Source organism: Lederbergia ruris (assembly GCF_018332955.1).
GTDB lineage: Bacteria > Bacillota > Bacilli > Bacillales > Bacillaceae_C > Lederbergia > Lederbergia ruris.
Genome location: NZ_BORB01000004.1, coordinates 57,672 through 115,342 on the forward strand (window position 1 = coordinate 57,672; position 57,671 = coordinate 115,342).

Genomic DNA, 57,671 nt, shown 5'->3' on the forward strand with positions numbered 1-57,671 from the left:
TACGTTTTCTTAAACATCACCATTCGATATGATAGAATAATTTATAATAGAGAGAAGTGACAGAAAGGATTTTTATGATGTCTGTAGGGGAAGAATTTTTTAATCGCAAAAAGGCGGAATTAGGAGTCTCACTGAATGATGTACAAAAAAGAGCTGTTTTGAATACGGAGGGGCCATTACTTCTTTTAGCTTCGCCAGGTTCTGGAAAAACAACGACCCTCATTATGAAAATAGGATACTTAATCGAGGTGGTTGGGTTGGATCCCGCTCGCATCAAGGCGGTGACCTTTAGCAATGCCTCTGCGCATGACATGAAAGAACGGTATCAACGATTCTTTTCTACCCTCCCCCCTGTTGAGTTTTCAACGATTCATAGTCTTGCCTTTCAAGTCGTACGGGAGTTTTTTTATAAAAGGCAGATTCAGTATCACATCATCGAAGGGACCGACCCTGCCCCATTTAATAAAAAAATGCTTTTGCGAGATTTATTTAAAACGTTCAATCAAAAGGCCATTACAGATGACCAGTTGGAAGAACTGCTCACATATATCAGTTTAATCAAGAATAAACTGCTTCCCAAAGAAAAATGGTCCTCCATTTCATGCGATGTCCCAAACGCCTTACAGATCTTCCAAAAATATGAACGGTTTAAAAGGTCGGGGGCCGATCAGCTGCTCGTCGATTATGATGATATGCTGACGATTGCCCATCAGGCTTTTGAAAAAGATCACGCCTTATTAACCAAATATCAACGAAAATACGATTATCTTTTGACAGATGAAAGTCAAGATACATCGTTGGTCCAGCATGCGATGATAGAGAAGTTAGTGCAAAACCACCAAAACTTATGTGTCGTGGCAGATGATGACCAATCGATTTATAGTTGGCGAGCCGCCGAGCCACAATATCTCCTTGATTTTAAAAAGGTGTATCCAGACGCTCAAATTTTAATGATGGAACAAAATTATCGCTCCTCTCAAGACATTGTGAGTGTCGCGAATACCTTTATCAAACAGAATAAAAATCGCTATAACAAAAATATGTTTACGGAAAATGCAGCCTATGTTCCAGTAAAATTAAAAACATTATCTGATTATCAATACCAAGCCAACTATTTAGTGGAACAGATAGCAAAGGAAGAGAATCTTCGCGAAGTGGCGATTTTATATCGAAATAATGCTTCATCGATTTTACTTCTGGACGCACTGGATAGGGCACATATTCCTTTTTATATGAAGGATGCAAATAATCGCTTTTTCAGTCATTGGATTGTGGAGGATGTATTGAACTTTATGCGGTTGTCGTATGACGCAACACGGGTGGATATTTTCGAAAGAGTCTATTCCAAGTTTCACCTTTATCTAAAGAATTCACATATCCAGCAAATGAAACAACAACCAAACAGTGAAACGGTCTTTGATCGCTTAATTAAATTGACAGACTTAAAGGACTGGCAAAGAGAAAAGATTGCCATTTGTCGGAAACACTATAAACAAATGCAGAGGAAGACTCCTTTTCAAGTAATCTTACTCATTCGAGGAGAGTTTGGCTATGAAAAAGTTCTTCGAAACATGTCAGAAAAACTAGGCTTTAACATTGATTATTTATTAGAGGTATTGAATACATTGGAGGAAATTGCCAAATCAACGAACTCAATGGTTGAATTTGCGAACCGACTGGATCATTTAGCCTCCTTACTAAAGACATCCAAATATAATCGACAGCAACATGCTGTCACACTGTCCACTTTCCATAGCTCGAAGGGGTTGGAATTTGAAAAAGTTTATATGATTGATTTAATTAAAGGGGTCATTCCTAGCCAAACCGAAGAAGACAAGCTGAAAGAAGGAAAAAGAGAAGAGATGGAGGAAGCTGTGCGACTTTTCTATGTCGGCATGACAAGGGCGAAAAGGAATTTGGAGTTACTTTCCTATTCTAAAAGGTTTGGAAAAGCGGTTGCCCCATCTAAGTTTGTCCTAGACGTCAAAAAGATTGTCCATCCAGAAAAAGTGCACCATCACGCCGCCCATAAAACAACCATACTAAAAACCACGGGGAAAGGTCGGAAAAACGGAATCCCCGATAACCCTAACGCGATAAACGATCCCGCAAAACTCCAAGTAGGGCTCAAAATAAAACATCGTGTCTTTGGTACAGGTGAAATTACCGGCCTGACAGAAGACACACTGGAAATTCGCTTTAAAAAATACTCGAAAACCCTATCGATAACGACTTGCCTTGAACATAAGCTACTTGAAGTGGTGGAATAATGAGGGACTGACCCCGACTTTATTTTTACCTTTTAAAAGGATTTCCTATCCCAGGAAGAGAATTGTATGAATACAAACTCAATGCAAGGAGTGAAGAATTTGAAACATTTACAAACAAAACTACAACCTCTTTTAAAAAAGTTTGTTGAAAAGGGGCCAGCGGGTTGTGCTTTAGCTGTTCATCGTCAAGGAGAAAAGATTTTTGAAGACTTTGTTGGAGTTGCCGATCTTGAGACGGGTAAGCCGATTACAGCCGATACGATTTATCGCATTTATTCCATGACAAAGGTCGTCACCTGTACGGCTGCACTCATGTTATATGAGCGGGGGGCCTTTTTACTGAATGATCCGTTGGAGGAATACTTGCCGGAATTCAAGAACCCACTCGTCTATCGAAAGAGTGATACAGGGGAAATGTATACCTCACCCGCTTCAAGGTCGATTACTGTAAAGGATCTATTTACGATGACATCAGGATTGACCTATCCTGGTGAGGGCAATGAAACAGAACGTCAGGTAGCGAAAGCGATGCAATCACTGGAAAAGCAAGATAAAAAAATGACCACACGTCAAGTTTCACAAGCGTTAGCTGCGATTCCCCTTGCTTTTGATCCTGGAACAAGATGGCACTATGGGCTGAGTCATGATGTACTTGGTGCCTTGATTGAAGTTATATCCGGGAAAAGCTTCGGGCAGTTTTTACAAGAGGAGATTTTTGATCCTTTAGGAATGGAAGATACATTTTTCCGCATTCCAGAAGCGAAGAAAGGGCGGCTTTGTTCGAATTATCGTCGGAATGAGCAAGGAGAGCTGATCAAGAATACAGAGATGGATGCGAACATTCAAGCTGATGCGAAATTTGAAAGCGGGGGCGGCGGATTACTTTCCACATTACACGATTACAGTCGATTTGCCCAAATGCTAGCTAATGGTGGAACGTTGGATGGGGAACGAATCATTGGCCGAAAAACGATCGAACTAATGGCCACGAATCAATTGCGCCCAGAAAACCGCGAAAACTATAATTGGAATTATCTCTCAGGATATGGTTATGGCCTTGGGGTAAGAGTGATGATCGATCCTGCTTTGGGAGGAGCCAATAGCTCACTCGGGGAATTTGGTTGGTCTGGCTTACTTGGAACATGGGTAACGATTGACCCTGTAGAGAAGTTATCCGCTGTCTATATGCAGCAAATGTTACCAAACTTTGAAAGCTACCATCAACCAAGATTACGCTCTGTCATTTATGGGGCACTTTCTTGAAAGAGATGATTAAAGATTCATACTTCGGCTAGGCGCAATCAAGAACTTCTTCCGAATAAATCAGAAAAGTAAATGTTATAATGAGAAGAGTGAAAATGATAAACGGTGGTGATCATATGTTATCACAACAAGAAATCCTTAACGAACTCTCCAGAAATCTTAGTTCATGGAAACAAAAATACGGTGTAGAGCGAATTGGATTATTCGGTTCGTATAGCCGCGAAGAGCAAAAAAAGTCAAGCGATATTGACGTACTAGTAGAGTTTGAAAAAAGCAAAATGACTTTTGACCATTATATGGAGTTAAAATTCAGCCTTGAAGATCACTTTCAAAAACAAATTGATTTAGTGATTATTGATGATATTAAGCCGGCATTAAAAGAAGAGATTCTAAGGAGTGCTATATATGCTGAGGGAGCCTAAAGTCTTTTTGGAAGATATTTTATCCGCCGCAAGTAAAATTGAGAAATACATTAAAGGACTAACCTATGATGATTTCCAAGAAAATGATCTGATTTCCGATGCTGTTATAAAGAACATTCTTGTCATTGGAGAGGCAACAAAAAACATTCCAGATGATGAAGGCATAACTCAGAAATTGAATGGAGAAAAATGGCCGGGATGAGAGATATGATGATCCATGGCTACTTCTCTATTAATTATGAAATTGTCTGGGATGTTGCTCGGAATAAAATTCCTACCTTAAAAGGACAAATTGAACTGCTTTTAGAGGAAATCACTAAGGAATAAGTTCGGGAAGAGAACTTAAGTGCATTACTTGTATACCGAAGGGGAGCCGCTCTTCAATAAGGCATTGAACTCTTATGAATTCCTCGATTAACAGATTTCTCGGGCCCCCCTTCAACTCCCTTCATTCATTCGGTCCGAGAACTCTTTTTCGAATATCTTTGGACACTCCTTTTTCTACCCGATCCGTTAAAGTTTTCCTCCAATTCACCGCTAGCAATTCAACGTTCGCCAACTCTTGGGCCAGCTCCATATTGTGTTTATCAACATGCATTACATGATTACAACGGGCAACCGTCCATTCAGGAAAGGGGCGTTCTAATAGGACAAATTTTTCTCCTGCTTGCACGAATCCTTCCTGTAAGACACGAAAATACCAACCTGTTTTTCCAGTGTTTTGGATGAGTAGCGCCAATTCTTTTATTTTAAATCTTCGCGCAGGCTTCCAACATGGTTGCCGTGGTTGTGAAACTTGCACGATTGCCTCTCCTATTTGAAAAGTATCCCCAATGGCGATCTGTTCTTCCGAAACATTCTCTAATGAGAAGTTTTCTCCCATTCCACCCGGTCTGATCTCGGCCGTTTTCAATTCATTTTGCCAGTAGAAATAGTGTGAACAAGGATAGACAAAAATGGCTTTTTCTGGTCCACCATGATTTTTCAAGTCGGCTTGGCCATCCCCTGATAGATTTGTCTTTCCAACCCTGATAGGACCTTGAACAGGTTCTTTAAAAATACCGCTTGTCCATTCGCGTTCCATCGGTTCCTTTGCCTCTTTATTCCCCACTGTTTTTGGTTTTCCTACAAAAATCTCTTTTAATAAAATATCCATAAAACTGACCTCCTCCCTGCCCTTGTTCTTTCCAGTACAATGACAAATTTGTAAAATTAAATCCTACCCTTTATGTAGTCAAACTACCTTCTTGAAATCATCCCATTTATTCCGATTAAACGAGAGCATTTTTAAAGATGGCAGAAAGAATGCACTTTCTAACGCAGAGTCCTCAGCTCATCTGAACACGAAAACTTCCCTTTAATTCCTCTCCCCACCACAATTCGTATCTTTCGCCATTTGAAATGGGACCAACCCCTTCAGGAGTTCCTGTATAAATGATATCGCCATTTCTTAAGCCAAAGTTTGCCTGAATATGCGCTAAGATCGTATGAAAAGAGAAGATCATGGATGTAATATTTCCCTCTTGGACAGTCTCTCCATTACGTACCAAGGAGAAGTTCTTTTCCCTGCAGGCTGCCTCCCCAGGAAAATCCCAAAATTCCGTTACAATCGCTGCATTCTTAAATCCTTTTGCTAGAAGCCATGGATGTCCCTTCTTTTTCAATTCGGATTGCACATCCCTTAAGGTCAAATCAATCCCGAGTGCTATTTTCGTTACGACCTTATCGACCTGAAAATCATCATCTGCCACGTCCTCACCTATGTATAAGACAACCTCAAGCTCATGATGGATATCTCCTTTATTTCCCGGATAATCGATCTCTTCGCCATTCGCAAGTACTAAGGCATTCAGAGGCTTTGAAAAAACAAGTGGTTGGTCTGGCACAGCATTTCCCAATTCCACCGCGTGATTAACATAATTACGACCAATGCAAAAGATATTACGAAATTCCATTTTCATCACCTTTTTTATGTGTTTTTAATACGTGATTTACCCTTCCTTAAAATATAACAGGAAAATGGTCTGTTGCGGAACTTTTGCGATTACTTTCCCCCGTTTCTTCTATTCTCAATATATTTTAATTTATATGCCTATCACTCCTCTCAAATCGATTTTCAAACCATGCTTTAGTTCTTTATCAGATGGAGCGATCCCCTTTAATACATTCGACCTTCTTTCTATGCTATGCTTGACCTAGTCCCTCAATGTTACTCATTGAGAACTGAACGATCATAAACTGTGGAGGTTTGTTGAATGGAGATTGTTTCAATTCTTTCACTAATAGAAGGTTACAGGAAAAAGGAATTTTCCCCTGTAGAAATTACTAAAATGTATGTAGATCGCATTCATCAATGTCAAGATTTGAATGCCTACATTACGGTGACAGATGAAATTGCTTTAAATCAGGCAGAAATTGCCGAGAAGAAATATTGCGCCAATGAAGCAACTGGTATTTTAGACGGAATCCCGCTTTCCTATAAAGACAATCTATACACAAAGGGAATCCGTACCACAAGTGGATCAAAAATCGATGAAGATTTTATCCCAAAAGAAGATGCTCTTGTTGTTAATAATCTTCAGAGAGAAGGAGCAATTCAACTTGGAAAGGTAAATATGCATGAATTTGCATTTGGAATTACTTCCAATAACCCTTTTTACGGACCCGTCAAAAATCCGTGGAATCATGATCACTCCCCAGGTGGTTCGAGTGGGGGTTCTGGAGCCGCGGTTGCTGCTGGATTAGGTATAGCCTCGATTGGAACAGATACAGCTGGGTCTATCCGAATTCCTGCTGCTTCTTGCGGAGTGATTGGTTTAAAACCGACACATGGTCTTATTCAGGCTGGAGGGGTCAAACATATTTCTTGGACCCTTGATCATATTGGTCCGCTTACACGGACGATGGATGATTTGGCGATTGTCTTGGAGGCTATGACAGGTAAACAGTATACAACAAGCCTAAAAGAGGACATACGAGGGTTAAGAATCGGTGTACCAAAAAACTATTTTAACGAAGGCATTGAAGAAAATACAGCTAGACTCTATCAAAAAGCTTTGCAAGATTTAGAGAGTCTTGGTGCGATATTAATAGACATCGATATCCCATTCTCACCTGATGACCTCGCCCTTTCTTTTGGAATCGGAATTGCGGAGGCAGGATTTGTGCATGAAGAATCGATTGTATCTGCCCTGGATTCATTCGGTGTTGATGTGAAAGCCTCTTTAGAGCATAGTCATGCCATCACAGCTCTTGATTATATCAAAGCCTTAAAAAGAAAAGAGCAGCTAACCGAACAATTCGAACAGCTATTTGAACATGTCGATGTGTTGGCTACTCCGACGACTCCAATCACTTCACAAAAAATTGGTGAAGTAATGGTAGAAATCAATGAAATGATGGATAGCGTCTTTAACACGATGATCCGGATTCCAGCCGTATTCGACTTAACTGGACAACCAGCCTTATCCATTCCATGCGGACTTGCAGACAACGGACTTCCCGTCGGTCTACAACTAGCTGCAGCCAATCATAATGAAAGAATATTGATCCATGCAGGATATGCATACGAACAAGCTTTTTTAAAATCTTTCTATGAAAAAAGAAATGGCTTGTTAGAAAAGACATAGAAAAAGGAACACCTATCTCACCTTGCAAAGATGTGAATTAGTTTGAAGTGGATAGGCCTCACTATTATCCAGTACCATTGTAGAAGCCCTATTTTCACTTTTGCATATTTTTAACTTTTCATAACACATACAGGCACTGTCCTTCCAAAGTGAAAACAAGTAGAAACCCAAGAATACCAACTGCATTCTTTGGGTTTCCTTTTAGGGTTTCTATTTCAAAAAGTAAGCTACTTTACCATGGAAAACGGTGATATAGTCACCATTTCTATCATTCCCCATCGTAGAGCTCATGCTGTTCGAAGCCTCAGCCATCCGATCGTTTAATTCAATTCCCTCCACTAGTTCTCCAGATTGAGGATCTAACTTCAATAGTTTAGATGGTGTCGTTGTATCATCCACACCTTCTTGCGTCAGAATATACAAAGTATTATCGATAATGTATGCGCCAAAGATGAAGTGTTGACCAAAGTCGAGGGACCAGATCTCTTCTTTAGCATCCATATCAACCGCAATCAATGTTGTGTCACCCGTATCAAAGTCAACATCTTCGTAAATCATTGTCGTTCCATCGAATAAAGGATAAGGGGCTACAGGGCCGAGAACACTTCCTTGAAATTGATAATCATCAAGCGGCTCCCCTGTTTCCATATCATATTCATGAAATACACTTTCAGCATCTAGAATATATAAGCTATCATCCGCAAAAAATGGAATAGAATAGCGTAGGGACTCAGGAAGTTCTTGCTTCCACACCTCGTCGCCCGTTTCCATTTCTACCACTTTTAACTGTGAATCCGCGCTCACATAATATAAGTGATCATCCTTGAACGCTAATTGGAAAGGCGATCCTTTCCCACTTTGTTTCAGGTTACCGATTTTCTTTTCCCACACCTTAGAACCGTCATTTAATTGATATTTAAATAATGTAAAGTCGTCTGCAAATAGTTCATCTTCATTTGTCTTTTTTCCTGCTGCAAAGTAAATGGCATCATCCATCACATACACTTCACCTAGATCACTATAGTCAACTAGATTAATTTTATATACAGATTCCCCCGTTTTTTTATCCAAAGCTTCGACAAAGGTACCCTCCCCTTCATCCACCTCGTTATTGACGAGAATATAATCATCTGTCATTAGATTTGGCCTTCTAAATGGATAAGGCACTTCGCTTTTCCAAATTTCTTTCATATCTTTCGTATAGGCAATCGTTTCATCATCTTCCGTATTGATAAAAAATTGATCTCCATCGACAAAAGCCCCATTTTCAATCGGCTTCTCTGTTTCCATACGGATCCACTGATCTTGATCATAATCATCAATTGATGTGAATGTAAAATCTTCAATTGAACCAAGAGAAGAGCTTAAATCCTCCTCTTTTTCGTCGGTATCTTCATTTGATTGATCCTGGCTCTTTTCAATTTCTGTATCTGGTTCCTTGTCATTCCCCTTTGGACTACTGCTACTTGCACAGCCTGTCATCACTAGGAATATAGTTATCATACTTAACAATAATGTGATTCTTTTCATAAAAAACACCTTTCTAGTCCATTCCTTAAAAATGGGCTTTGCTAATTCAAGAATTTCTTCGCCTGGTGTCAAATGAAGAACAACGCCTTCAATCGTCACAAAAGCACGCTTGTATTTTAAAATTTTTTGTCCTCAAGCTAAAAATCCCCACTAATATTTACCCTTTCTATCAGTCTACTAAACGGAAAAGGTAGGTAATAATAAAACATTAAGCTGGCCTTATTCTAGTACTTTAAAATCAACATTCGCCTCCATATTAACATATTCTCCCTCATCTCCAGACTTTACAAAAAAGTCGGTATATCCATTTACCTTATAATAGCCAGTTAGAAATCCACTTCCTTCCAAAAAGTGATCTACAAATTTTTGATAGGATGGATCTTCTTCAAAAATCACTTCCGCCTTCTTTACGTAATTTTCGCGATAAGGCTCTCCCTTTTTCAATTTTGTTGTCACACCGATTTCTTGAACACTACTTTCAATGTAATAACCACGTACTTTCTCTTCCAGCGAGAATAGAATGGCAGAGGCGGAATGGACAATAGAGACTTCCTCTTTTTCACCAATATATTCGATTTCCCCATATAGCTTTACTTTCTCATCTTGACGGTATTCCCCTTTTTCACTCACTAGCCGAAAGATAAAATCCCCCTGCTTCACCTCATCTTCCGTTTGTTGTACCTTATACTTTTCCAATTCCTTCGCATCAATTTGAGAAGATGACTGACAGCCAGCTACCAGAATAACAAGTAACAAAAGTAAGATTGAGAATGATCGATTCACGAAGCTCCTCCTGTTCAGATTTATTGTTCCTAACCATAAAGGGTCCCTTACCTCCGCTCTCCCTCTTTTCTGGGATTTTCACCTTTTCGAGGACGGTCTTAGACATAAAATTCAATAATCCGTTCCAGTTCTTCTAAATATAGTTTCGCCATCCGGCTTAGTTGGGCCTTTTTGTGTACGATCCAGCCAACGGAGATGACTTCTCCTTCTTCTAACGGGACAGATACGATATTGGAACCATTGAGATCGGCGCTTAAGATGCCTGTTGAAATGGTATAACCATTCAATCCAATTAACAGATTAAATAACGTGGCACGGTCACTGACCTGGATGCTTTTTTTGCTAGGGATTGTACTGAAAATCTCCTCCGAGTAATAGAACGAATTATATTCCCCTTGTTCAAAGGTAAGACGCGGATAGTCTTCTAAATCCTCTAATGTTACAGATGAGCGATTCGCCAATGGATTTTGTGAGCTCACAAAAATATGAGGTGAAGCTTTAAAAAGCAGATTAAACTCCAGTCCTTCTTCCTTTAACAGTTGCATCATCACTTTTTCATTAAACAAACTAACATATAAAATACCGATTTCACTCCGTAACGTTTTAACATCTTCTATAATTTCATACGTTCGCGTTTCTCTCATCGTAAATTGATATTTATCGGAACCATGCTTTTTGATCATTTCGACAAGAGCATTTACCGCAAAGGCATAATGCTGTGTCGAGACTGAGAAAAGTTGCGGCGAAGGAGCCGTATTAAAATAACGGCGCTCTAAAAGTTCCACCTGTTCCACTACTTGTCTAGCATAGCCAAGAAATTCCGCCCCATCTGGTGAAAGGGTAATGCCTGTTGACGTTCTGGTAAAAATCGTTTTCCCTAATTCCTCTTCAAGATTTTTGATCGCCTTTGACAAGCTAGGTTGCGAAATATAGAGTCTGCGCGCTGCCTCATTCATAGAGCCACTTCTGACAATTTCAATCACATATTTTAATTGTTGTAAATTCATTCTTTCGTCCCTCATTGTTCAACACTGTATTTTATTCTATTAGCCTTATATTAGCAGGAAAAGTAGAGCCGATCCGCCCAACAGAACGGGTCTACTGACATTGGTTATAACCATAAGTTATAACCAACTATATCTTTTTTCAGTTACACTATAATACCTTCCCATGATAAACTTCAATATATTCGATCAAAAAATTCATTTTAAATTTTAAGCTTTTAGGAAAAGAGGGATTTAGATGCAAACAAAAACGACAACGATTTTCCGTGCTGACCAAGTTGGCAGCTTATTAAGAACCGAAACAATTAAAAACGCACGCTTACAGAAAGCTGCTGGGGAAATTACACCAGAGCAACTACGTGCTATTGAAGATAGTGAAATCGAGAGAATTGTCAAGAAACAAAAAGAGGTCGGTCTTCAAGCCGTGACAGATGGTGAATTTCGCAGAGCTTGGTGGCATTTCGATTTCTTAGAAAATTTAGTCGGGGTTGAAGGCTATTGGGCAGGAAGTGGGATCCAATTTCAACAACAACAAACTAGATCGCGCGCGATTAAAGTGACAAATAAATTAGACTTCGAACATCACCCTATGCTAGATGATTATAAGTTCCTCCATAAAATAGCTGGAGATCATGTTGCGAAATTTACGATTCCAAGTCCGAGTATGCTGCATTTTCGTGGTGAAGTGGACTCCGTTGTCTATCCAGACGAAGAAGAATTCTTTGATGATCTGGCAAAAGCTTATAAAAAAGGGATAAAAGCCTTTTATGATGCTGGCTGCCGCTACCTCCAATTAGACGATACGGCTTGGGCCTATCTATGTTCAGAAGAACAAAAGGAACAATTGCGCGCCAAAAGGAAAGACCCCGAATACTTGATTAAAATGTATCTTGATACATTAAACAAAGCGGTAGCCGACCGTCCCGATGACTTAAAAGTAACCATGCATATTTGTCGTGGAAATTTCCGTTCTACATGGATTTCTTCGGGGGGATATGAACCAGTGGCAGAGCCATTATTCGGCCATTTAAATATTGATGGGTTCTTTTTAGAATATGACAATAACCGTTCAGGTGGGTTTGAACCGCTACGCTTTGTCAATCGCTCGGATTTAAATATTGTTCTAGGATTGATTACTTCAAAGCATGGCAAGCTAGAGCCCAGAGAAGAGATTATAAGACGAATAGAAGAAGCCTCCCAATTCGTTGATCTTAGCCAGCTCTCTCTAAGTCCTCAATGTGGATTTGCCTCGACTGAAGAGGGAAATCTGTTGACCGAAGAAGAACAATGGGAAAAACTTCGTTATGTAGTAGAAATTGCCGAAGATGTTTGGAAATAACAAAAATGCAAGCAGAACGCTCTAATCTCAACTTTGGTGAATGTGCTTCCTACTGTTTCCTTAAGACCGGCGCTAAAATGGATGCAACTCACCTTTGAAAAATTGAGGTAGACAAGCACTTTGATGAGAAGAGAACGGCGAAGGGGATTCAGCCGCTCTCCCTCTCTCATGTAAACTTGAGGAATTGCCGCTTTTGCAAGGTACTTTCTCAGTCTAATTTTTGTAATATTTAAACATTTCCACGAAAGGAGATTGAAATGCGCGTTGTTCAGACTACACAAGTTATAGCCGAGAGTAAATTCAATAAATTTCATTTATTAGTGTTTCTATGGTGCTTTTATGCGATTGCCTTTGATGGGTTTGACATTGCTCTCTACGGAATTGGGTTGCCTTTTATGATGGATGACTTCGGGTTAACTACCGTAGAAGCGGGAGCGATTGGCAGCTATTCATTAGTCGGGATGATGATTGGTTCCTTTGTACTCGGTTCCCTATCCGATCTCATCGGCCGAAAAAAAATATTAGCCATTTGCATGGCGTTATTCAGTTTGTTCTCTTTATTAGCTGGTTTAGCTCCCAATGAGACAATTTTCACGATTATGCGCTTTATTTCCGCTCTTGGAATGGGTGGATTGATGCCCGCCGTGATTGCCGTTATGACAGAATATTCTCCAAAGAAAAATCGGGCACTGACGGTTGCGCTCATGTATTGTGGCTATTCAATCGGTGGGATTTTGGCCTCCCTGATTGGCATGTATGCTATGGAAAGTCTCGGATGGAGATTTCTATATTGGCTAGGCATTATTCCTTTGTTAACTTTGCCATTTTTTCTCAAGCAATTTCCCGAATCTTTATCGTATTCGATTCTGCGGAAACAAGGGGACAAAATCGCCACCATCCTTAACAAAGTCGATCCGAAAGGCGATTATCAAGCAACAGACGATTTTGAATATGCGACTGTTCAAGAACAAGCAAAAGGATTGCCTGTGAAAAAGCTCTTTACCGACAATCGCCTTGTCAGTACATTGGCCTTCTGGGTAGCTGTCTTCAGCTGTCTGCTTATGATTTATGGTTTAAATACTTGGCTACCCAAAATCATGCAGGAATCGGGCTTCGGCATTACTTCCAGTCTATCCTTTAATCTTGTATTGGCCGTTGGACAAATTGGGGGATCCTTACTCGGTGGAATCTTTGTTGAACGACTTGGCCATCGAAAAGTACTATTATGCATGTTCTTAGTTGGAGCTTTTTGCTTTGTTTCCCTTAGCATGGCATCTCATACACTGCTATTATATGGATTGATTGCTCTTGGCGGCGCATGCACAGGCGGAACACAAAATTTGGTCAACCCTTATATTTCCGAATTTTATCCACGTGAAATCCGTGCAACCGGGCTTAGCGTGACAGTTGGAATTGGGCGCATAGGAGCGATATTAGCCCCTGTGATCATTGGGCTCTTACTTGCGACAAATGTTGCCCCGCAAAGTGCCTTTATGGCATTCGCCATCCCAAGTATTCTCGGAGGAATCGCCTTCTTACTAGTCCAAGAGAAATATGGGAGCTTTGATAAAATCACGAAATCTCCTCATCACCCTACGGAACTAGAAAATAAGGTTGGTTAATATTTGATTGCCCTATAGAATGATGTTTGCTTGAATGCAGCGTAGACAGAAATAGACCTAGCTTTCCTGTTATTGGAGAGTAGGTCTATTTTTCACATTCCTAGTCTAAGTTGCCCAGTCTTTACAAATTATGATGCATTCCTTTTGTAATAAGCTCTGATTTCAACCATTGTATTATGCTTAGGGGACCATTCTCGCTAATATTTCTTCACTATCTTCTATCATTCTCTTACAATTTGAACAATGTCTCCCACCTTAAAGCCGTGGAATAAAGAATCATTTTACGAGAACTTCTAATATATACCCTGTAGATTGCTCTAGTTTTTCGCTCACCTGCTCGCTCTCCTTATCCTCTGGCATTTCGGCTAATCGCACCGTCACTGTCGCCCGATCCATATGAATGGATGGATTCCTTTTTAATTGCCAATGAGATGGAATCAGTTGTAATGCCAGCCCAATGATTTCATTTTGCTTGGGACTTTTCGTATAGGTAACAGGCATGCCAATTCGATAGGACAGCTCCTCTAAATCCGCTTCATGGCGTCTCGCTATTTCTGGAGAGATAAAGTGAACCTCCATAAATGTTGTACTTCCTTTTTGTTTCATGCTTGTTTTATAAATGGTTAGATTCCGATCCTTTGCCCATTTCTTCGCCTCTTCAATCGCTTGGTTGTTTTCTAGGCGCTCAGAAGAAGCAGTTGCCTGATACAGACTATTTTCTCCGCCTGTGGATGGGCTTTTCCCCTTTCCATCCTTGAATTGCAGATCAAAGCCCGTTTTCTGTTTGAAGGAATCGGCAAGGGCCTCTTGATTCTCGCTCCCCTCCATCGCCACCACCACTTTCCGATCCTGTAGATGAATGGATGGAGTAGGAATAGCATTACCCAATAATTTTGTTAACTCTGTTTGTAAAAGGTCTTGGCGAACTGATGGCGAAAACTCTACAGACCACCCTGTTTCGCTTTTCACTCTTGTTGCTATTTCTTCCCGCTCCGCTTCTAACACGGCATCAGGGAAATCAAAATAGATGGTGATGGCTTCGTTTTCCGTACCTAAATGATCCACGCCACAGCGTATAAAATGTGGATGGTTTTCCAATTGGTTTCTCACAACTTCCATTCCCTGTGCAGGATTCATTTTCAGCCCTTGAATCGGGAGGTCCAGCGCGCTTAATCTTTTTTTAATGGCCGGGTCTATTTTATAAATTGTGACATCGAATTGATTCGAATCGATATTTTCTGCTGGAAGGCTTTGTAGAGCTAAGCTAATGGCTAAACGAGAGTCAATCGAATCTATCTGTAAGGCATGAACTATTTCTGTTAAAGAAAGGTTTTCATTAGGCAATCGCTCCCACGGTATCCCTTCTAAATAAGGACGACTAAAGCTAAATACTTGATCCGTAACCTCTCTAAGTTCGTCTATCGATTGATTCCAATACCCAATTGTTTCTTTTATTTGCCCTGGACTTAACCGAATTTGCTTTCCTTTAGGCGTTTGACAAATAAATGTTTTGGTTTTTAGTTGTACATTCATGCAGATTGCTAATTTAAGTGCTTTTCCTGACTCCTTTTGATAGAGCAACAGGCTGCCAATTTTCTCTCTTAAACTTTCATTCTCCGTATTTCGATAACGTTTCCCAACAACGCCTTTTCCAGACTTGCGCTTTTCAAATGGATATGTTTCCCCATTCTCAACAAGCAAAGGATGGAATTTCGGGTCTATGATCGTTGATAACTGTGTTCTCGCCTCATCATCCCCATGCACAAGCAAAGTATAAGTGGGACTTAAAGTTTGCACAAATCGATTGATTTCATTGGCATCTGCATGTGCAGAAAGCCCATACTTGCCAATGCGACATTTGACCGGATAACTTTGCCCATTCAACTCAATATGGTCTTCCAAACCATCCGCAATATTTAGTAACTTCCTTCCTGGACTCTCCTCATCTTGATAACCTGTAATAAAAATAGCGTTTTTCTCATCCGTCACAAGCCTTTCTGCATACCAAGAACTAGCCCCTCCAATTAACATCCCTGAAGAAGCCACGATGCATCCTGGCTTTCCCTTTAAAATTTGTTCCCGTTCCTTAGGATGGACAGCCTTACAACGACCTTCCGTTAAAAAGGCATCCCCATGATTTCGAACTCGATAAGCCACAGGCCCTTTTAGAAAATGCGGATAGCTTTTGTAAATTTGGCTTACCGGTGTTACTAAACCATCCACATAAATCGGAAATTCAGGGATGAGCCCTTTATCCATATAATCTTGTAAAACTAATAAAACTTCTTGGGCTCGTCCCAATGCAAAGGCTGGAATAAGGGCGAAACCATCATTTGCAATCACCTCTGCTACATGTTTGGCAAGACGATTCTCTTCCGTGTTCCGATCCGTATGCGCTCTATTCCCGTAAGTCGATTCCAAAATCATCACATCCGGTTGGATACCATGCGGCACTTGGGCACCAGGGATGGTTCGACCTGCTTTAAAACTTAAATCCCCGGTGACAAAAAGCGTCTCTCCTCCCCCTTCAATCAAAAACATGACCGCACCCAAAATATGACCAGCCCGCAAACTGGTAATTTTCACATTGCCAATTCGCAACACCCCACTAGCTGGAAGCAACAGGATCGACTGGAGAAGCTGATTCACTTGCTCATCTGTGTACGGCGGCAAAGTATTCGTTTCTCTACATCTTTGTTCCAAAATTTTATAAGAATCTTTCATCATAATTCTCATCAAATCCGCTGTAGGCGGTGTGGCATAGAGCGGCACTTCCGGGTAAAGAGCATGAATAATCGGAAGCGCCCCGATATGATCGGCATGTGCATGGGTCACGAGGATGGCCTCTGGATTTCCTAAGTCCTCCAACATCCCTAAAGCTGGAAGAGGCTGATCCCCATGCATTCTCATCCCCGCATCAATTAACAAATTCGTACCAGCTATTTCAACATGCAAACAAGAGGCGCCAACTTCATTGCCGCCTCCAAGAACACTTACCTTCACTATGTCATTGCCTCCTTAAACAAGATCTCTAATTATGAATATTCTAAGCCCCATTGCTTACGGAGAGCGTCCATTGTTTTCATAATATCATAGGTTTCTTCCAAAGGCATGATCGAGCTTTCAAGTTTGCCTGCCCGTAGACAACGCATTGCTTCTTCGGCTTCAAAAATATAGCCTTGTAGTTTTCGATCATCTTGAAATTCTACGACTTCAGAACCGGATTGATGTAAAAAGGCTCCATCTCCGAAGAGGAAATTAGGTAGTCGAATATATCCCTCTGTTCCGTAAATAAATGCATCATTGGCTAAGTTGAGTCGCACTCCTGAGTTTAGCATCGCTGTTTTTCCATCTGGATACTCGAATAGGGCAGAAAAATGTTCATCTACACCTGTTTCTCCAATATGGGCACTGCTTTTAATTTCGGTAGGCTGCTGACCAAAGACGAACGACGCGAAAGAGATGGGATAAATACCAGCATCGAGCATCGCTCCTCCACCTAGCTTTTTATCCAACAAACGACTGTTGGGACTCCAGCCCACATCAAAGCCGAAATTAGCGGTTAGCATTCGGACCTCGCCAATTTTTCCTTCCTCCAACCACTTCTTCGCCTGTACAATAGCTGGTAAGTAACGTGTCCACATCGCTTCCATTAAGAATGTATTATTTTCCCTTGCTACCTGAATTAGTTCCTCTGCCTCTTCTGCATCCATCGTAAACGGTTTCTCGCATAATACGGCTTTCCCTGCCCGTAGGCACTGAAGCGCACAGTCTTTATGCTGTGTATGTAAGGTCCCTATATACACAATCTCAATATCTTGATCTTGTACAAATGCAGCATAATCAGCATATGTACGCTCAATACTGAATTCGCTTGCAAAGGCGGTCGCCTTTCCCTCTGTTTTGGAAGCGACAGCAACCAACTCTGCATTTTCCGATTGCACTAAATCTGAAGCAAACTTCCGCGAAATATTCCCCGCTCCCATAATTCCCCACTTTATTTTTTGCTCTGTCATGTCCATTCCCCTTTCAAAAAATTAATATGTATAGATTACATTATAGCTTATTATGAGACTGACTTTCTATTACAAAGTTACCTAGAATATACAATTATATACACTCTTGCCCTAACGGTTAGGCATCCTCTTATCTGCCAACTTCCATTCGCCCAGAGATTAAAGATTGCCCGCATCTTCTGCCTGTATCATGAATGTTCGGCAGATTAAGAAGTTTGTTACTTTATTGCTCCCTATGAGTAAGGGAATAGGCATCCTTTGGTGGCTAGACTCTCTCATAAGGAGTTTTTTGTTTAACTAATATGTTCCACGTGATGATACCTTCCCATTGAAAAGCAGGTTTTAAATTACATTTTATTTCGCCCAGTTAAACCCGATCCTGTTCAAAAAGGCCTTGGCTAATACTGTATGACCGGTTGCATTTGGATGGACACGGTCCCACGCAATGGCTGCGGGATATAAATTTTTTAGTACTTTATTAAAAGCAGCTTGAGTATTAATCAATAAACAATCTTCTTCGTTTGCAATTTTTTCGACTACCTTACCATACTGATCCATTTTCTCTCGCATTAAATCCTCTTCATTCGGTTCAATATAAAATGGGGTCATCAACACAATTTGATTGACAGTCGGCTTTGATTCTTGAACGATTTTTCGAAGCGTTTCTTCATACTCCTCTATGTAGACATGTTGGTGTTTTATAAAAGGTGAATCAAATTGACGCCAAACATCATTAATGCCGATCATAATGGATAGCCAATCGGGATTTTGATCTAGTACATCTTCTTGCCATCTTGCATGTAAATCTCTCACCGTATTGCCAGAAGTTCCTTTATTCACAACCCTTATTCCCAACTCAGGATAAGTTGATTGTAAAAATGCATCTACAATAGAAACATACCCATTTCCAAGTGCCTGAAACACTCCTTCTCCTTCCGGCTTCGCTCTGTCACAATCTGTTACAGAATCACCGATGAATAACAGCTTTTGATCTTTTTCTAACAACATTTCGTGATCTCCTCATTTCGGTAGTTATATTTCTAATCATACGAGTTTTGAACATCCTCTAAAATATACTAGCTCTTGAACCCTATATAACTAATTCTCTCACTGGCGACATTTCCCTGCTAGTATTTTGCTAAAATGGTGGAACTTGAGTAAGGAACTTTTTCTAGAAAGACAACTCTCCGCTGAAAAAAATGAGTTCAAAAAAGCTTATAATCTAATTTACTCTCTTTTATATATGTCATATAATGAAGGTGCATAAGAAAAATTCGAATAAATGGCTAAGAAGATGGTGTGGATTTACGAGGAGAGGCTGTCCATTCTTTCACCATCTAGCTATTTTAGTGAAACGTTTAGATTTGAAGGTACTCGCTCTCTATAACCTTCCTATCGCAAACGCCAACAAACTTTTTCTTTTGTTTTTAGAAATGTTTTAGAAATCGAATAAGGTAGGCCTATCCCAAAAAGGCTTCATTTTATTACGATAAAAAATATGAAAAAGGGGAGTTCATTCTCATGAAGAAAAGTTTAAGTGTGCTAGCCGTACTTTTATTAATGTTGGTACCGCTACTAAGTGCATGTAATTCGGAAACACAAAATGCTGATTCAAGTAACGATTCAGGTGGAAAGTCCAGCTCAAAGAAACATAAAATTGGCATTCTTGCCCCTGCTGTCACACATGGTTGGGTGGCGGCCGTAGCTTACCACGCGGAAGCACGTGCGAAGGAATTATCGGATGAGATCGATTATAAAATCCAAACAAGTTCTGACGCACAAGAAATGACTTCTCAATTGGATGACTTAATGACTTGGGGTGCGGAAGCGATTGTGGCCTTTCCTCAGTGGGAAGGAATGGAAGTTCCTATTCAAACCGCTCTTGATGCGGGAATTAAAGTGGTTAACTTTGATATCGAAATTGATGCTGACGGGGTTTATCGTGTATCTGGCGATAATGAAGGTATGGGTGTTGAAGGTGCGAAATATATCATTGATAAAATTGGTACAGAAGGCAATGTTGTTGTGCTAGAGGTACCATCCTCTGGTTCTGTTTCGAAATTAAGAAAACAAGGTTTCATGGATACGATGGAGGAAATGGCTCCTGATATGGAAATTAGCACGTACGCTACTCAATTTACACGCGAAGATGGTTTGAAAGATTTTGCGGATATTTTAACGAGCAATAAAAAAATTGATGCTGTTTATTCTATGGATGACGAAACATCCATTGGCGTTCTTCAAGCAATCAGTGAAGCTGGAAGAGATGATATTAAAGTCGTGACTGGTGGAGGCGGCATGCAAGAATACTTCAAAATGATGCCGGAAAACGAAGATATTTGGATTCAATCCGCCCTCTATAGCCCAGCCATGGTGAAAGATGCTGTTGATGTCTCTCTTAAACTATTAAATGGAGAAGATGCTGACGAGGTAACGATTATCCCTACAACTGTTGTAGACCGGGATAATTACGAAGAATTCATTGATGAGGAGTCTCCGTACTAAGAAGAAAAGCGCAAGGCGGTTGCTAAGGGGCGACAAGCAATTGTCTTCGCCGTTTTGACCAACATCCTGTTGGCCTCCGCCCTGGCGCAACGCTGTTTTGACCCACATCCTGTGGGTCCGAAGTGATGAGGGATTATGGCCTTGCCATGTCTCTCTTTTAATCGAAGGTATGGAAGTGATTGTATGAAAATCGAGATGAGAAACATAAGAAAATCATTTGGAAAAAACGATGTGCTCAAGGATGTATCGTTTAGCGTTCAAGGTGGAGAGATTTGCGCTTTACTCGGTGAAAATGGCGCAGGGAAATCGACCCTTATGAATATTCTCGGCGGCGTCCATCAAATGGATGCAGGTTCCATTTTCATCGATGGAAATCCTGTAAAATTTGCTACACCGGCCCAATCACAGGAAGCGGGCATTGCTTTTATCCATCAGGAATTAAATTTAATCAATGACTTACCGATCTATGAAAATATGTTTATCGGCAGAGAATTAAAAACCAAAACAGGTAGTTTAGATTTAAAGCGTATGTATCGTGAAACAAACGAAATGTTTAAAAAGATGAATATTGATTTAGATCCCGGAAAAATGGTTCGTGACCTAGATTCTTCCTATAAACAAATTGTAGAAATTTGTCGGGCAATGATGACAAATGCCTCCATCATTATTATGGATGAGCCGACCACCTCTCTGACTGATCAAGAAATAGAGCGTGTGTTTACGATGATGAAAACATTAACAGAGCATCACGTCGGCATTATTTTCATCTCGCATAAGTTAAATGAAGTGATGCAATTCTGTAGCCGCTATCTCGTCCTTCGTGATGGTAACCTTGTCGCGGAAGGAAATGTCAGCGACGTTACAACGAAGGATTTGGCTAGATTTATGGTTGGATTTGATGTAAGAACAGAGCCCTTATTAAGAGAGAAAAAAATAGGCAAAGAAATTTTGCGAGTGGAAGGACTCACTGATCCAGCTGCTTTTAGAGATATTCATTTTTCTATTAAGGCTGGGGAAATTGTTGGGTTCACAGGGTTACTTGGTGATGGGCGAAGTGAGCTTTTTCAGGCTATTTTTGGAGCAAATCAGCCAACACAAGGTAAGATTTTCCTAAATGGAAAAGAAGTCGTCATTCATAGTCCAACACAAGCGATCGAAGAAGGCATTGCGTACCTTCCAAGAAACCGGAAGGAAAATGCGATCATTAAAGATATGGATATTTTTGAAAATGCTTCGATTGCCACTTGGCCTAAATTTGCCAAACGAGGGAAAATCGAAACGAAGAAACATCAGCTCGAATTTGAAAAGCAAAGACAACGATTACGCTTAAAAATGGGCAAGCAAACAGACAATATCACCAGTCTTTCTGGAGGAAATCAACAAAAAGTTGTCCTTGCAAAATGGTTAGCAGCCGACCCACAGTTGCTTATTTTGGATAATCCAACACAAGGTGTTGATGTAGGAGCCAAAGAAGATATTTATGATATTATCCTGGATCTTGCAGACAACAATATAGCGGTTATCGTTCTTTCAAGTGAAGCCGCAGAAATCATTCGTGTCTGTGATCGAGCCCTTGTGATGTATCATGGGGTGATTCAAGGCGAAGTAACGGGGGAAGAAATGAATGAGCATACGATTATGAATCTCGCTACAGGCGGTAATTGATTGAGGCAAGGGAGGGAAAGTCAATGACTGATAATCTCAGTGTAAAAAATAATCGAAACTTTTTTACGTGGTTTAAATATAAATGGCATCATGAACCTGTATTTAGTACAGCCATTGCTCTCATTGTGATGATCATTATCCAAACATTGGTATTAGGCTTTAATTATGATTCATTTGGTAGTTGGTTTCAATCCTGGCTAAATAACTGGATTAATATTTTAAGAAATAACGCAGGAGTTGGAATCATTGCACTAGGAATGACTTTTGTCATTATGACAGGTGGTATTGACTTAGCAGTTGGTTCTACTTTGGTTGCGACAGGAGCCTTTGCGATGGTTCTATTGGATACGAGCACAAAGGGAATTTTAGGAAGTCTTGGAGTAACAGGTTTTCCCGCAATACTCATAACAATCGTGCTCGTCATCCTTATGGGCTATTTACTCGGACTATTAATCGGAACAAGCATAACAAAGGGGAGTATTCCGCCTTTTATTGCGACCTTAGGAGCGATGATGATCTTTAGAAGTGTCACACAACACTTCATGCAAGGCTATAATCCCAAGGTTCCGATTGAATTTACCCAACTAGCCAGTTTTAAAATCGGCAGCTATATGATTATGCCAATTGTGTATTGGGCGATCATCGCCTATATTTTATACTATGTATCGAAGAAGACAGTCTTTGGCCGGCAAATTATTGCAGTAGGATCAAACGAAAGAGCCGCCAAACTTTCTGGTATTAATGTGAACAAAGTCAAACTAAATGTGTACGCCTTGATGGGGGTCCTTGTTTCGATTGCAGCCATCATTCAAGTCTCCCGGATTGGCTCTATGGATTTTTCAAATGCTGGACGAGGAATGGAAATGGATGCCATCGCGGCTGCCGTTGTAGGCGGCACAAGTATGCTGGGTGGAAGAGGATTTATCCTAGGAACGGTCTATGGAATGCTGATTATTGCTGTTATGAATAATTTATTAAACTTATTTGGTGTTCCTCCGTTTCTCAGGGAAGCCTTTAAAGGATTTATCGTGATCGCCGCTGTACTTTTGCAAAGAAAAGAACAAGCGGCATAATAGAATAATTTTGGCCATACTACATTCTTTAGGCCATAAGAAAAAGGGGCAGAAAACTTGTCCCTTTTTTCAACTCTATCCCCCTTACGACGTTGCAAACTGCTTTAAAAACAAAAAGTTAAACAGGGTGATACGCTTGAATATAAAAATGTATGTTCATAATGAGAAATGGGTCGCTGGAATGACGATGAAGGATGAAACACAACCTGAGGATTTTAATATGGCCCTTCATGCTTGTGAAAATCCGGATCATGTTTTGAAGAATCGCAGGCAATTGGCTAATTTTTTGAATTGTGAACTGGAGGATTTCGTTTGTGCACTGCAAACACATAGTGCAAATTTTTACCAGGTTACACATATGGATAAAGGCCGTGGTGCAGACGAATTGGAAACTGCGATTCCAGATACGGACGCTTTATACACGTATAAGCCGAATCTGTTGTTATGTAGCTTCAGTGCAGACTGTGTGCCGGTAATTTTTTATCATGAAAAAAGTGGTGCTGCAGGTGTGATCCACTCTGGATGGCAAGGCACGGTAAAAGAGATTTCCTTAAAACTATTCCAGCATCTTATTCAAGTAGAGCAATGTGATCCGAATGACTTTCACGTCCAAATTTGCCCGGCACTCAGTCAAGAGAAATTTGAAGTCGATGAAGATGTCTACGTAAAATACAAAGCCCTTAACTATGCAGACGATTGGATCGAATACAATGAGCGAACAGGCAAGTATCATATTGATAATCAACAGACCGTGAAAAAACAATGCTTATTAGCGGGCATCCCAGAAGATCGTATTCAAGTAGATCCAACCTGCACGTTTCAGAGTCCTAATGGTTTCTCTTACCGCCAAAACAGAAAAAGCGGGAGACATCTTTGTTTTATTATGAAAAGGCAGAAGTAAGGGTCAGCCATTAAGTTGGCTGGCCTTGTTATGGCTAGGATGGGAAAGCTTGAAAACAGTCTTAATCCAAATAAATGGTGAAGTAGGCTTAACCTCGAAAATTCACTCTTAATCAGCAAGCCTTATGCTCAACAACTTCTTCGATTTGGGTAAGTAGTGAATGACATACATTTTTCCATTTTGAATGCGAGAAAATCCCTTTCCTGAATGCCCTTCTGAAAATTCCCGTCCATCAGCAAGAGTGTATTCATAATAAGTGTGGTCCCCTGATGAGCGAACAGCAAATTTTTCTATAACTACCTCTTCTGTCACTGTATTTCCCGTTAAATAACTAGTTATATCAATGAGGTGATCTTTTAAGTTATGAGAGAGAAGTCCTCCTAAAACGATGAGAAACAAGGCTAGTAAAGGGCCAAGCCATGCTAAACGCTTCGGATCAGCAGCTTTCTTTTTTACAATGAAATATATACAAAAGACTATAAGAGCCAAACCCAGCAGGACAAGAACAACACCATACATATTCACGACTAAAACATCATAGGCAATGAATTTTATAAATTGCCCCCTATCCTCCAGGCCAGACAACAACCGTGAAATAAATAGAATAAATGCTATAGCAAGCACAACAACAATAGTCTCGATCGTCCTGTAATCAGACTGTTTATGCTTTCTTTCCATAAATTCCCCACCCCTTGATAGTACGAAAGCCGTTACGAACTAGGTCTTCTCTGATCATTTTTATTCTAGGAACAAATCAATCACATATTCCCAGCCATCCTGGGAACAAATAAAAAGAGCGATAAAGTGAAAAATAGGAGTGATCTCACATGTCGCAACAAGCAAAAGAACAGCAAGGGAAAAAGTCTAACAAGCCAACGCCAAGTACCCCTGATAAATTCGGAAAGATGATCGGTGGGCAAACGGGTGAAATGACCTTCATGATGCAGTATCACTTTCACGGCTTCATTCCTTAATGCTGTTCCAATATGGGGTTCAGTTATGCATGAACCCCATACAATCCTAGTCAATAAATTTTTATTTATTATATAGTACAAGCTACTACTTTCCTAGTTACTAAAAGACTCTTTTTCTCTCCATTTCCTTTAAATGCTCTTATTCCAGTCAAACTTCTCTCCGACTTTCTCCATTAAAAATAATCCGCTGTTCGGCGGATTATCCCATCATCTATAAAATTTATTTCCCGAAAGTCGCTTCCATGCGTTTGATCGGGTCATCTTCTATCTCTTCCGACCATTCTAATACTTGTCCGCAACGGAGGAGTTCAGTTCTTAAATCATGATATTTTACTTCCTGTACATTTACTTTGTTTCTCAAAGCAAGTACCGCCGCTACCCCAGCGGATTGTCCTAGTATCATGAAAACTGGTTCCATGCGAATAGATCCATAAGCAATATGAGAGCTTGATAAACAAACAGGAACAAGTAAGTTCGTACATTCGCTTGATCGTGGGCGAATGGAACGATAGGAGATTGAAAACGGAGAAGTCGGCACTTGAACATCTCCTTCATTGACACATCGTCCATCTATCACAACACGACGGCAATGATGGGAATCCATATGATAAGAAGCAAGTCCAACTGAATCATGGACGGAAGATTGGCCTAAACAATTATGATCTGTCATCACATAATCAGAAATCATCCGTCGAGCTTCACGAATATAAAGTTGCGGAGGCCAATGCCCTGTTTCCACAAATTCATCTTCAGGAAGCCCCCATTCACTTACTTCTGCGCGAATACTAATCGGTACACGTTCATCATTTGCAAGAAAATAAAGAAGACCGAGATCATAATTTACATGCTCTTGAAAAATTTCCTCACGTCGTTCATAACTCCCCTCTGGCCAGTCATAGTTCATACCAATATAATCCGTCGAGAAAGCGCCATAATTGTTTAAATCTGACTTTCCATTTGGCAGCATAGTATGGAGCTTCATCACATCCCATACACCAGAGTGAATGTATCGTAATAACAGTTGATATTGATCGGCACAGTAATTAGCCGGTTTTGGAAAGGGAAGGCGTTTTTCGGGATCGTTCGTAAGGCAAATTCGAAAATTATAAGCTTGTATGCGATGATCCCCTTGCCCTTGATAACCTAGTAAGGCTGGATCATCCTCCGTTATTCCTGGTAAAACTCCACTCTTGGCATCCCCTTCTACCGTATAAGGATCGATCCATTTTTCAAATTTATGGTGAGGACCGCCAAATTGAATCCCATTATAAATTTCTTTATATGTCGCATTGGATTCCCTTCCAACAAAATAGGATATATCGGCTCTGGCTAATAAATCACCTTCATAACTGCAGTCTAAAAAAATGTCTGCCTGATAACGGGAACCATCTTCCATTGTGATTTCCACTATTTTACCATTTATCTTAGACACCTTTTCTAAATGCTGGCGATAATATACAGGGATTTCATACTCTTTTATCCACTTATGAAATACATATTGGGCAGCCTTCGGTTCAAAAACCCATTGCTTTTCCTTCTGGTAATAACGGGTGATCTCTTGGTAGAATTCTTTAGCAAGACCACCAATCGCTTCCTCTGCTCCAAGATCAGTGGCTCCTAAACCACTTGCTGTCATCCCGCCAATCTGCTGGCTAAATTCTGCAATCGCGACAGAATATCCCGAGCGGGCGATTTGCACAGCCGCTGTCATACCTGCTGGGGTTCCTCCGTAAATAATCACATCCTTTTTAATGATCCTTGATTTCGAATTTCTTTTGGTTGGTACATAATAATGAAGCTGATCTAAACCCAACATCCCCACCAACTTTCTTGTTTTTCTAGAAGCAAACGCCGCTTTTACAGCGCTGCGATTATGAATAAAGATTGTTAATAGCAAATTAGCTTAGTCAACGTACTCGTCTTCTTATTACGTAACTGTTCAAATTCTTCCGGTACGTCATCAAAAGCAACTTCTGCTTTTAATAGTGGCTGCACATCGATTCTTCTTTCACTTACTAAGCGAATATATTCAGCGATATTGCGGCCTTCCGTCCAGCGAACAAATCCATAGGGGTAATCAATCGCTTGCTTCTCATAGACCTCATCATAGCGTCCAGGTCCGCCCGCTCGCGATATTAGAAGCTCCGCCTCTTTTCCAAACATAAGATTTCTCGGAAAGTCAGGTTCCACATCCCCTACGATTACAACCTTTCCCTTATTTCGAATCCATTTCAGGCTCTCATGAGTAAGGGGTGACCTTTTTCCACCTGTACAAAGTAAAACAGCATCAGCGCCATAGCCATCAGTGCTTTTAAAAATCTGTTCTTCCATACCCTCCATATTAGAGAAGGCTTTAATGCCTTTATCCCGGGCTAACATGGCGACCCGCTCTTTTGATAAATCGCAAGCAATCACACGATAAGCAGCAGCATTGGCAATTTTAGCAATCATTTGTCCAAGCATTCCCAACCCTATGATGACGATTGTTTCGCCAAATTGTAACTTGGCGATTCTTAGTGCATGAATCGCAATTGCCCCGATTCCAGCAAGAGCTGCCTCTTTAGCCTCTACAGTTTCCGCAACTTTTGTATACAGTGTGCGCGGCACTAGTAAATATTCACCATGGTGAACATATGGTGCCCCGTAACAAGCAACAAGATCACCAGTTTTCACATTGCTGATCCCTTCCCCACATTCTACAACTTCCCCCATCGCGCTATATCCAAGCGGAATCTCTCGATTAGAACTATTCTCCATCATCCCTAATTCCGTACCCGGGGATATTACGGAATACATCGTTTTCACCAAAATATAAGCCGGTTTGAGTAAGGGCATTTCCTCTTCTACTATTTCTACTCGTTGGTTTTTTGCTACGATTTTGCGCAAAGCCATCACACTCCCCCATTCTTATACTTCACTCAACCACTTTTTAAGATGAGATCGTACAAACTCATCATCATTTAGATGTGGGTATACCGCATAGACACGGTCAATTTCCTCAGCTTGACCAGAACTCAACCTCTCCTTATCTAACAAACATTCATTTCCCTGTAATAATCCTTGCCTGGCTAAAACTTCATTAATACCAGCTATACAGCCTTTATACTGATTGTTCACATCAAAAAAGGCAGCATTCGCATCCGTAATTTCCTGCCCTAAAGTCAATAACTCCCTCGGAATTTCTGCCTGATCTCTTACCGATTGGATTTGTTCGAATAAATCAACAGCCTTTTTCGTCCAGACGGCCCAATGCCCAAGCAAACCCCCAACAATCGGCTTTTCTATCTTTTCCCCCGCTACCTCAAACCGATATGTTGTTAATAAATCGTTTACGATATTATCGTCATTTCCTGTATAAATGGCGATTTCCTCATTCCTTGATGAATGACAAACAGCGCGCACAACATCAAGAGACTGATAGCGATTAAAAGGGGCGATCTTGATCGCATGCACGTTCGGAATTTCCGCAAACGCCTTCCAAAATTCATATGATAGTATTCTACCTCCAACAGATGGCTGCAGATAAAAGCCGAAGACTGGGATGATTTCTGCGATTCTTTCTGTCCGTTCTAGAAGTTCTTCTTCCGAACAGGTCGTTAATCCTCCCATACTCAGCAAACCAAGGTCATAGCCAATTCCTTTGATAAACTTAGCCTCTTGCATCGCTTGCTCTAATGGACCGCAAATTCCGCCAACTTTAATAAATGCTTTCGATATTTGAACCTTTTCAATTTCTTCAATCGCTAAAGCCATTACCTTTTCATACAGATTGAACTTAGGATCGCGTATTTCAAACTGTGTTGTATGGACCCCTACTGCCACTCCACCTGCCCCTGAATCGATATAATAGCGAGTCAATGCACGTTGTCTTTGCTCGTCAAGTTCTCGCTCCTTCGTTAAAGCCAATGGATGAGCAGGAATCACAACCCCTTCATGCAGCTTTTCCTTTACATGTGGATTTAACATTTAAAAAGCCCCTTTTCGTTCCTGGAAATGTGTTGGTTTATCATGAGTTTCCCCATTATTCATCAACCAAATTGAGACCATGTCAATCATTTGCTGGATTGTTACTTTTGGATAGCCAAATAATTGATGTGCTTTCGCCGCATTGTTTAATAATGCGGTCTGTTGCTCCTCATTCTCAAATTGCGGATGCTCGCCAAAGCGCTTTCCAAATTCCTCAGCTAACCAGCGAATAGAGATCGTCTCTGGCCCCGTTATATTTAAAATCTTCGGTGGTGATTCACAATGTAAAAGAGAACGAATGGCATATTCATTGGCATCGCCCTGCCAAATAACATTCACATTCCCCATCGCTAAATCAATCTTTTTCCCTGTCAGTACTTGTTTCCCGATTTCTAAGATAACCCCATAACGCATATCAATGGCATAGTTTAAGCGAAAAAAAAGCATGGGCGTTTCATTTTTCCGAGAGAAATAAGTTAAAATTCGTTCGCGTCCTAAACATGATTGCGCATATTCTCCAATTGGTTCTACTGTCTTTTCCTCTGTACAATCATTGTTTAAAACATTCGTCAAAGGATATACATTTCCTGTTGAAAAGGCGACAATCCTTGAGGAGGAAAATTTTTCAGCTAATCGTCCGGGTAAATAAGTGTTCATCGCCCAAGTAAAATGTTCATTGCCGACTGTACCAAATTTATTTCCCGCCATATATATGATATTTTTAACATTCGGTAAAGACTGTAAAGCTTGATCATCTAACAAATCGACGGCAATGGTGTCAATTCCAAAATCCTCCAACTCTTTTTGCAGGTTCCCCGACGAAAAACGTGAGACGCCAATGACTCGTTTCTCAATTCCCGCTTCATGAATAGCCCGTTTCGCCAATTTGGCTAACGTCGGGCCCATTTTCCCTCCTACGCCTAAAATCAAGATATCTCCATTAATGTTTTTAATATCCCTTAATAATGATTCTGAAGGTTTTGTCATAAACTCCTCTAATTCTGCAATGGTCTTCATTTACACACCCCTATATTCCTGATTTCAAAACAATTAAACTACTTATTCTGATTGTATGAATAGATTCATTAAAAGACAAGTCTTGTAAAGGTCTTTAATTAGCATTACCCAGAAACCCCTTGCAACCCTATAAAATCAAACTTTGACAGTTCCCTCTCAAAAAAGTAATATGATAGATAAAGAGACAAAAACGAGCTATAAAGGAGTAGAATCGATGTCAACTAATGCTTCATCCCATTCAGAAATCCAGATCGGCATTATCGGTCCCCAACCTCTTATTGAGTTAACAAATGAATCATTAAAGTCTTTCCCAAATTTTAAGGCACATTTTCGCAATTTTAATTCTTCCAACTTTAACTCGGATGCGCTTCAAGACTTAATGAGTGATGTCGATGTGATTCTATTTACCGAGTATCATTTATACGAGATGGCTAAACAACAAGTTAAATTCAGCATTCCAGTACATCATGTCCCCTTAATGGGTACTGGACTTTACCGCTCATTATTTCTTCTGAAAAACAGCCATGGATTAAGAAGCCTATCCGTTGATACAGTAGAACTAAAATATGTAGAACAGATTTTGCTAGAGCTTGATGAACAGGCAAAAGAAATATACGTTTATAAAAAACAAACCCAAGGACCAGAAATCCAGAAAATTATTGAATTTCATCTGCAAAATTACGATACATACGATACGGTTGCCTTAACTGGTATCCAAGAAGTCGCGGAGGGTCTGGTAAAAAAGGACATCCCATTTGAATGGGTAACACCTACACAGCAAGATCTGATTGTCTCTCTTGAGCGCGCTCTTTTAGCAACCGATACTCGACGAAATAAAGAGGCACAAATTGTCTTCGGGTTAATCAATGTCGATAACTTCAAAGGCGTCGTAGAAAAATTTACTTCTGAACACGATGTCCAGTTACTAAAACTGAACATTCAGCAAATGTTACTTGATTATATGAAACAATTAGATGGCCACCTTATTAACTTAGGTGGAGAAGAATATTCCTTTATCACAACAAGAGGGATCTTTGAGCGTGAAACAAGAGGCTATAAGTTTATCCCTCTTCTTCAAGATACAAAAAGCGAACTCAATATAACGCTTAGTATGGGCATTGGGTTCGGGAGCACGGCCGCAGAAGCTGGGAACCACGCACGGTTAGCCCTCCGTCAATCCAAAGAATTGGGAGGGAATGTTTGTTACATTGTCCGAGAAGACCGTAGTGTATTAGGGCCCGTCGATATCACAACCCATACTCAATATGAAAGATATGACTTAGCGATTACAGATGCAGAACTGTTAGATAAAGCTGAAAAAGCAGGAATGTCTGCCGCCTACATGACAAAGCTGATGGCACGAGTCGCCCGCTATCGAAAATTTGATTACACCGCCCAAGAATTAGCTTCCACTTTAAAGATCACGGTAAGAAGTGCTCACCGAATCCTATTAAAATGGATGGACGCAGAATTAGTAGAAATCGTTGGGGAAGAAAAAGTCACACATAAAGGCCGCCCCCGCCGTATCTACCGATTGAGTTTTATTGATGATGGAGAACTTTTTTAAGGTTGGGACTGGTGGCCTCTCTACCAGTTCCTTTTTTACATTGACTCTGCCATTAGGTTCTCAACTTTTTATTGGTCGTCTCGATAAAGCATATTATTTCAATTCTTTCCCTGATCGGTACACTTCTCACTTGCATGATTACTCCCCCAGTAAATCTTTATTTTAATCCCGACATTTGGATTCCTTCCGTAAAATAGCGTTGGAAGAAGAGGAAAATCAAAAAGGTTGGTACAAATGAAATCGCCGATCCTGCCATCTCAATTCCAAAGTTTCCCTCCTTACCGAGCATAGAGGCTAATCCAAGGGTAATGGGGAACATCTTCTCCTGTGTCAAATAAATCAATGGTTGAAATAAATCGTTCCAGTTAGAGATAAAAGAAAATGTTCCAACCGTCGCTACAACTGGGATGGATAACGGTAATATGATCCTAAAGAAGATTTGAAAATCATTTGCTCCATCGATATGAGCCGCTTCCTCAAAATCATCCGGAATTCCTTGTAGAAATTGTCGAACAAGAAATACCCCCATAATTCCCCAGAGCTCTGGAATAATCAGAGCATTAAATGTATTGATCCAACCAAAGTCAGAGAACATAATATACTTCGGAATAATAAGCAATTGTTGAGGAATCATAATCACTGCCATAAAAACCCAAAAAATAATCTCCCGCCCAGGGAACTTTTTCTTCGCAAAGATATAGCCTAGCACAGCGCAAAATGCCATTTGGCTAAAGACCGGGATGACTGTCACAATAACGGAGTTCATAATCCAACGTAAGAAGATGCCATCTCTAAAAATATAAATATAGTTTTTAAAAGTAGGTTGATCAGGGATCCAAAACAAAGGATCCAATTGTGCATACTGAGCATCTTTGAAAGACCCCAAAATCATAATAATAAATGGTAATAAAAAACAAGCACCTAGCAATAGCAATGCTGTGTACGGAATGATTTTCTTAGCCATGCAAGATGTCTCCTTTCCCAAATCCTAACCTCTTCAATAAATATTTGTTTCCTTCCCCAGATACCTCCTTTGTATAAGGGAAATAATCAAGATAATGATAAACAAAACATATGATAATACAGATGCATAGCTTAAGTTCAAGCTTGTAAAACCTTGTTCATATAAATAGTAAACAAGTGTTGTTGTTGAATAGTTCGGACCCCCACCTGTTAACAAATAGGCAGAATCAAAGATTTGGAAAGAACCAATGGTTGTTGTAATGAGTACATAAAAGTGAATAGGCTTTAATAGTGGAAAAGTGATACTGCGAAAAATTCGAAAGGCCGAAGCCCCATCTATTCGCGCGGCTTCATACAATTGCTTTGGAACAGATTGTAATCCCGCAAAATAATAGATCATTGTACTCCCACTTACTTTGAAAATACTTAATCCTGCCAATACCATTAAAGCTTGATCAGAAGCTGAAAAGAATAGCTGTGGTTTAATTCCAATAAAACTAATTAAATAGTTCACTAGTCCATCTGGAGTTCCTCTAAATAACCAGCCCCAGATACCGGCAACAATAACAAAAGAAGTCACAACCGGTAGAAAGAACACCCCTTTAAAAAAACGAGCCATTTTTACACCTGAATTAATAATGAGGGCTAAGATCAAACCAAGTGCCATTGTAGGTAATATATAATAAACAGAAAATAAAACCGTATTCCAAATGGCTTTCCATGCTAATTTATCTGTTAATAAATTCTGCCAATGTTTCAGTCCAACAAATTCTGGATCTCCAATTATTTTCCAGTCCATAAAAGTTAAATAAAAGCTTAATAAAAACGGATACACTTGGAAAATTAAAAAATGGAGCATGATCGGCGTAAGGAAAATATAGACGATCGCATTTCGTTTTAGTTCCCTTTTGACTCTCTGTCCAAAGGGCGCCTTTTTCTTATTCGAAACATATACGGTTGGATTCGTTTCAGTATTGTCCACTGTCATCACCCTATTTCATAAAAAGTCAGTAACAGAGAGTTTGATTCATCGTATCAAACCCTCTATCAACCACAGGACTAATTCTTGTCTAACTCCACTTTTATCGCCTCTGCCGCAGCATCGGCCGCTTCCTTCGGCGTCTTCTTTCCTTCCATCATTGTTTGAAGTTCGGATTGTATAAAGGGCATAATCGTACGACCTGCAGGATGAATAACCCCTGGCAAGGCATATTCAGTATAAGTTGCAAGTTGACTTAAATATGGTTCTTCATCAAATATTTCCTTTGCAGATTCACGTGTCGGAATATATTGAGTCACTTTATTAAAGCGCTTTTGATTTTCTGTATTGGTCATTACCTTAATAAACTCTGCTGCTGCATCTGGATTATCTGTGTTCACAGGGGCCACAAACATTCCTGTCGTTCCATATGTCACTTGTTCTTCACCTGTTAGTGGTGGAGCAATCACAAATTCAAATAAATCTTTACTTAGCATATTCGTGATAGAAGCACCCGAACCTTGAACAGCTAATAATTTTCCGCTATCCCATAGAGCATCGCGCTCCATTGCCGTAATCGAGTCTTCAGGAATCCATCCTTCTTTATACATATGATCCAGTCGTTCCCAAGCTTTTAGACTCTTTTCATTATTAATCAATACTTCATTATCTTCATTCACAATATCCCCACCAGCTTGCCACACGTATGGATAGAAGGTTCCATTCATAGAACCGCCTCCTGCAAAGCTCATAGCATAATAGCCTTTGTCTTTTGCCTTCTTGGCCCATTCATCAAATTCATCCCATGTTTTTGGCAGATTCTCTGGATCTCCCCCAATATCTTTCACAATATCGACGTTATACAAAAATGTATAAGCCTCTTGCAGAATCGGCAAACCGTATAACTTATCTTTCCATGTCGTGGATACTAACGCCGTATCTACAAAATCATCCATGTCTAGATCTTCTAAATAGGGATCAAGCTCTAGCAACATGCCCTCATCTGCATATTGTGGCATTTGGTCAGGGATAGCATAAAATACATCTGGCCCATTATTCGCAACCAATGCCGTTAAAATCTTTTGATCACGATTCGCCCATGGGATTTGTTCAAAATTCACTTTTACACCTGTCTCTTCTTCAAAGGAGGAGATAATCTCATCCCACATCTTCCCCTCTACCTCTTGATCCCCTGTGTAAGGATGGGCCCATACGGTAATCTCACCTGACAACTTCCCGTCTGACTCATCTCCGCCTTTTGAATCTTTTCCTCCTGAACTTGATTGACTATTGTTCCCAGAACTACAACCAACAAGGAAAATCCCAATTAAAAGAAATAGTGATAACAAACGAATTTTTTTCATGAAATAAAACCCCTCTCTCCTTACATTGTCACTGCACAAACCTCATCATTCACACCAACACAGAATGCAAGCTGCACCCCCTAAAAACTAGGCTTTTCAAGTTCGAATGTCTGGAAGCGTTATCAAATTATCCATATAAATATAAACTTAGATGGAGGAGCCACCTCTACAATGGAGAAATTGCTATTCTTTAAACATTCGAACCTCGTATTCTGAGTGTATAATCTTTCTGGAGAAGAGACAAGTCTCTAAAGTGTCTTTAATAAATGACTGTTTTGAAATGATTTAAACCAACTTTTCACAGTCTTTCTTGCCTTTTGTTTGACTCAGTTCTAAAACAAGACGAGGTTGGGACATAACTAAAATGCTAAGCTTCAAAAGCGAACAATGCATTACCTTAGCGGAGGAAATATACGTAGACTCCTGCGGAAAGTAAGAGTTCGGCAAGACCCCGGAAGGCGAAGCCTGAGGAGGCTTGACACTCGCCCGCGGAAAGCGAAGTATATTTCCGGAGCGGGTTATATACACGCTAGTAGTTCGTACTTTTCTTAAGCGAAAGCACTTTTGTCCCAACCTCGTCTTGTTTAAATATTTCTTATACCATAACAATCCAAAACTCATATCAAGACTCTATATCGACATTGACATAAATCGATGATCCTTTATACTTTGAAACACAATATAACACAGAATTGGTACGGGAGGGATGATATTTTTTGCAAACGCTCTCCGTTAGTCAACAAAGTAAAAAATACTCAAAGAAACACTAGCGAACTTGACTAATAGCAGGAATAAAGCATAAAGCTTAAACCACAAACAAATAATAATTAGAAAGAGGGATCCAGATTGACCAAGAAAAACTTATCTAGATGTGTTATTGTTCTATTCTGTCTATCTCTTATTTTTGTAATGTTTCCTATATACGGAAAACAGGCCAAAGCGGAGGAAGTTATTAATTTAGTTAGGAATCCTCAATTTGAAGAACCCTTTCAAATTCCTGGTTGGAATATAGTAGAGGGAGACTTCACTATTTCGGCTGATCAAGCGATAGAAGGAAATAATAGTCTTTTATTTGCAGCTGATCAACAAAAGATGACTATTGAGAGCGACACTTTCCAATTATTAGAGGGAACTTACTCCTTTACTTTTCAAATATATAACGATCATGTAAAGACGGGAGCACTTCGCTATGGACTTGAATTTTATAATTTAGATGGGGAGTTAATAGAAAAGCAATCTCCGACCGCAGTATCTACCGAGAAAAGGAAATGGATGAATGTCGAAAAGGATATAGTTGCTCCACCTTCAACTGTAACTGCAAAAATATACTTTACATCTGATGAAGCGGATGGTTTCACCACTTATATTGACCAAATAGAAATCTCAAATGAGCAAGAGGATGAAATAGAAATCTCAAATAGTCATTTCGAAAAGCCACTAGACATCCCTGGTTGGACCTCAACTGGGAACCTTATTACTATTATGAGGAATGAAGGATCAAATTTTTTGCGTCTTCATGATTATTCGGCCAACAACCAAGTACAAGTAAAGTCTGAACTCATTCCCATTTCATCAAACCAACGATATAAGGCTTCTGCGAAAATGAAGGTAATCGAGCAAAGCCATTCAGTTGAATTTGCCCTTTCCTTCTTCAATGATAAAAATGAGCTACATAAGGGCAAGGCGGGGCTTGGTTGGATTGATATTGAACTGGAAGGAGACTCACCGGAAGATGCAGTAGCGGTACAAATAACTTTTAATTCAGGCGCAATCAGCTTAACAGATGCTTATTTTAATGATGTGGTACTTGAGGCTTTGTCAGAAGAAATAGATGAACCATCCGATGATAAAAAGGAAGAAGAGGAAGATCCTTTACCATCCAATGATGAAATTTCGAATAATGTAGTCAATCCAGGTTTTGAAGCTCCCTTATTAGAAGATGGTCACATTCTAGGCTGGACACCGGAAAACCAAGCCTCAGGAATTTCCCTTGATGATAAGATATCTTTCGAAGGAAATCAAAGTCTACATTTCCATGATACCTCCGAAACAGAAGGATTAAAAGTATTAAGTAATAAAATTGATGTTTCACCAGGAAAATCCTACTTAGCAAAAGTACAAACGAACGTTATCCATCAAACACATAACATCGTCTATGAGATCCATTACTTTAATGAAGATGACAAAGAAATTGATGTGAAAATGGAACTCTTTGGTAATCTCCCAAAAGGAGAATGGTCTGAATTAAAATTACTTACAACTGCCCCCGATACCGCTGCCTATGCTAGACTAGCCTTTTACTCAGGTGGCATTAGTTTAACAGAAGCATATTTTGATGATGTTCGATTTGAATTGGATACTCAAGATGAATTGGTATTAGACCGTGTCTATCAATCACCCGAAAATTTGGGAGAAATGGTGCAGGTTCAGTTAGGCCAAGCCTCCGTCATTCAAGAAAATGAATTAGGAGAAAACGAAATTTATTATCATTCCAACGGTCTACCCGGAACCTTTTCTGTCCTAGATGCAGAAACTGGTAAACTAAAGTTTTCGGAAGTAATAAAAGGAACGGAAGCTTTATGGGCAATGACAATTGGAGCGGATAAAAATGTCTATTTTGCAAGTACAGGTGATGGAAAACTATATCGCTATCTACCTGCTCAGAAAAAGATAGAAGAGTTAGGTGTCAATCCTTCTGATGATTGGGTTTGGGACCTTGAAGCGAGCTCAGATGGGAAGATATATGGATCTACTTATCCAAATGCTAGTGTGTTTGAATATGACATTGAGACCCGTAAGTTCAAAGATTTCGGACCTATAGATAAAAACGAGGATTATGCGCGCGGCATTGCTGTAGATGAAAACTATATTTATGTTGGAATCGGAGCAACCAGACATCTTTATAAAGTAAATAGATCTACTGGTGAGAAGGAAGAAATCATTATCGAGGGTTATTCTGGTGAAGAAGGTTTCTTTGAAGATATTTTCTTAATAAATGATAAACTTCTCGTTTCAAATGGTTCCATTAATATGCTCGTAGTGGATCCAGAAACAAATCAAGTTATCCATCAATTCCAATATAGCAATATGGCTTCAAACCCATCTAAGGCCAATGAAAATATTATATATTACAAATTTCAATCACAGTTCTTTAAGTATAATTTTTCAACTAATGAATCAACTTTAATAGAGGATATTCCAATCCTCCCTGACACAGTTCGTGTCAAAGATATGGAATGGATTACATTGAAATCTGGAAAAAAAGTACTCGCAATCGTTACGCAATATGGAGAATATATGCTTTTTGACCCTGTTGAAAACAAGATGACTTTCTTAGAATTAGACATTGCCTCACAAGCTGTAGCTATACAGTCCCTAGAAACTGGACATGACGGTAGACTTTATATGGGTGGATATCAACGGGGGATGAGTATTTACAATCCTTTTAAAAATGAAATAGACTTAAATATCTCTGCCTTTGCACAGCCGGAAGGGATTGGCTTTCTCAATGAGAAAGTATATTACGGTACTTATGTTGGCGCCATAATGTATGGCTTTGATCCTAGAAAACCGGTTGACTTAAATACAAACCCCCATCTTGAATATGATATCGGCCATCAGCAAGACCGTCCATTTGCGATTACTTCGGGTAATGGCCAACTCTTCGTGGGGACTGTACCAGACTACGGGGTTCTCGGAGGTGTGCTAGCAATATATAATGATAAAACAAATAAATGGCAAGAATACAGAAATGTTGTAAAAGATCAAAGTATCATCGGGTTGGCTTACAAGGACGGTAAACTTTATGGCGGCACATCCGTTTGGGGCGGATTAGGTATTGAGCCAAAAGCAGAAGCAGCAAAGATTTTTGTTTGGGATGTTGAAAAAGGGAAAAAAGTAAAAGAATTCATTCCACAAATTCCAAATATTGATGAAACCCCTCGTATGATTGGAGAACTTTCATTCGGCCCAGATGGAAATCTATGGGGGGCAGTGGAAGGGACTATTTTTGCGATGAACCCTGATACGATGGAAGTTATAAAAAGCAAGCTTATTCGACCAAGTTTATATAATAGCAGTAAATGGTTTCCTTATAGATTACAATGGGGACCAGATGGAATGTTATATACAACTTTATCTAGAAGCTTAATTGCCATCGATCCCGAGACACTAGCCCATAAGGTAATCATCGATGACTTTATTAATAATATGACGATTGGAATAGATGGTAGTATTTATTACGCTCTTGGGAAAGAACTATACCGTATTGCAGTTCCAGAAACAGATGCTACTTTAAAAAGCATTTCTATAAATGGCAAGCCAATCGCTTCATTTTCACCTGGAATTACTCATTATTCAATATCATCATCTCCAACAAAAAATGTGACAATAGAAGCAACCCAAGCAGGGGCTCAAACTGAAATTGTAACTCTTGATGATCAGACAACAGCGATCAATGTGACAGCTACTGATGGGAAGTCCTCCTTGCAATACCAGATTCATTGGTCCGAAGAGGATGGAAAAGACGGTGAAGATCAAAAGCAGAAAAATGGAGACCTAAATAATGGAAAAGGTGACGATAACCACGTTATCGGCGGTGGCACAGATAAGAATAACGGGAAGAAGAAGCCTAACAAGAATAAGCCCGGCAATAAGCGGAAACAACATAAAGCACACCCATCTAGTAAGGGAGGTAGTGAGAGTAATTCAAAGAGATCCTCTCTTCCCAATACAGCAACCAATTATTATAACTATATATTTATAGGGCTACTGCTTATTGGATTCGCGTTGTTCTTACTCTATTATAATCGAAAAAGGAAATCAAACTAATTTTTTGGGTTATTCCCAATTCTACTATTTTTTCTTCTCTACACAAAGTAATATTTTAGCAGATAGAGACCATACGAAGTATCCAATAAGAGTAAGTCGGAAAAGCTGAAAATAAAACCCACACAAGGATACCGTTAAACTTAAATGTTTCCATTGTAAAACCACATAACCTTGGGCCAGCTTCTTACTAGAGAGACTGGCCCTATTAGTCTTAAAATTATCCATACTACTGAATTAAAATCTCTAATCTGATAAGTTTTCCCCCGAAGGTACCTGAATTGCTTTAGATGTCGATAACGGAACCCCGAAATCAGGTGTACCATCCGCTTTCCAACCAAATTTTTGAATACGAGTACTACGTTTACTACTGCCACCTTCTGATTCAGGAATGGCATGGTAGACGATCCAATCTTCCGTTCCGTCTGGAGATTGGGAAAAACCGTTATGACCTGGAGCGAACACACCATTTTCCACTGATTTCTTGAAAACAGGAGCTGGGGATTTATCCCATGACTGGGCATTTAATAAATCAGACCCTGCACTAGCCGTTAACATACCCAGTGAGTAGTCATCAGACCAGGTGGCACTTGCCGAATATATTAAGAAAAGCTTACCGTTTCTTTTCAACATGACTGGTCCTTCATTTACAGCCAGCCCGCCTTGAACTTCCCATTCATATTCCGGCTTCGTGATCAATACCTCAGGCCCTGTTAAGGTCCAAGGATTAGACATTTCTGCAATATAAAGTGCCGAACCGTAGGCTGGAAAGTTTCCATACCCTGCATAAACAAAGTACCACTTTCCATTATTCTCAAAGACCGTTCCATCTAATCCAGGATGTTCAGTATTGACATAGCCTCGCTCGATCCACTCACCTTCAAAAGGATCTTGTGAGGAATTCTCCAAAACAAAGATTTTCCGCGTCATGTCGCCGTCTTTTCCGACTTTCCCATCATTTGCAGTAAAATACACATACCATGTTCCATTTACTTTATGAATCTCCGGCGCCCAAAGGAAGTGGCTATTGATCCCTTCTTCTGGTGGAGTCCAAATCGTCTTCCGCTCTCCATTCGCAATACCGCTTAACGTAGGAGATTTCCATAAGTCGAGGTGAGTTCTTCTCGTAGCCATAAAATAATACATATCATCATCTTTATAAACCCACGGGTCCGCTCCAGGATCCATTAATGGATTTTGAAAGGTATTTGTCATAATAAATCCTTCTTTCTTTTTAAATTGTTATATATAGCTTTCCATAAAATGTTAATTTGTTAGATTTTTGATTGATCTATTTTAAGTGAATTTTATCATCTATTTTTGAACTCTAAAATATTTACCCTTTAATAGACCCAATCATTACTCCTTTGACAAAATGCTTTTGAACAAAAGGATATATAACCAGAACAGGTAAACTAGCTATAATAATTAAAGCATACTTAATACTCTCACCCAGCATCATTTTTTCATCTAATCCAATTTCACTACTGATTTCGTCTGTCATATTCGCCTGACTGACAAGGAGAATTTCTCTAAGTATAAGCTGTAAAGGATAAAGTTTGTCATCCCGCAGGTAAATTAGAGCGTTAAAAAATGCATTCCAATGGCCCACTGCATAAAAAAGTAACATAACAGCGATGATTGGCTTTGACAGTGGAAGAATTACTTTCCATAACATTTTCCAGTTGGAACAACCATCTATCATTGCCGCTTCCTGAAGCTCCCAAGGAATACTTGTCTGAAAATAAGTACGCATGACGATCAGGTTATACGTCGCAATTGCATTCGGTATAATCATTGCCCAAAAGGTATCGACCATCCCTAGTCCTTGTACGACCAAAAAGGTTGGAATCATTCCACCGCTGAAAAACATCGTAAAGGTTATAATAAACATAATGATGTTTCTACCTGGCAAATCTCGTCTTGAAAGTGGATAGGCGGCTAAAGTTGTCAGTATAATATTGATAAAGGTACCACCGATTGTATAAAAAATAGTATTTTTATAGCCATTCCATATATCTCCATCTTTAAAAACTTCACTATAAGCATCTAATGTAAAATCAACGGGAAAAAGCCACATCTCACCACTCATAACTTTTTCAGGACTACTGAAAGAAGCACTCACAATAAAAATTAACGGATATAGTATCAATACCGAAATGACAGCAGAAATAATGAGCACTCCGATATCAAATACTTTTCCATCTGAGATCTTCTTAGATTGTTGTTTCACCGTAGGCTCCCTCCTTCACTGACATTTTTTAGATTTTTATCTACCATAGGCTTGTCTCTGCCTTTTTCTTTGCAAATTGATTGATAAATATTAATAAAATAAAATTAATAACCGAATTAAATAAACCGATCGCGGCACTATAGCTAAAATCCCCGTTGAGAATACCGTTTCTGTAAACAAATGTCTGGATGACATCACTCGATTTCATATTTAAATTATTTTGCATTAATAAGATCTTCTCGAATCCTACATTTAAGAAGTTCCCTACATCCAAAATAAGTAAAATAATAATTACTGGAAGAATGCCTGGTATCGATACATGAATAATTCTTTGAAACCGGCTTGCTCCGTCCATTTTCGCCGCTTCGTACAACTGTGGATCGATTCCCGCTAAGGCTGCGATATAGATAATCGACTGCCAACCCATGCTTTGCCATATATTAGACCCAATGAAGATTGTCTTAAACCATCCAGGTTTTTCCATAAAAGCGACAGAATCTATTCCTACAGCATTTAACATGGTATTGACTATTCCGCTAGCAGGATTTAAAAATAGGCTCAGCATTCCGACAATAACGACCACGGAAATAAAATGTGGAATATATGTAACGTTTTGGACCCACTTTTTGAGCGCATTATTGCGAATTTCATTGATGAGAAGGGCCAAAAGTATTGGGATTGGAAATGCTATAAGCAGAGAATAGATACTTATAGAAAATGTATTCCATAGTAATCTTCCGAAATAATAAGATTCGAAAAACCTTGTGAAGTTTTCAAAACCGACCCATTTGCTTCCAAGAAAACCAAATGAAGGATTAAAGTCTTTGAAGGCAATTTGTAAACCGTACATCGGACCATATTGAAAGATAATATACCAAGCCATGGGTAACAAGAGCATAAGGTACAAGTCATAACTTTTGACGATTTGTTTCCAGGTTCCACGTTTTTTTAATATGGGTTGGGATTTCACACTTGAAGTATTTTCTTGGGATTTCGTCCTTAAAACACTCACTTCTTAGTACCTCCCTCTTGAATTATTTTTTAGTTACTAGGTACAAAGAAAATCTTTGTACCTAGTCATTACTATTACTCCTTAAAAGTTTTATCAAAAGCCTCTTGGTAGATTTCTTCTAATCTCTCTAGCCCCATATTTTCTATAGTAGAAACATATTCATCCCATTTATCAAAACTTAAATCACCATTAATAAATTGGGAACTTGTTTCATTATAATACGCATCCATATCTTGACGGATTTGGTTGACTTCCTTGTTTGTCTTTTCATCAAATAATGGGGCACCATAAATTACCTCTGGTAAATATGGATCAAATTTTTTCTGTGCTTCTTGTACTGCCGGTGAATTAATAGCTGACGAATTATATTCAGTTATATACTGTGGCGCTCCTCCCCCTGGAAATGGAGTAACAGCTTCGAGACTTGCGTCTTCATCTATATACTGAGGTAAACCATCATCATCATAATTAAAGGTCTCTCCCTCAACCCCATATCTAAAGAAAATGGAACCTTCCTTACTAAAGAAGTAATCAATCCAGCGAATCGTTTCCGCAGGATACTTATTGGCTGATGTAATCGCAAATGTACCAAAATCTCTTGCTATAGGAGATGCCTTTACTAATTGATCTCCAAAAGGCCCCTTTATTGGTGCAATACCAATGTACTCATAGTCTTTATATTGAGTACTCATGTCATCTCCCTGTGTATGGGACATGCCTACCTTCCCGGTAGACAATTTAGCTGTGTACTCTGAAGGTGAATGTGATAAAACATCCCGATCTAGTAATCCCTCTTTGTAAAGCTTATTTAGGAATTGTAATAGATCTTTATATCTATCATCTGTCTTCCAAATATGGACCTTATCGTTCTCAACATTTATCGTATTTCCCATTTGCTGCAATAATCCCCAAGAACTTGCAAAGTTATTTATTAAGGTAGGGAGGTTACGTTCAGTTAAAGGAATTTCATCTTGTTTGCCATTCCCATTCGGATCATCGTTTTTAAAGGCCGTAAGAACATCAACCAATTCGTCTGGTGTCGTCGGTTCTTCCAATCCTAATTTGTCTAACCAGTCTTTATTAACCCAAAATTTTTCAGTTCTTGCAGCATCTAATTCAACAATAGCCGGTAAAGCATAGATATGACCATCTGGGGCGGTAATGGATGATTTTATTTCCGGATATTGCTCAAATAAAGCTGTGAAATTCGGTGCATACTCCTCAAGTAAATCTTCAAGCGGAATAAAGAGTCCTGACGAACCATATTTTACGGCCTCTGCATGCGAAATCTCAGCCTTATAAAAGACATCAGGTAGATTTTTAGCTGCATACTCTAAGTTTTTCCTTTCATCAAAACCATCCTGGGGAACATCATTCCACTCTATTTTAATATTTGACATCTTTTCAAATTCCTTGAAAACTAACATATCTTTATAGGGGCCATTTACTGGAGAGCGTCTGGCAAAAAACTTTAAATTAATCTCTTCGTCAACTATTGGAAGTCCTTCTTTATTAAAATTGTCTGAAGGGCCCTCACTAGTGGTGCTCCCATTTGTCTCTTTAGACTTTGAACAGCCCGCAAATATTAAAGTTACCAAAACTAGAGATAAAACTAGTGTTAAAAACCTTTTCATTTTTGCTTTCCCCCTTATTTTTAAGTGTCTTTTTCATCTTTTAGACACACATTTCCACATATTTGTAATCGGATACAGATATTTTAAATTGCTCCCTATTCTTGAGGCTATCTTATACTCAAAAAACCTCCCTTAACATTTTTATTTTTTATAACCTTCTTAGTTTAGAGTAACTGAAATATCGTGTAGAACGAATGTTAATTTGTTAGGTTATCAATTAGCAATTTGTTAGGATTCAATATAACGTTTTTAAAATTTAATATTAAATTGGCACGCTAAGTTCCTATTTTTTGATGCAACGCATTTGCTTACGTAGCCGGCTAATAATTCAATTTATCCTTTCTAGTTCCCTTGCTCGTCTCTCTTCTTCCATACGTACTTCTATAATTAAGCTTTACTGTTTTATTAATTGGCAGTGTATCTTCATTTTTCATGCACCATCTAAGTAATTTACGCTCAAAATCTATCATGATAGCTTTATACTTTGGATCACCATATAAATTGTTTAATTCATACGGGTCATTTTGAAGGTCGTATAATTCTCCATCACCATTCGTATAAACATTTAACTTCCAATTATGGGTCCGTATACATTTCCCCTTTCCGATAAATGCTTCACGGTAAGCACACCAAACAAAATAACGTTCATCAAATGGCGTTTCTGGACGTACCGTAATCTCAGATAATCTTATAGGTTCGCCACTTTCTCCGCTTTCAATGACGACAAACTCTCTTGGAATGTATGTTTGATCAAGTAAATAAGGAGTAAAGCTTTTTCCTTGCACTCCTTGAGGAACATCTATTTCCGATAATTCTAAAATAGTAGGCAAAATATCAACCAATTCAGTTAAGTGGTTACATGTCTTTGATTGAATCACTTCTGGCCAAGAAACAATTAAAGGCACTTTAATCATTGAGTCATAAAACGCATTATGCTTTTGGATTAATCCATGAGCTCCCATCGAATCGCCATGATCTGAGGTAAATAAAATGACAGTATTTTCTCTTAAGCCCAGTTCTTCCAACTTTTTCAATACCCTACCTACATTATCATCAATAAAACTGATCATACCGTAATGGATCGCCTTGACGCTCCTAATAAGGTCATCGTCTGTTTTATCCATCGCATCCATAATATGTGCCACTCTTTGTCTTTCAGGTTTGTTTTGCAAGTCATCCTTAGGAGGCAAGGGGATATCTTCTAAATTATACATACTTGCATAGGGCTCAGGTACCTGATAAGGGGTATGCGGATCCGGGAATGATAACCACATAAAAAATGGCTGATCAGATTGCCGATTGTGATCCAAATATTCAATAGCTGCATTACCGAGCAGCTGTGTCCCACAATCCTTATAGGAAGCTGGATTTGCCCCATGGCCTAAAGGACTGTTCCAACAATGATCTTGCGCCCATTGATGCGCCTGTTGTACCTTGGGATCCTCTCTATAACCATCCACTAAATGTCCATGCCTTCCCTCTTTCACATAATCAAACGCATCATGAAGTACATCAGGCTTTTCTTCACCCTTCGAATAAAAGTTCACTTGATTTCCATCCATAAATACATGATTTTTACCGATTAAAGCAGTTTGATAACCATTGTCTTTTAAGAGTTTCGGTAACGAATCCTCAAGTGGATTTAATAACATGTGGTTAGCATGAGAACGAATAGTTGATGCATACCTTCCCGACATCATCGAAGAACGAGATGGCACGCATGCTGGATAATTACAAAAGGCATTTTCAAACAACACACCTTCCTCAGCTAGACCTTTAAGGTTAGGTGTTTTTACAATAGGATTTCCGTACATCTCTAAAGTTTCTGCTGATTGTTGATCTGTTTGAATCAATAAAATGTTCGGTTTTCCCTTCATAGTTTGCCTCCTCAAAAAGGAACGTTTATATTACTCACTCTTCCCCCATCAGCTTTATAGAATTTATTATAAACAATGAATGTGTTAAATAACTTCTTAGTCACTGCAATCTTTTCTCAAAAAGGATAAGTAAGATTAACCTAGTATTTAGTCATCACCAAGCTGCTATTTTCTCAGGTAAAGGATCCATTGTCTCCATCATTCTATCGTATAACCGCTTAAACAATTTCATTTTTATGGCCTGATAATGTATGTCATTCCAGAGGTTTGATGATTCATTCGGGTCTTTTTCCAAATCATATAATTCTCCGTGTTCCATTCCTGAATAAACAATAAGTTTAAACTTTTCTGTCCGAAGCATATTCGCTGATATTCTTCGTTGATCATCCCCTCTTCTATCATCGTAAAATTCACAATAGACATCATTCCTATGAGGCCCTTCTTCATTTGAACCTATTAATAAATCCCATAAAGACTTTCCTTGCGTACCTTTATAATTCGGTTGTCCAATCGCCTCTAACAATGTTGGCGCGATATCCACTAGCTCAACCATCGTATTCATTCGTCTATTCCCTTGTATTCTGCTTGGGCATGAAATGATGAATGGAACGTTAACAGCTGGATCATAAAAGTGAGGACCCTTTAAATAAATGCCATGGTCACCTAGCATCTCTCCATGGTCTGACATAAAAATAATGATTGTATTTTCTAACTGCCCTGTTTCTTCAAGGACATCAATTATTCTACCAACCTGCTTATCAATTAAATCAACCATCGCCCAGTAAGCAGCCTTTAAAGATTTATGATCCTTTTCACTCATTTTAGAAGCAGGAAATAAACCCTTTATTCCATATGCCCTTTCATGATCAATTTGTTGGTAAATTGTCTTTTCCTCTAATTCATTCTCTTTATAGTTAGGCATAGGGATCTCATCGAGAATATCTAAATATCGCTTCAAATAATCTTCCGGTGGGTCAAATGGGTGATGGGGATCAAACATATTCACCGAAAATAACCATGGATTTTCAAAATCGGCATTGTTTTTAATAAAATTGATTGCCTTTTGCGCACACCATGTTGTTTGATGATTCTCCTCATCAGGACAATATTCGATATATGGCATACCTTCGACCTTTCTTTTTTTAACCTTCACACCCTTCTCTGTGAGCCAGTGTTGATAGTCATCAGAGGGCCAATTTCGATTTGGATGATGGGACCAATTAAATTCCGTATAACCGTCATTAATCCGAGGCTCCCTAGCAGTAGAAACAGATGGGTTACAGGCAGAGATATGTAACTTACCCGCTAAACCACATATGTACCCTGCATCCGCTAACAACTTTGTAACCAGAACTTCATCAGCGGGAATTGATTGTCCATTTTGTCTAGTACGATTTGTCCTCGGATACCTGCCTGTTAGAAAACTTGCTCGACTTGGGGTACAAACTGTACTATTGCTATAGCATTGCTCGAATAACACGCCACTTTTTGCTAACCGATCAATATTTGGTGTATTTACAAATTCATTTCCATAACACCCAAGTGTATCAAAACGTTGTTGATCCGTAGTTATCCAAAGAATATTTGGTTGTTTCATCTTCCTTCCTCCCCATGCATTGAACCCTGTTAAATGAACATGTTCATTTAGATTAAAAGTTATGACAATACCTAATTCTTCCTTTGCTTAACGCCTCTAAGTGGATAAACATCTGTCCTCTCTGCCCATTCTTTCCAAATTCCTTTTAATTCTGTTACGAGGGCTGGGTACTGGTCTTTTAAATTCCGCATTTCGGTCCGGTCATTATCTATATTATAAAGTTCCCAGTCACCCTCTTTGACTTTCGATAGTTTCCATGGACCCTTTCGTACACCGCAGTGTTGCTCATGTTCAAAGCAAAAGGTGCGTTCTTGCCTTTCCTCCCCCTTAAAGATAGGGACTAAACTTTCCCCTTCCATTGGAAGAATTGGCTGTCCTTTATAATGATCAGGGTATGGGGCATTAGCAATATCAACCAAGGTTGCCATTATATCAATAAAGTGACCAGGCTGGTGTTCAATCTCACCTTGACGTTTAATGGTTTCTGGCCAATGCGCTAATAATGGAGTACTAATCCCACCTTCGTGGCCATAATGCTTATATAACCGAAGGGGTGTGCTGCATGCATTAGCCCAACCAGAGCCATAGCTATGGTACGAGTCAGGTCCCCCCATTTTTTCTAAATCTGCTTCACGATGTAAGAAATTGGAGGTTGTTTTCCAATTATCAAATCCCCACGGATCCCACTCGGCACATGCTCCATTATCAGAACAAAATAAAATCAAGGTATTCTCTAGTTCACTATTTTCTCGCAAATCGTCTAAAACTCGTCCGATATTTTGGTCCATTCGATCAATCATCGCTGCATAAATGGCCATTCGCTTCGCTAAGTCTTTCTGCCGATCCGGGTCAATCGAGTCCCATGCAGGATTTGTACCTCGGATGTCCCTATCCCGATTCCAATATTCTGATCGAGGCGTTAGTGGTGTATCTTCTCCAACAATCTCAAGCTTTTTCATTCTTTCTAACCGATCTTCTCGAATTCGATCCCAGCCCTTTTCGTAAACCTTCTCATACTTGGCAATCTCCTCTTCCGGTGCCTGAAGGGGAAAATGAGGAGCATTGTAGGACAAATAGAGAAAATAAGGCTGATCATCAGAACGCGAATCCTTCAGAAAATCTAGAGCATAGTCCGTAATCGCATCTGTTGCGTAAAATTCTCCCTCTTCATAATGTCTTGTTGGACGATCTTTAGGTAGGCGAGAATAATCTTTTTGATCCCAGAAACTTGTAAATCCACCTAAAATGCCATAGAAATCATCGAAACCACGTTCTACTGGTCCCTTTTCCCCGACATGCCATTTTCCTGATAGATACGTATGATATCCACTTTCCTTTAACACTTCGGCAATCGTCACACATTGATCCTTTAAGAATCCACGATAACCCGGAATCTCATGGTCTTCTGTCATATGCCCTACACCAGCTTGATGTGGGTATACCCCAGTTAATAACGATGCCCGACTTGGGCAACAACGTGCTGAATTATAAAACTGCGTTAACCGCAAGCCGCCCTTAGCAAGTTGGTCTAAGTTTGGGGTTTGGATCTCACTTCCGAAACTTCCTAGATCAGAAAATCCTAAATCATCGGCTAAAATTAATACGATATTTGGTTTTTTCTCAGACATGTTTTATCCCTCCAAATGTTTCTCTGTTCTTTGTTGACGCCCATTGTTTTCTAAACAAGTCAACGAAATGTCTTGAAATAAAAGAGTGGGATTGCTACTGCCAATCCCCTCTTTCACTCCTCTTCTAAATGACTATCTTGGTCTGAATGAATCATTAATTTTTTTAATCTTATCTAATGCAATCTTAGGTGTTCGATCTTCTTTTAATAATCCATTGATTTCCTGTTGAACATCGGTTGTTTGTGTATAGCAATATCCCGTTATATAAGGAATCGCTTTAATTGCCTCAGTCATTTCTTCGTAACGCATTAGGAAGGCTTCCTCAGAATCTACTTGATTCCCGTATCCCCAACCACGTTCGTCATTGAAAGCAATTCCGCCATATTCCGTGATCATGACAGGCTGGCCTTTATATTCATATCCTTCAGCCATTGCATACTTATGATGATTAGCAGTAATTTCATTGTTAAGAATTCGATCCTTATCTTTATAGCGCTCGTAGAAGACTTTTCCAAATTCTTCATAATCATGCAAGCCGATAATATCGGAAATTGTATGTTCCCACCCATCATTCACAATAACTGGACGTTCAGAATCAATTGATTTTGTTAGATGATAGATAGATTCGGTGAATTGTTGTTGCTTTTTATCTGTAAGGACATTTCGGATTCCCCAAGATTCATTAAACGGAACCCACGTAATGATCGAAGGATGATTATAATGCTGTTGTACAATTTCTAGCCATTCTGTTGTAAAGTTATCAACTGCTTCATCTGAAAAGTCGAATGTGGAAGCCATCTCAGACCATACCAATAATCCCTTTTTATCACACCAATATAAAAATCTTTCATCTTCAATTTTTTGGTGCTTTCGAACACCGTTAAAGCCCATCTGAAGGGTTTTTTCAATATCTTCAAGCATCGCTTCATCTGATGGGGGAGTGAGCATTGTATCTGTCCAATAACCTTGATCTAATAACAGCTTTTGGTAGATTGGCACATTATTTAGCAAAACCTGCCCATTTTTAATCGAAATTTTCCTCATCCCAAAATAGGAATCTACTTCATCAACAAGTTTACCTTCCACATACAAACGAAATTGAACATCGTACAAATTCGGATTTTGCGGTGTCCAATGGTAAACCTTCCAGTGATGTATTTCCGAAGTAAGATCTACTTCAAAATGGATATCCGAACGATCAGGATTAATAGAAAATTGCTTAACCCTTTTTCCCGAAAATGTAACAGTTGTCTCAAGTCTAGTATCTTCCGGCAATTCTCCATGTAGTTTATAGTCAAAAACTACGGAGTTTGTATCAATATTCGGTGTCATCTTTACGCTTTCAATACTTTCTTCATTTAAAAATTCCAACCAAACAGTTTGCCAAATACCCGTATTTTGCACATACCAGCAACCAAAGTTTTGATCCATCCACCGCTGTTTTCCCCGAGGCTGATAACAGCTTTGGCTATCTTCTACTTTAACAACTAATTCATTTTCCTTTGTATTGTCTGTAGCATGGCTAATATCAAAAGAGAACGCAGCATATCCCCCTTTGTGCTGACCGATAAAAATACCATTCACCCATACTTTTGTTAGATAATCAGAAGCTTGAAAACGCAGGATCGCTCTCTTTCCAATTTCCTCTTTTGGAATTTCAAATGTTCTTTGATACCAAATATATGGATGAAACGTCTCCTCTCCAATTCCACTGGCCTTTGTTTCATACGTAAAAGGAACTTGTATCTCTGTAGAAAATGAAGGTTTCTCATACCACGATCCTTTTTCCCCGATATTATGATCATCAAAGGCAAATTTCCATGTCCCATTTAAATTCATCCAAGATTGACGCTGAAATTGCGGTCTCGGATATTCTGTTCTTTGATATGTTTTTACAGTCGTTGTCATCTACATTGCTCTCCTTTAATTTTAGAATGCCGAACGATCTTCCAATATCCATAAATACTTTGTATTAATACTAATGCTAGAAAGCCTCGCGCCACATGGAATGGTCCCACTAGCATTACTTTTCACCTTGCCACTTTAATATGATGGAGTCTGCATCCGCCTCCAATATTCCATGAAGCTTTTTTGAAATAAATTGATTATCCTTCTGATGATTAATTAATTGTTTAAAGCCTTCCATGTGTTTGACAATTTTCTTAGCATTCTGTTGCTTTTCATAATGGCCAACTGAGATTAAATGGGTGGACAAAGCCCGATAGACTTGTTCAGATAGATCTTCCTGATGACTTTCAAGTGTTGAAAGCATGTCAGATGTATTAATATCTTCCTTCCAATCATGTGGGTGAACCGAAATATCAAACCCGGTAAAAGAGTTATATGTCGCTTCCGCACCATCGGTATAGAATCCAACTCGTGCAGGTCTATTTTTGAATGGATCCTTTATATCAAAAATCAATTTATTATTGACCCACAGATAGATTCGGCCATCTGTACGCACAGTCTTATAGAAGTTCTGTGCACTAATTTCCTCACGTAGCGCCAAGGAAAATGGGCGGTTACTTGTAGACGGTACTTTTAAACGGATCCTATCAGTCATGAGTGTGTTATTGAAACTCGCAACATGATAATCTCCTCGTCCTTTCCCATCATAGACATATTCTATTGGACTCCATTTATCTTCAGTTGCATTCCAGTTGTCCATTCCGAAATTTTGTGAATCGACATCCGGTAATGTATAAAATTCGTCAATCCAATTGATCAATTCAAACTTTCCATGCAACCACAAAATTTTAGCTTGCGAAACTTCAGCGGGTGCTCGCAAATCATATACATATTCTGTTTGCTCTAATCCCTCGTCGAAATTAGAATGACCATAGATCGTATCGCGTGCAGTTGATGCTGTCTCTAGCAGTTCAGCTTTCCCATTCACTACTTGATGAATTTCAAACTGATTCGTAGCATAATTCGTATATGCTACAACATAATTTTGGTCATCGACATACTCTAAAATAACGCCAGTCTTTCCCGATTTTGGTAGTGATCCCGTATCGATATTCACCGAAAATTCATGCTCCCGCATTGGGTCACCCTTCACTGTTAGGGATTCAGCCTTAGATGGAGATGTTATTCCTTTGTTCGAAACTTTCCAGTCCTTATTCCAATCGTTAAAATAGTTTCCATATTCACTCCACCCTACAGTAAGACTCAAGTTATCCATGCTGCACTTAGCCCCATTGCACACCAGACCAACTTTTCCAGGAGTGGACATTTCCTCCAGTTCAAGCACTGGTTTATCGTTATTTAACTTGTAATGATCCAATTCAGCAAACAATTTAGATCCATTTTTATAAACCTTCAGTGGATGGTATTGTTCACCAAAATCCTTTGCTCGATCATCCTTATGGAGAAATTCAAAGGTTTCAGGTAATGGATGCTCTTCTGTGGTAGTTTCCCCATTTATGGTGGAAGAGACAATATAGGTAAGGTCATCTCGATCAATGAAAAGGCGGACAAAGTTATTTTTATCCTTGTGCCAAACGGTAACACCTGCACGACCTTGATTACCGCTATCCTTATCATCAAAGCGAATATTGATTTCTAAAAAGAAATTCTTGAGCTTGTAATCCTTTAACAGAATCTCTTTTAATTTGTTAGGAGTGTTGAAATACAGTGAATCATTTTTAATTGAAACACCTTGACTATCGCTATAATTGTCTAAGCTATCGCTTGTATCAAATCGATCATTAAACGTCGGTTGCCACGCATCAAAATGCTGATCAGGCGAATTTTCCGAGGTCGGTCCGTCGACAACCATTTCATCACCCCAGAGGTAAACACGATCTTTCCCTTGACCATTGTCGCCATCCCATAATCCTTTGTAAGTCACCCATGTCTCAAAACCATTAGGTCCTTTAATCACATTTGGTTGGGTCGGACCAACAATATCTGCTTCAACCGCTTGCCCATTCGTGTCATATAATCCAAAATCGAGATGATAAAAATTGAGCTTTGAGCCATTTGTGCTCACTTCAGCGGTGATAACGTTCTCACCCTTTTGAAGTACTGTATCCGGCACTTCTACCATTTCGTAGCTACGTTGTTGACCTTGCTGTTGATGAATCTCCTGGCCGTTGATATAGATTTTTCCATATCCCTCCAAGCGATGTCTTAAAGCCACTGTTTCCGGGATACTTTCAAGATGGAAAGTTCGCCGTACCCATAAATTCTGCGGTCCTTCTGGGGAACCCCATATCTCGCTTTGTTTCGTTTTTTCATCATTATAAATGCTCGGGATTAAAACCTCTCGCTCTGTAAGAGGATAACCGAATCCACCTTTTCCAGTACTCCAATCAGAGGCAATATAATTCACCTTTTTCCAATCTCCTTCTGGTTCGGTAAATGTATACTGATAATTTTGCCAACCGTGTTCCGCTGTTGGTAAAATTACATCATAATCCAGAAGCATTCGTTCTAAATTACGTGCAATCAATTTTCCGGGATATTTTGTGCTGTTATCAAAATGATTATAATGATCAGCTTGTGCTACCCCAGTCTCATAGAGTCCGGTTCTTGGTGCCATATTGTTACCCATATAGAGTAAATAATACTGACCATTTTGATAATACATTTCTGGTCCTTCAAAATTAAACTTATCAAAGCTCGCCCAATGCCCTTTCTGGGTATGAATTAATTCCTTTCCAGTACTTCGTCCAGGATTCCCTCTTTCATTAAAGAAAGATTCAACCTTCCACATCCAGGCACTCGCATCAAAGGACCTTTCTTCTCCCGTATTTGGATCTGCCTCAAATGGATTTACCTTCCGTAAATAAAGCAACTCTCCATTCGGAGCAACAAAAAATTGGACATCGATCCCCATATCGTATTTCTCTTCCCAAAAGCTATGTCTGAAATCTGGGATCGTATGCATAGAGCTAGGATCTCCGTGCATTAGGTTGCTACTATTAAATCCGTAAAACATGACACCATTATGAAAAAACAAATCTGAAGCCCCAAATTCGGTGTAATCATTTTCGGCATATGGAGGAAGTGTATTTGGGTCACTTGAAATGAATTCGTAAGGACTTTCCCAATGAATCATATCTTTGGAACGATATACATTTCCCAACGACCCTGTTCCCATTACATAATAATAACCGTTATATTTCTCAATTGTTCCGTCATAAACCTTTACCTTTTCTCCCTTGTTGGGACCTGAATCAACTACGAACTTATTGTTAAGTTTTTTAGATTGCTCTTTACCATACACTGTTTGCGGGATAATCATGATGCTTAGGATCGCTATCAAGCCAATTGATCCGATAAAGAACTGATAAAAAATCCTATTTTTCATCAAAGTTCCCATTCACCTACCCCTTTTTTGGATTTTGAACATATTAAAGCCAGTAGTTTGCAATCACCTCCTTTAATTCCTTTAGAGTTCGAATTCACACCTCAGATATCAATCTACCTTTGCTCAGCCCGAAACAGATAATCTACATCTTCCTCTTGTAATGGCACTGTATAAATCCTACAGTCCCGAAATACCCCATTAAATTTAGCTTTACCGTCGGACTCTCCAAAGGCATCTACACCAAATCGAGCGCCAAGTCCTCCTGGATTGAAGTGACTTTCGATTAACGGGGAATCAAAAGTTTTTGTCTCAATCAAAATACCGTCTACGTATAATTTTAAAGTGCCTTCATTAAATACGGCGGTTGCGTGATGCCATTGATTTGTTTCTATCAATCCTGCGGAAGCATTTATTTGGTTCCCTTTATTTCGGACAGCTGTTTCCAATTTCCCATCTTTGATTCGGATCCCTAAGCCGCTATCGTCTCCCCCTTCATCATATAGAACCTGGGTTCCAACTGTGGTATTAGCTTTAAACCACATTGATATCGAACGCATATAAAACTCATCATGCATAAAGCCACTACTTGCATGAGAAGCCAAAGATACATAACTATGGAATGTGGTCGGGTAGTAAGCCTCCAAAGAAAACTGATTCATTAACTGAAATAGCTCATCTTCCTCTAAAGAAAAGACCGTCGCATGGCGAATCTGATGAGGAAAACGACACTGTTCACGATCAAGCTCATCAGACCAATCTACAAGATTGGTAGATTCCTTGATCCCGAATCTCCCATATTTCCAATAATCATAAATCAGATACCACTTTTGCTCATTCCGAATCTTTAATATTTCGGGTCCTTCCGTATAATCCGGGGTAATAAAATCACTGATCACCTCATATGGACCGCTTAAATCGGATGATACAGCAAGCTTATTAGCAATTGGCTGGGAACGCTTCTTGGGATCATAGACGGCGCTTTCGTCCTTTACAAACATATAGTTTATTCCGTTCCATTGCTCAATACTGGCATCAATCGTTTGAAAACCAGGATCAAAAAATAGCTTTGTTTCAGAAAAAGTATCCCAGTCCGATGTGCGACAGTAATAATGTTTATTATGACTCATATCATCTCCAACACTAGAAGCCCAATAGAGAATATAATCCTCTTTTTCTGGGTCGTAATTAAATTCCGGTGCCCATGAATTTTGAACCTGATGATAGTCAGCCATAACCTCGATCGCCTTTTCATCTTCCCATGTTATTAAGTCTTTTGACTTAGCATATCCTAATAATTTCCCTTTTGGACGAATGGTAAAGACCATATGCCAGAATCCATCTTTCCCTTTGTTAATAAAAGGATCCCGTAATATTCCTTCTCCGATCGATGGCGACCAAACGGCATGATTTTGATTAAGTTCATACCAATGTAAGCCATCACGGCTATATGCATAGTGGAGCTTTTCGCTTTTATCGGTTTGCATAGGTCCTGATCTGAAATAGGCAATTAAATAGGCTGCTGATTCCTTAGCCATCATACAACTCTCCTTTTTATATGGTATTTATGCAAAGCTTTGTCTAGGAGGAATCGGATTTTCCAGCTCACCGTAGATGTCCACTAACTTTTTAAACATTTTCAACTTAACCTCTGCATAGCCCTCTTCGTTATACAAATTAACAAATTCATTTGGATCTTCTTTAAGATCGTAAAGTTCGCCCTCTTCTCGATCAAGAAAATAATTTAGCTTATATCGATCTGTTACAAGTGTTTTTACATAAAAGCTAGGTTCTGCACGATTTTCAACTAAACACCAATCTCGTGTTGCTTGATCAGGTTGATACAGCGTTTTTAATTGACTAGTTCCCTGCATGGAAGGATATTTTTCTATTCCAGCAACCTCTAGAAATGTTGGTGCTAAATCCACCAAACTCATTAAAGAATTTGTCCTTTTCCCTTCCGAAAACTCCCCTTTCCAACGAACGAGAAACGGCACACGTAAAATGTCATCATAATGGATCGGGCCTTTTAGCCAAAAACCATGATTACCGGCATAGTCACCATGGTCAGAAGTAAAAACAATTAATGTTTCTTCGGCCAAACCTAACTCATCCAATCTATCTAAAATACGTCCAATATGGTGATCTATTAGGCTAATCATTCCATAATAAGAGGCAAGCCATTTCCTAGCTCTATCATAACCAAGTTTTTTGTTCGTATGGCCTAAACACTGGACTCCCCCCGTATTATGACCAGGATCTGATGTCACATTAATATCCAGTTCATTCATCCGATCTTCCAAGAGATATTGATGAATCAGTGGCTTATCAGCCATTTCTCCCTCTTTTTCAATAAATGGAGGCATTTGATCAGGATCATACATACTATTCCATGGTTCTGGACATAAAAAGGCGTTATGAGGATCCTGAAAACTACACCAAGCTAAAAATGGCTTATCAGCCTCTTTATTCTCAATAAAGTCCATCGTCTGATCCGCTGTCCAGCGAGTATAATGATATTCCTCCGGTAAATCCCAAGACCCTTCACGATGTCCGCCACCAGGACCAAAATACCTCGAAGGATCGATTCCCTGTTCAACTAGCCATGCTCCATAATGCATCCCATGGGAGGAATCTTCGTCGGAATGTCCGTGAACCATTGCGACCTTTTCAAATCCATAGTATGGACCTTGCCAC

General features: G+C 39.4%; 42 protein-coding genes (1 of these 42 only partly in view). 15 read left to right on the forward strand and 27 right to left on the reverse strand.

Annotated features, from left to right (window positions below; translation table 11 throughout):
- Window positions 1–74: 74 nt before the first annotated feature.
- From KI363_RS03520 to KI363_RS22210, 5 genes are all read left to right on the forward strand, one after another.
- Window positions 75–2,270: an ATP-dependent helicase gene (locus KI363_RS03520; RefSeq protein WP_306345147.1), complete on the forward strand. Its 2,196-nt coding sequence runs from the start codon at window positions 75–77 to the stop codon at window positions 2,268–2,270.
- Window positions 2,271–2,336: 66 nt separating this feature from the next.
- Complete coding sequence (locus KI363_RS03525; RefSeq protein ID WP_246516737.1) at window positions 2,337–3,533, forward strand: serine hydrolase domain-containing protein; 1,197 nt, start codon at window positions 2,337–2,339, stop codon at window positions 3,531–3,533.
- Window positions 3,534–3,649: 116 nt separating this feature from the next.
- Window positions 3,650–3,955, forward strand: a complete 306-nt coding sequence (locus KI363_RS03530) for a nucleotidyltransferase family protein (RefSeq protein WP_158323291.1) — start codon at window positions 3,650–3,652, stop codon at window positions 3,953–3,955.
- Entirely contained in the window at window positions 3,939–4,157 is a 219-nt protein-coding gene (locus KI363_RS22205) for a HepT-like ribonuclease domain-containing protein (protein WP_250620240.1), read from the forward strand. The genes KI363_RS03530 and KI363_RS22205 overlap by 17 nt, the downstream gene beginning before the upstream one ends.
- Window positions 4,154–4,282, forward strand: coding sequence for a HepT-like ribonuclease domain-containing protein (locus tag KI363_RS22210; protein WP_281414054.1), 129 nt, complete (start codon window positions 4,154–4,156; stop codon window positions 4,280–4,282). Before KI363_RS22205 ends, KI363_RS22210 begins: the two co-directional genes overlap by 4 nt.
- A 121-nt stretch (window positions 4,283–4,403) precedes the next feature.
- Here KI363_RS22210 and KI363_RS03540 read toward each other — a convergent pair whose 3' ends face one another.
- Both KI363_RS03540 and KI363_RS03545 read right to left on the reverse strand, forming a co-directional pair.
- On the reverse strand, window positions 4,404–5,111 hold the full coding sequence (locus KI363_RS03540; RefSeq protein ID WP_212965523.1) for an MOSC domain-containing protein: 708 nt from the start codon (window positions 5,109–5,111) through the stop codon (window positions 4,404–4,406).
- Between the two features lie 172 nt (window positions 5,112–5,283).
- The gene (locus KI363_RS03545; RefSeq protein ID WP_212965524.1) at window positions 5,284–5,910 is read right to left on the reverse strand and encodes a fumarylacetoacetate hydrolase family protein; all 627 of its coding nucleotides are present in this window, start codon (window positions 5,908–5,910) and stop codon (window positions 5,284–5,286) included.
- A gap of 300 nt (window positions 5,911–6,210) precedes the next feature.
- On the opposite strand from KI363_RS03545, the gene KI363_RS03550 reads away from it, so the two are divergent.
- Window positions 6,211–7,584 carry an amidase gene (locus tag KI363_RS03550; RefSeq protein WP_212965525.1) on the forward strand — a complete coding sequence of 458 codons (1,374 nt, stop codon included), beginning with the start codon at window positions 6,211–6,213 and terminating at the stop codon, window positions 7,582–7,584.
- A 210-nt stretch (window positions 7,585–7,794) separates the two neighbouring features.
- Here the strand turns inward: KI363_RS03550 and KI363_RS03555 are convergent, their stop codons facing one another.
- From KI363_RS03555 to KI363_RS03565, 3 genes are all read right to left on the reverse strand, one after another.
- Window positions 7,795–9,114, reverse strand: coding sequence for an outer membrane protein assembly factor BamB family protein (locus KI363_RS03555; RefSeq protein ID WP_212965526.1), 1,320 nt, complete (start codon window positions 9,112–9,114; stop codon window positions 7,795–7,797).
- A gap of 219 nt (window positions 9,115–9,333) precedes the next feature.
- Complete coding sequence (locus tag KI363_RS03560; RefSeq protein WP_212965527.1) at window positions 9,334–9,897, reverse strand: hypothetical protein; 564 nt, start codon at window positions 9,895–9,897, stop codon at window positions 9,334–9,336.
- 98 nt (window positions 9,898–9,995) lie between these two features.
- Window positions 9,996–10,904: a LysR family transcriptional regulator gene (locus KI363_RS03565; RefSeq protein ID WP_212965528.1), complete on the reverse strand. Its 909-nt coding sequence runs from the start codon at window positions 10,902–10,904 to the stop codon at window positions 9,996–9,998.
- Between the two features lie 235 nt (window positions 10,905–11,139).
- On the opposite strand from KI363_RS03565, the gene KI363_RS03570 reads away from it, so the two are divergent.
- Both KI363_RS03570 and KI363_RS03575 read left to right on the forward strand, forming a co-directional pair.
- Window positions 11,140–12,240 carry a 5-methyltetrahydropteroyltriglutamate--homocysteine S-methyltransferase gene (locus KI363_RS03570; protein WP_212965529.1) on the forward strand — a complete coding sequence of 367 codons (1,101 nt, stop codon included), beginning with the start codon at window positions 11,140–11,142 and terminating at the stop codon, window positions 12,238–12,240.
- A 257-nt stretch (window positions 12,241–12,497) separates the two neighbouring features.
- Window positions 12,498–13,862: an MFS transporter gene (locus tag KI363_RS03575; RefSeq protein ID WP_212965530.1), complete on the forward strand. Its 1,365-nt coding sequence runs from the start codon at window positions 12,498–12,500 to the stop codon at window positions 13,860–13,862.
- Window positions 13,863–14,138: 276 nt separating this feature from the next.
- Here KI363_RS03575 and KI363_RS03580 read toward each other — a convergent pair whose 3' ends face one another.
- The 3 genes from KI363_RS03580 to KI363_RS03590 form a co-directional block, all read right to left on the reverse strand.
- Entirely contained in the window at window positions 14,139–16,865 is a 2,727-nt protein-coding gene (locus KI363_RS03580; protein ID WP_158322654.1) for an MBL fold metallo-hydrolase, read from the reverse strand.
- A gap of 32 nt (window positions 16,866–16,897) precedes the next feature.
- Window positions 16,898–17,878, reverse strand: coding sequence for a Gfo/Idh/MocA family protein (locus tag KI363_RS03585; RefSeq protein WP_158322652.1), 981 nt, complete (start codon window positions 17,876–17,878; stop codon window positions 16,898–16,900).
- Between the two features lie 354 nt (window positions 17,879–18,232).
- Window positions 18,233–18,886 (reverse strand): SGNH/GDSL hydrolase family protein, encoded by a 654-nt coding sequence (locus KI363_RS03590; RefSeq protein WP_158322650.1) that lies wholly within the window; start codon window positions 18,884–18,886, stop codon window positions 18,233–18,235.
- Between the two features lie 513 nt (window positions 18,887–19,399).
- Between KI363_RS03590 and KI363_RS03595 the strand changes: the two genes are divergently transcribed.
- The 4 genes from KI363_RS03595 (at window position 19,400) to pgeF (ending at window position 24,022) form a co-directional block, all read left to right on the forward strand.
- On the forward strand, window positions 19,400–20,383 hold the full coding sequence (locus KI363_RS03595; protein ID WP_158322649.1) for an ABC transporter substrate-binding protein: 984 nt from the start codon (window positions 19,400–19,402) through the stop codon (window positions 20,381–20,383).
- Between the two features lie 183 nt (window positions 20,384–20,566).
- Window positions 20,567–22,048, forward strand: coding sequence for a sugar ABC transporter ATP-binding protein (locus tag KI363_RS03600; protein ID WP_158322647.1), 1,482 nt, complete (start codon window positions 20,567–20,569; stop codon window positions 22,046–22,048).
- A 23-nt stretch (window positions 22,049–22,071) separates the two neighbouring features.
- Window positions 22,072–23,121, forward strand: a complete 1,050-nt coding sequence (locus KI363_RS03605) for an ABC transporter permease (RefSeq protein WP_158322645.1) — start codon at window positions 22,072–22,074, stop codon at window positions 23,119–23,121.
- Between the two features lie 136 nt (window positions 23,122–23,257).
- Window positions 23,258–24,022, forward strand: coding sequence for a peptidoglycan editing factor PgeF (gene pgeF / locus KI363_RS03610; RefSeq protein WP_158322643.1), 765 nt, complete (start codon window positions 23,258–23,260; stop codon window positions 24,020–24,022).
- A gap of 108 nt (window positions 24,023–24,130) precedes the next feature.
- On the opposite strand, the gene KI363_RS03615 is transcribed toward pgeF, so the two are convergent.
- Window positions 24,131–24,700, reverse strand: a complete 570-nt coding sequence (locus tag KI363_RS03615) for a hypothetical protein (RefSeq protein ID WP_158322642.1) — start codon at window positions 24,698–24,700, stop codon at window positions 24,131–24,133.
- A 149-nt stretch (window positions 24,701–24,849) separates the two neighbouring features.
- Here KI363_RS03615 and KI363_RS03620 point away from each other — a divergent pair, with 149 nt between their 5' ends.
- Entirely contained in the window at window positions 24,850–24,996 is a 147-nt protein-coding gene (locus KI363_RS03620) for a manganese catalase family protein (protein ID WP_158322640.1), read from the forward strand.
- 220 nt (window positions 24,997–25,216) lie between these two features.
- Here the strand turns inward: KI363_RS03620 and KI363_RS03625 are convergent, their stop codons facing one another.
- The 4 genes from KI363_RS03625 to KI363_RS03640 all read right to left on the reverse strand — a co-directional run bounded on the left by KI363_RS03625 (window position 25,217) and on the right by KI363_RS03640 (window position 29,979).
- A complete protein-coding gene (locus tag KI363_RS03625) occupies window positions 25,217–26,812 on the reverse strand; it encodes an FAD-dependent oxidoreductase (RefSeq protein WP_158322638.1) in 1,596 nt (531 codons plus the stop codon).
- Window positions 26,813–26,883: 71 nt separating this feature from the next.
- Window positions 26,884–27,888 (reverse strand): zinc-dependent alcohol dehydrogenase, encoded by a 1,005-nt coding sequence (locus KI363_RS03630; RefSeq protein WP_246516738.1) that lies wholly within the window; start codon window positions 27,886–27,888, stop codon window positions 26,884–26,886.
- Between the two features lie 15 nt (window positions 27,889–27,903).
- Window positions 27,904–28,962 (reverse strand): dihydrodipicolinate synthase family protein, encoded by a 1,059-nt coding sequence (locus KI363_RS03635; protein WP_212965531.1) that lies wholly within the window; start codon window positions 28,960–28,962, stop codon window positions 27,904–27,906.
- Entirely contained in the window at window positions 28,963–29,979 is a 1,017-nt protein-coding gene (locus KI363_RS03640) for an NAD-dependent epimerase/dehydratase family protein (RefSeq protein WP_158322634.1), read from the reverse strand.
- A 214-nt stretch (window positions 29,980–30,193) separates the two neighbouring features.
- On the opposite strand from KI363_RS03640, the gene KI363_RS03645 reads away from it, so the two are divergent.
- Entirely contained in the window at window positions 30,194–31,546 is a 1,353-nt protein-coding gene (locus KI363_RS03645; protein WP_212965532.1) for a GGDEF domain-containing protein, read from the forward strand.
- Window positions 31,547–31,703: 157 nt separating this feature from the next.
- Here KI363_RS03645 and KI363_RS03650 read toward each other — a convergent pair whose 3' ends face one another.
- The 3 genes from KI363_RS03650 to KI363_RS03660 form a co-directional block, all read right to left on the reverse strand.
- Window positions 31,704–32,510 (reverse strand): carbohydrate ABC transporter permease, encoded by an 807-nt coding sequence (locus tag KI363_RS03650; RefSeq protein ID WP_158322632.1) that lies wholly within the window; start codon window positions 32,508–32,510, stop codon window positions 31,704–31,706.
- Between the two features lie 33 nt (window positions 32,511–32,543).
- Complete coding sequence (locus KI363_RS03655) at window positions 32,544–33,497, reverse strand: carbohydrate ABC transporter permease (RefSeq protein ID WP_373306716.1); 954 nt, start codon at window positions 33,495–33,497, stop codon at window positions 32,544–32,546.
- 71 nt (window positions 33,498–33,568) lie between these two features.
- Window positions 33,569–34,852 carry a sugar ABC transporter substrate-binding protein gene (locus tag KI363_RS03660; protein ID WP_212965533.1) on the reverse strand — a complete coding sequence of 428 codons (1,284 nt, stop codon included), beginning with the start codon at window positions 34,850–34,852 and terminating at the stop codon, window positions 33,569–33,571.
- Window positions 34,853–35,698: 846 nt separating this feature from the next.
- On the opposite strand from KI363_RS03660, the gene KI363_RS03665 reads away from it, so the two are divergent.
- On the forward strand, window positions 35,699–39,682 hold the full coding sequence (locus KI363_RS03665) for an LPxTATN C-terminal sorting signal domain (RefSeq protein ID WP_212965534.1): 3,984 nt from the start codon (window positions 35,699–35,701) through the stop codon (window positions 39,680–39,682).
- Between the two features lie 243 nt (window positions 39,683–39,925).
- On the opposite strand, the gene KI363_RS03670 is transcribed toward KI363_RS03665, so the two are convergent.
- The 11 genes from KI363_RS03670 to KI363_RS03720 all read right to left on the reverse strand — a co-directional run.
- A complete protein-coding gene (locus tag KI363_RS03670) occupies window positions 39,926–40,894 on the reverse strand; it encodes a glycoside hydrolase family 43 protein (protein ID WP_212965535.1) in 969 nt (322 codons plus the stop codon).
- Between the two features lie 121 nt (window positions 40,895–41,015).
- On the reverse strand, window positions 41,016–41,912 hold the full coding sequence (locus KI363_RS03675) for a carbohydrate ABC transporter permease (protein ID WP_158322629.1): 897 nt from the start codon (window positions 41,910–41,912) through the stop codon (window positions 41,016–41,018).
- Window positions 41,913–41,952: 40 nt separating this feature from the next.
- Window positions 41,953–42,882 carry an ABC transporter permease gene (locus KI363_RS03680; protein ID WP_246516747.1) on the reverse strand — a complete coding sequence of 310 codons (930 nt, stop codon included), beginning with the start codon at window positions 42,880–42,882 and terminating at the stop codon, window positions 41,953–41,955.
- 116 nt (window positions 42,883–42,998) lie between these two features.
- Window positions 42,999–44,558: an extracellular solute-binding protein gene (locus tag KI363_RS03685; protein ID WP_212965536.1), complete on the reverse strand. Its 1,560-nt coding sequence runs from the start codon at window positions 44,556–44,558 to the stop codon at window positions 42,999–43,001.
- Window positions 44,559–44,878: 320 nt separating this feature from the next.
- Entirely contained in the window at window positions 44,879–46,435 is a 1,557-nt protein-coding gene (locus KI363_RS03690; protein ID WP_158322627.1) for a sulfatase family protein, read from the reverse strand.
- A 154-nt stretch (window positions 46,436–46,589) separates the two neighbouring features.
- Window positions 46,590–48,032 (reverse strand): sulfatase family protein, encoded by a 1,443-nt coding sequence (locus tag KI363_RS03695; protein ID WP_212965537.1) that lies wholly within the window; start codon window positions 48,030–48,032, stop codon window positions 46,590–46,592.
- Between the two features lie 71 nt (window positions 48,033–48,103).
- Window positions 48,104–49,660: an arylsulfatase gene (locus KI363_RS03700; RefSeq protein ID WP_212965538.1), complete on the reverse strand. Its 1,557-nt coding sequence runs from the start codon at window positions 49,658–49,660 to the stop codon at window positions 48,104–48,106.
- Between the two features lie 132 nt (window positions 49,661–49,792).
- Window positions 49,793–51,568 carry a glycoside hydrolase family 2 protein gene (locus tag KI363_RS03705; RefSeq protein ID WP_212965539.1) on the reverse strand — a complete coding sequence of 592 codons (1,776 nt, stop codon included), beginning with the start codon at window positions 51,566–51,568 and terminating at the stop codon, window positions 49,793–49,795.
- Window positions 51,569–51,683: 115 nt separating this feature from the next.
- On the reverse strand, window positions 51,684–54,977 hold the full coding sequence (locus KI363_RS03710) for an FIMAH domain-containing protein (protein ID WP_212965540.1): 3,294 nt from the start codon (window positions 54,975–54,977) through the stop codon (window positions 51,684–51,686).
- A gap of 113 nt (window positions 54,978–55,090) precedes the next feature.
- Window positions 55,091–56,512, reverse strand: coding sequence for a LamG-like jellyroll fold domain-containing protein (locus tag KI363_RS03715; RefSeq protein ID WP_212965541.1), 1,422 nt, complete (start codon window positions 56,510–56,512; stop codon window positions 55,091–55,093).
- Between the two features lie 27 nt (window positions 56,513–56,539).
- Window positions 56,540–57,671 carry the 3' portion of a sulfatase family protein gene (locus KI363_RS03720; RefSeq protein WP_212965542.1) on the reverse strand. The gene runs 386 nt beyond the window's last position, so 1,132 of the gene's 1,518 nt are visible here — the last part of the coding sequence; its start codon lies beyond the right edge, outside the window; its stop codon occupies window positions 56,540–56,542.

Coding starts and splice junctions, on each gene's coding strand:
- KI363_RS03520 (WP_306345147.1), top strand. CDS start 75: ATGATGTCTGTAGGGGAAGAATTTTTTAATCGCAAAAAGGCGGAATTA.
- KI363_RS03525 (WP_246516737.1), top strand. CDS start 2,337: ATGAATACAAACTCAATGCAAGGAGTGAAGAATTTGAAACATTTACAA.
- KI363_RS03530 (WP_158323291.1), top strand. CDS start 3,650: ATGTTATCACAACAAGAAATCCTTAACGAACTCTCCAGAAATCTTAGT.
- KI363_RS22205 (WP_250620240.1), top strand. CDS start 3,939: ATGCTGAGGGAGCCTAAAGTCTTTTTGGAAGATATTTTATCCGCCGCA.
- KI363_RS22210 (WP_281414054.1), top strand. CDS start 4,154: ATGAGAGATATGATGATCCATGGCTACTTCTCTATTAATTATGAAATT.
- KI363_RS03540 (WP_212965523.1), bottom strand. CDS start 5,111: ATGGATATTTTATTAAAAGAGATTTTTGTAGGAAAACCAAAAACAGTG.
- KI363_RS03545 (WP_212965524.1), bottom strand. CDS start 5,910: ATGGAATTTCGTAATATCTTTTGCATTGGTCGTAATTATGTTAATCAC.
- KI363_RS03550 (WP_212965525.1), top strand. CDS start 6,211: ATGGAGATTGTTTCAATTCTTTCACTAATAGAAGGTTACAGGAAAAAG.
- KI363_RS03555 (WP_212965526.1), bottom strand. CDS start 9,114: ATGAAAAGAATCACATTATTGTTAAGTATGATAACTATATTCCTAGTG.
- KI363_RS03565 (WP_212965528.1), bottom strand. CDS start 10,904: ATGAATTTACAACAATTAAAATATGTGATTGAAATTGTCAGAAGTGGC.
- KI363_RS03570 (WP_212965529.1), top strand. CDS start 11,140: ATGCAAACAAAAACGACAACGATTTTCCGTGCTGACCAAGTTGGCAGC.
- KI363_RS03575 (WP_212965530.1), top strand. CDS start 12,498: ATGCGCGTTGTTCAGACTACACAAGTTATAGCCGAGAGTAAATTCAAT.
- KI363_RS03585 (WP_158322652.1), bottom strand. CDS start 17,878: ATGACAGAGCAAAAAATAAAGTGGGGAATTATGGGAGCGGGGAATATT.
- KI363_RS03590 (WP_158322650.1), bottom strand. CDS start 18,886: ATGTTGTTAGAAAAAGATCAAAAGCTGTTATTCATCGGTGATTCTGTA.
- KI363_RS03595 (WP_158322649.1), top strand. CDS start 19,400: ATGAAGAAAAGTTTAAGTGTGCTAGCCGTACTTTTATTAATGTTGGTA.
- KI363_RS03600 (WP_158322647.1), top strand. CDS start 20,567: ATGAAAATCGAGATGAGAAACATAAGAAAATCATTTGGAAAAAACGAT.
- KI363_RS03605 (WP_158322645.1), top strand. CDS start 22,072: ATGACTGATAATCTCAGTGTAAAAAATAATCGAAACTTTTTTACGTGG.
- KI363_RS03615 (WP_158322642.1), bottom strand. CDS start 24,700: ATGGAAAGAAAGCATAAACAGTCTGATTACAGGACGATCGAGACTATT.
- KI363_RS03620 (WP_158322640.1), top strand. CDS start 24,850: ATGTCGCAACAAGCAAAAGAACAGCAAGGGAAAAAGTCTAACAAGCCA.
- KI363_RS03625 (WP_158322638.1), bottom strand. CDS start 26,812: ATGTTGGGTTTAGATCAGCTTCATTATTATGTACCAACCAAAAGAAAT.
- KI363_RS03630 (WP_246516738.1), bottom strand. CDS start 27,888: ATGGCTTTGCGCAAAATCGTAGCAAAAAACCAACGAGTAGAAATAGTA.
- KI363_RS03635 (WP_212965531.1), bottom strand. CDS start 28,962: ATGTTAAATCCACATGTAAAGGAAAAGCTGCATGAAGGGGTTGTGATT.
- KI363_RS03640 (WP_158322634.1), bottom strand. CDS start 29,979: ATGAAGACCATTGCAGAATTAGAGGAGTTTATGACAAAACCTTCAGAA.
- KI363_RS03645 (WP_212965532.1), top strand. CDS start 30,194: ATGTCAACTAATGCTTCATCCCATTCAGAAATCCAGATCGGCATTATC.
- KI363_RS03650 (WP_158322632.1), bottom strand. CDS start 32,510: ATGGCTAAGAAAATCATTCCGTACACAGCATTGCTATTGCTAGGTGCT.
- KI363_RS03655 (WP_373306716.1), bottom strand. CDS start 33,497: ATGACAGTGGACAATACTGAAACGAATCCAACCGTATATGTTTCGAAT.
- KI363_RS03660 (WP_212965533.1), bottom strand. CDS start 34,852: ATGAAAAAAATTCGTTTGTTATCACTATTTCTTTTAATTGGGATTTTC.
- KI363_RS03670 (WP_212965535.1), bottom strand. CDS start 40,894: ATGACAAATACCTTTCAAAATCCATTAATGGATCCTGGAGCGGACCCG.
- KI363_RS03685 (WP_212965536.1), bottom strand. CDS start 44,558: ATGAAAAGGTTTTTAACACTAGTTTTATCTCTAGTTTTGGTAACTTTA.
- KI363_RS03690 (WP_158322627.1), bottom strand. CDS start 46,435: ATGAAGGGAAAACCGAACATTTTATTGATTCAAACAGATCAACAATCA.
- KI363_RS03695 (WP_212965537.1), bottom strand. CDS start 48,032: ATGAAACAACCAAATATTCTTTGGATAACTACGGATCAACAACGTTTT.
- KI363_RS03700 (WP_212965538.1), bottom strand. CDS start 49,660: ATGTCTGAGAAAAAACCAAATATCGTATTAATTTTAGCCGATGATTTA.
- KI363_RS03705 (WP_212965539.1), bottom strand. CDS start 51,568: ATGACAACGACTGTAAAAACATATCAAAGAACAGAATATCCGAGACCG.
- KI363_RS03710 (WP_212965540.1), bottom strand. CDS start 54,977: ATGAAAAATAGGATTTTTTATCAGTTCTTTATCGGATCAATTGGCTTG.
- KI363_RS03715 (WP_212965541.1), bottom strand. CDS start 56,512: ATGGCTAAGGAATCAGCAGCCTATTTAATTGCCTATTTCAGATCAGGA.